A 56,439-nucleotide genomic window follows, 5' to 3' on the forward strand; every position below is an offset into this window, starting at 1 on the left:
AGGGTAGGGGACGGACGGGCGGTCGCCCGGCTGCGGCGAGCGGTCTTTGCCGTGCCGTTAACCGTCGATCCGGAGGCCGCGGCGGGGCGGGACGCTCACTTCCCGACGGTTTTCCTACTCGTGGGTATCATTCACCTTCGGAGGGACCGGCAGGTTCCCCCGCCGTCCCCGAAGACCGATCACAGGAGTGGGCCGTGCGCGAGTTCAGCGTCCCCCCGATGGTGGAGGTCCCCGACTCCGCCAATCTGACCGACGCGCCCTTCACCCGGGCCGCCGAGGAGCCCGGCGCCATCGTGCTGCGCCGCCGCGCCGGCGCCGCCTGGAGCGCCGTCACCGCGGCGGAGTTCGCGGCCGAGGCCGCTGCGGTGGCCAAGGGCCTGGTGGCCGCCGGCATCGAACCGGGCGACCGGGTCGGGCTGCTGTCGCGCACCCGCTACGAGTGGACGCTGCTGGACTACGCGATCTGGACGGCCGGCGCGGTCGCCGTCCCGATCTACGAGACGTCCTCCGCCGAGCAGATCGAGTGGATCGCCGGCGACTCCGGCGCCAAGGCGCTGTTCGCCGAGACCGACGCGCACCTGGCGCTGGTCGGCGAGGTCCGGGACCGGCTCCCGGGCCTCGCGCACGTCTGGGGCATCGACGCGGGCGCCGTCGCCGAGGTCACCGCGCTCGGCAAGGACGTGGCGGACGCGGCGATCGACGAGCGCCGCCGGTCCCGCGGCGCCGCCGACGTGGCGACGCTCGTCTACACCTCCGGCACGACCGGCCGGCCCAAAGGCTGTGAGATCACTCACGGGAACCTCGTCGCGACGGCCCGCAACGCCGTGCAGGGCGCGATCTCCGAGATCGCCGTCGAGGGCAGCTCCACGCTGCTGTTCCTGCCGCTGGCGCACGTGTTCGCCCGGCTGATCGAGGTCGCGTCCATCGAGGGCGGCATCGTCCTCGGCCACAGCGACGTCCCCAGCCTGCTGCCCGACCTCGCCTCGTTCCGGCCGACGTTCCTGCTCGCCGTCCCGCGGGTGTTCGAGAAGGTCTACAACGGCGCCGAGCAGAAGGCCGACGCCGACGGCAAGGGCAAGATCTTCCGGGCCGCCGCGGCGACCGCGATCGACTACAGCCGGGCGCTGGACACCGGCGGCCCCGGCCTCGGCCTCAAGGTCAAGCACAAGGTCTTCGACGTGCTGGTGTACGGGAAGCTGCGCGCGGCCGTCGGCGGCCGGGTGCAGTACGCGGTGTCCGGCGGCGCCGCGCTCGGCGAGCGCCTCGGGCACTTCTTCCGCGGCGTCGGCATCACGATCCTGGAGGGCTACGGCCTCACCGAGACGACCGCGCCCGCGACCGTGAACCGGCCCACCGCCATCCGGGTCGGCACCGTCGGCAAGCCCATCCCGGGCGTGGACATCCGCATCGCCGAGGACGGCGAGGTCCTGGTCCGCGGCGTCAACGTCCTGCACGGCTACTGGAACAACGAGGCCGCGACGAAGGAGGCCATCGAGGACGGCTGGTTCCACACCGGCGACCTCGGCGCCCTCGACGCGGACGGCTTCCTGAAGATCACCGGCCGGAAGAAGGAGATCCTCGTCACGGCGGCCGGCAAGAACGTCGCGCCCGCGCCCCTGGAGGACCGGCTGCGCGCCCACCCGCTGATCAGCCAGTGCCTGGTGGTCGGCGACGGCCGCAAGTTCATCAGCGCGCTGATCACGCTGGACGAGGAGGCGCTCGGCCCCTGGAAGGAGCGGCACGGCAAGCCCGCCGCGATGACCGTGGACGAGCTGCGCCGCGACCCCGACATCGTCGCCGAGATCGAGGGCGCCGTCGCCGACGCCAACAAGTCGGTCAGCCACGCCGAGGCGATCAAGAAGTACGTCATCCTCGGCGTCGACTTCACCGAGGAGGCCGGGCACATGACCCCGAGCCTGAAGGTGAAGCGCAACGTCGTGATGAAGGACTTCGCCGACGAGATCGAGTCCCTCTACACCGCCTGACCGCGAGCCCCGGCCCGGCGCCGGCGCGGCGCCGGCGCGGCGCCGGGTGTGCCGGGTCGGCGGCGGGTCAGCGCAGGGCGGCGACGGCGTCGGCGATGCGGGTGTCGCCGTTCAGCAGGTCGAGGGTGCGGTGCCGGGCGTCCGGCAGGGCGTCCAGCAGCGCGACGATCACCGCGGCGACGTCGTCGCGGGTCACCGCGCCGTGCCCGATCGGCGGCTCGGCGAGCGTCACCAGCCCGGTGCCCGGGTCGTCGGTGAGGCGGCCCGGGCGCAGGATCAGCCAGTCCAGGCCGCCGCGCGCCCTCAGGTCGTCCTCGGCCTCGCCCTTCGCCCGGATGTAGGCGGCCCAGACGTCGTCGCGGCCCGGCGCGGGCGGCTCGCCCGCGCCCATCGCGGACACCTGCACGAAGCCGCGCACCCCGGCGCGCTCCGCCGCGTCCGCCAGCAGCACCGACGCGGCCCGGTCGACGGTGTCCTTGCGGGCGGCGCCGCTGCCCGGCCCGGCGCCCGCGGCGAACACGACCGCGTCCGCGCCCGCCAGGTCGCCCGCCACCTCGCCGGCCGACGCCGCCTCCAGGTCCCGGACGACCGGCGTCGCGCCCGTCGCCCGCACGTCCGCCGCGTGGTCGGGGTTGCGGACGAGGCTCACCACGGTGTCCCCGCGGCCGGCCAGCAGGCTCGACAGCCGCAGCGCGATCTGCCCGTGCCCGCCCGCGATCACGATCTCCATGACGGCGATCCTACGCGCGGGCGGGCCCGTGGCCCGGGACCGGGGACCGGCGGACCGGCCTCGGCTCCCGGAGCGGGGGATCAGCCCCGGCGCCCGTTGATCGCGGTGACGGCCTTCTGCATGAGCTGGTCGGTCATCACGTTGATGAAGTCGCCGTGGTCGGTCACCGGGTCGTGGCCCTCCTCCGGGAAGGTGTCCAGCGCGAACGCCAGCGCCTTGGCGGGCAGGCTGTAGGCCAGCGTCATCCGCAGCTGCGGGACGGCCTTGCGGCCCTGCGGGCACTGCCCCGTCCGCGGGTCCGGGAAGACCATGTGGTCGCGGTGGTTCGCGCTGTCGGTGTTCTGCCCGTCCCAGCAGCTCGGGAAGTTCAGCACGCGCTCCACCATGCTGCCCTTCGGGCACAGCGGGTACTTGTCGGCGAACGCCCGGTTCTCGAACCCGCTGCACGTCCACTGGGCGTGCGCGTTGGCCGTGCCCTTCGACGACGCCTTGGCGTCGCCGGTGACGATCCGGGTGAACCGCGGGATCGCCGTCACCTTGCTGCGCGGGTTGCCGAGGAACTGCAGGCGCACCTTCGCCGGGGTGACGACGCTGCCGGTGTTGCCGTCCACCTGGCTCTGCGCCGCGCGGTCGGAGTCGTCCTGGCCGGCGCGCAGCCGCACGACCGGCCAGTAGTAGGTCGACTGGTCGCCGTTGGTGCAGGTCGTCCCGGCGGCGGCGAGCGTCTGGTCGGTCGAGAGCGCGCTCGTGTCGAGGTTGCCGACGTAGTCGTGGATGTGGTGCGCGCCGTTCTGGACGCCGGGCGCCACGATCACGTTGTCGGGGTTGCTGTGCTTCTGCCCCGCGTTCGTCCCGCAACTGGACGTGAACACGCCGGTGGAGGCGGCCCGCGTGCGCCGCGGCTGCCGGACGGGCTGCGCCTGGCGGATGTCGACGAACTGGTCGGCGGTCGGGCCCGGCTTCACCTGGCTCTGGCCGCCCTGGCCGCCGCCGTTCTGGCCGCCGTTCTGGCCGTCGCCGTTCTGGTTCTGGCCGTCGCCGTTCTGGCCGTCACCGTTCTGCTGGCCGTCGCCGCCCGGCTGGTTCGGGTCGGTCTGGCCGGGGTCCGGGGACCCGGAGTCCGGCGGGGTGGGGACCGCGGTCTGCGAGGGGTCGCCCATCCCCGGCATCTGGCCGTCGCCCATGCCGGGCATCTGGCCGTCGCCGTTCTGGCCGCCGTCCTGGCCGTCGCCCGGCTGGGCACCTCCGTTCTGCTGACCGCCGCCGTCCGCGGGCGGGCTCGTCTGCCCGCCCCGGTACTTCTGGACGTGCCCGGCCGGGTCGGCGGTGATGGTCGCGCGGCCCGGTAGCGCCCCGGCGCCCCCCGGCACGTCGTTGCACGCCGACGCGGCGAGCACGACGGCCGGAACGATCACGGCGAGGGCCTTCCTTTTTCTTCCCATGGAGTACTCCCTTTGAGCGGGGGGTGGGATACCCGTCAGTGCAGCGCGGACTTGGTGACCAGGCCGGTGCTCTCCAGCAGCTGCATATGGTGCAGGACGAATCGCATCCCGCGTTCCGCGTAGGCCCGGACGAGCGAGTTCTGGCTTTGCACGCGGGCCTTGGCGGCGAACGGCAGGACCTGGCCGTGGGCGGAGCGCATCCGGAACACGTAGTCGGTGTCGAACGACTTCCCGTCGAGGCCGGCGAGCTCGCGGAGATAGCTCCGCTGCGTGCCGTTCGGAATGGCCGGCAGGGACACGCCGAGCTGCTGCGCGGTGGCCCTGGTGTCGGCGTCCAGCTGCATGTGCTCCTGGTTGATGATCTTGCCGATCTCGCGCACCCGGGGGCTGGCGCCGCGCTGCACGGCCATCTGGCTGGCCGGCATCTCCCAGAGCCCGGCCTGCCGGACCTTGACCAGCAGGAGCCGGTCCTGGGCGCTCAGCGGCCCCCATTTCGACGGGATCGTGGCCCCCTTGTCGATGCCGTTCGCCGGGGCGACCCGCGGATTGAGGAGGACCGCGACCGCGGCGGCGACGACGGCCAGGACGGCCAGCAGGAGCAGGCCGCGGCCCCGCCGGAGCCCGAACCGCGGGAGCCGGCGCAGTTCCGCGACACCGTACGAATTCCTCACCGAAATCCCTTCCTCCTCTCGGGAACGCACCGAAGAACGGAGCCGGCGCTGTTTCGCCGGGTCATACGCACCACGCCCGGGCGGAGGTTCACCGGCGGGCGCGCTTTTTCATTTCTCCGACCCGTCCGTAATGGCCGGACGGGCCGCCTCCAGCAGCGCCGTCAGCAGCGCCGTCAGGAGCGCCGCACAGGGCCGCCCGGGACTCCGCCGACGACCCGCAGCGCCAATGCCGGGCACATCGCGACCGCTTTCTGAACGTCCCGCTCCATCCACGACGGAATGTCGCTTCCGAGCACCACCGGAAAGCCGTACCGGTCGAGCTGGATCAGTTCCGGGACGAGATAGGCGCACAGCCCGTGGCCGTCGCAGCGGCTCCAGTCGATCGCCACCCGCCCCTCCCGCCCGGTCGGGACCGGCAGCGGCAGCACCCCGAACGTCGGCAGCCCGCAGGTGCCGCCGTAGCGGTGCGCGTCGATGTCGGCCGTGAACGCCTCGACCGCCGACAGCACGAACCGCGCGGTCCCGTCGGGGTGGGTGCAGGCGCCGCGGCCGCGCCCGATCGCCGCGGCGCGGCGCACGTCCTCGACCGTCCCGCCGCCCTCCATGAGCGCGTTGAGGGCGCGGACGACGTCGGGCAGCCCGAGCCGGCACGGGCCGCACTGCCCGGCCGACTGCGCGGCGAGGTACGACGCGATCCGGGTGACCTCGCCGAGCGGGCAGGTGCCCTGGGCGAGCGGCAGGATGATGCCGGCGCCGACGGTCCCGCCGACGGCGCGCATCCCGGCCCGCGACAGCACGGCCCGCGCCGCCCCGGCCGGGTCGAGCCACGCCCCGTGGTAGCCGCCGACCAGGACGCCCGGGCCCGGCGGCACGTCGCAGTGCTTCAGGACGTCCCGCAGCGCCGTGCCGTACGGCGCCTCGACGACCGTGGTACCGCCGACGGTGAGCAGCGTGGTGCCCGGCTCGTCCTCGGTTCCGGCGGAGGCGTACAGGTCGGGGCCCAGCGAGACGAGCACCGCGAGCTGCGCGAACGTCTCGGTGTTGGACAGCAGCGTCGGGTACCCGTCGACGCCCGACTCGGCGGCGCGGACCTTCACGCCCGGCGGGATCGGCGTCTCCCCGTTGATGGCGCGGATCACCGCGCCGCTCTCCCCGGAGATGAACCGCTCGGTCAGCCGGACGACGCGGGCGGGCATCCGCCGCTCGCCGATCGCGGCGCGCACCGACCGGGCCGCCTCGTCGCTCTCCACGGCGAGGACGATCCGCTGGGTGCCGAGCGCGGTGGCGACGATCTGCGCGCCGTCCAGCACCAGGTGCGGGGCGCGGCCGAGCAGCACCTTGTCCTTGGCGCTGCCGGGCTCGCCCTCGGCGCCGTTGACGACCACGACGACGTCCTCGCTGGACCCGCGGTCGCTGCCCTTCTCGCCGGGCAGCAGCAGCGTCTGGTCGGCGGTCGGGTGGTTGACCCTTGACGCGACGGCGGTGAGCTTGCGGGCGAACGGGAACCCGGCGCCGCCGCGTCCGCGCATGTCGACCTGCTCGGCCATCCGGACGAGGTCCTCCAGCGACGGGACGCGCAGCCGGCCGTGCACCGCGAGGTGCCGGTCGAGGTCGAGCCGGTCGAAGCGGTCGAAGCCGAGGGTGAGCCGGGGCCCGCCGATGTTGGAGACCGTGTGGACGGCGCTCACCGGATCACCTCGGTGTCCCAGCCGCCGCCCTCGCCCGGCAGGGGCGCGCCGCGCGGGTCGGTGACGGTGGAGCGGGAGTCGCGCCCGCCGAGCGTCCCGCCGACCCGCGAGCCGTCCACGCCGCGCGGGTCGTCATAGCCGCGCGGGTCGTCGTCGTAGCCGAGCGGATCGTCATAGCCCCGCGGATCGTCATAGCCGGGCCTGTCGTCATAGCCGGGCCGGTCGTCGTAGCCGGGGCGGTCGTAGGCGGCGCGGTCGTCGTAGCCGCGCGGGCCGACGGGGCGCGGGTCGCGCTCGGGGAACCGGCCGCGGGCGCGGCGCGCCGCCGCGGACGCCGCCGCGCGCTCGCCGGTGCCGAGGGCGTCGCCCGCCCGCCCGACCTCGCCCGGCTTGATCACGACGATCAGCCGGGTCGCCAGCGCGATGATGACGCCGACGACGCTCATCACGTAGCTGAGCACCACCCAGTTCGCCGCGAGCCGCCCGGCGGTCAGGCCGTGCAGGATCGCGATCGGCCAGGAGATGTACGCGACGGCGTGCATCGACCGCCACACCCACGGGCGGGCGCGGGCCACGAACCGGGTCCGCAGGATCCCGGTGATCACGATCAGCACCATCAGCTCGAACGCGACGGTGCCGAGGCCGACCGCGTCCGGCGTCGGCACCACGATCTGCGCGGGCGTCGCGAGGCCGCCCAGCACCTTCACCGCGATGTGCGCGACGACCATCACCGACGCGACGACCGCGCACGCGCGGTGCGCGCCCTGCGCGAGCACCCGGTGCCGGATCTTCAGGATCAGCCGCTCGGTGGCCAGCAGCCCGGTCATCACCGCGCCGGTCAGCGCGAGCAGCGTGAAGACGCCCGCGTAGAAGGAGAGGAAGTACTGCGCCTGCGCCGCGGCGACGGCGCCCGGCGGGGTCGCGGCGCCGGCGAGCACCAGCACCGCGCCGACGAGCACGGCTCGCAGCGCCCACGCGGGCACCGCGGGATCGTCACTGTTGCGTGTTCGCACCGCTCGGACTCCTGTTCTGGGTAGCGGACGGCGACGGGTCGCCGGCCGATCCTGCGCCGCCGCCCGGCTCGTCGCCGGGCGCCGGAGGTGACGGCGGGGCGTCCGCCGCGGGGACCGCGCCGAGGTTGGCGATCAGGCCCCCGGGCAGCACCTGGAGCAGCCCGCGCTCGGCGTATCCGAGCAGCGGCTTCGCGCGCTCGCTGAACGTCCAGCCGCCGATGACGGCGCCGTCCAGCGGGACGGGCGCGGCACCGCGGCGCAGGTCGAAGCGGACCTCGGCACGGGCGGCCGGGGCGCCGCCGCAGGCTCCGGCGGTGCCGGTGCGGCCGAGCGGGTCGCCCCGCCCGACGACGCTGCCGTCGCGCAGCTGCGCCGCCGCCCGCACCCGGTCGTAGACGGTGGCGACGCCGCTGGCGTGCACGACCATGAGCAGCGCGGGCCCGGAGCCGTCTCCGCAGAACCGGTAGAGCCAGCCCGCGCCGGACGCGAGGACGCGCCCGTCGCCGCCCGTGAACGCCAGGGCGGACAGCGGGCGCTGCGCGGACGCGGGGTCGGCGGTCAGCATCGTCCAGGACGTGCCGGTCTTCCACGGCAGCATCAGACCGTCGCCGGTGCCGGTGCCGTTGACCGCGGCGGCGGCCTGCTCGGCGGACAGCGCGCCGTAGCGGCGCAGCGCGCGGGACTCCGCCGCGGACATCACGGTCGCGGGCATCGCGCCGAGCAGGGTGCCGAACGCGGTGCCGCCGGACAGCCCGACCCGCCACTCCCGGCCCGTCCAGCGGGCCGCGAAGAACGCGATCTCAGGGTCGGCGGCGCTGCTCGCCGGGACCGGGATGGCGGTGGTGCCGAACACCCACGTCCCGTCGGCGCTGGTCCGGGTGGCCGCGACGATCGGCGCCCGCGCCGGCGCGGCGCCGTAGGCCTGCTTGGCCGCGGCGCCCCGCTCGGCGAGGGTCAGCTTGCGGACCTGCGCGGCCAGCGCCTGCGCGTCCGGACGCGCCGGGGCGGCCGGCGCCGCCGGCGTCCCCGGCTGCTGCCGGTGGGGCTGCGGCGCGCCGGGCGAGGCGGTGCCGTGCCCCTTCGGGTGACGCGCGCCCTTGCCCGCGGCGACCGACTCGGTCGTGCCGATCGGCCGGCCTTCCAGCAGCGTCCGCTCGGCTATGCCCAGCAGGGAGAGGCCGACGACGGCGGACAGGATGACCGCGCCGACGCCGATCCGGTCGGTGGGCAGGCGCGGCCCGCGGGGCCGCGCCTTCGGCCCGGGCCTGGGCCGGGTCGGCGGGCGCCGCCCGGAGCCGCGTCCGGACCCCTGGGCGGGGTCGCGGCGCCGCGCCGCGGCGGGCGGCTCGGCCTGGTACGCCGCCTGAGCCTGGTACGCCGCCTGTGCCTGGTACGCCGCCTGTGCCTGGTACGCCGAGCGGCGCGGCGGCTGCCGCCGCGTGCGGCCCTTCTCGCGCCGCCGGACGTCGCGGCGCGTGGGTTCGCGCCGGCGCCGCCGGCCCCGCTCGTCCCAGCCGGGCTGCTCCGACCACCACGACCCCTCGGGCCATTGCGGTTCGTCCGGCCGGCGGCCGGGTGAGGGCCGGGCCCCCGTCGAGGAACGCTGGGGTGCCCGCGCCCACGGTGAAGCATGCGTGTTGATCCGGGACGCATGCCCGTCGTCACGTCGCGCCATGCCCTCTCCTGTGGAGGAGGCGGAGCGCAGGCGAGCGCCGGGGTCGGCTCGGTGCCGTCCGGGCGCGCGGCCCGTCGGCGGTCCTGCTGAGACATCGGGAACGCGGTCTGCGGGAGCCCGCTCGCTCCCACCGCGTTTCCGTACGGGATTCCTAATGGATCCCGCCGATCACCACCGGAGCATACGCCCCATTGGCCCCTCAGATGAGAGATGGTGACAAAAAACGGTTCAAGCCGCGTGCGCGGCCGTTCCGCTCATCGTTGGAGTACGGGCACGGGGCGTCCCGCGTTCAGTGGTTCGGGAACCATTTCGCGGCCGGTCAGCGCAAGAACGCGGCGGCGAGCGGCGCGGCCGTCTTCGGGCCCGAGCCGCCGTCCTGGACGAACACCGAGAACGCCAGGTCGCCGCGGTATCCGATGAACCAGGCGTGCGAGGAGCCGTCGTCGGAGAACTCGGCGGTCCCCGTCTTGCCCGCCGTGCCGGACGGCAGGCCGGCGCCCGCGGCGGTCCCGCCGGTGACGACCGCCCGCATCATCGACCGCAGCGCGGCGGCCCCGGGGATCGGGTGCGGGTCCGGCGTGTCGCCGCCGCTCTCGCGGACCAGCTTCGCCGGCACCAGCCGCGGGGGCCGCCACGCCCCGTCCGCCACGGCCGCCGCGACGCTCGCCATCAGCAGTGGGGTCGCCTGGACGCGCCCCTGCCCGATCCCCGCCTCCGCCAGTTCCGCGCCGCTTTGCGGGTCGGGGAACCCGCCCTCCATCATCCGCACGCCGGGGTAGAACCTCGTCTCGAACCCGAACCTGCGGGCGCTCGCGGCGAGCTTGCCCGCGCCCAGTCCCTCGACCGCCAGGCGCGCGAACGTGGTGTTGCAGGACGCGGCGAACGCGCCGCTCAGCGTCGTGCGCCCCAGCTCGTGGCCCTCGTCGTTGCGGATCGTCCGCTGCGCGGTGACGACGGACGCGGGGCAGTCGGCGGGCGTGCCCGGCCCGGCCCCGTCCGCGACCAGCGCGCCCGCCGTGACCACCTTGAACGTCGAGCCGGGCGGGTAGAGGCCGGTGAACGCGCCGAGCCCGCCGAGGGCGTCCGCGACGGCCAGGACCTCGCCCGTGGACGGCCGCAGCGCGACGATCGACGCGGCCCGGGGCACGGAGCGGACGGCCTTCTCCGCCGCCGTCTGCAGGCGCCGGTCCAGGGTCGTGCGGATCTTCCGGCCGGGCTTGCCGCCCAGCACCTTCACCCGCTGCGGCGGGCCGTCGCCGTCGCGCATCTCGATGACCCACCTGGCCTCGTCGTAGCCCTCCGGCGTCATGGTGTCGACGAGTTCCGCCAGGTAGGGCGCGAGGAGCCCGGTGTCGGGCAGCGCCTTGCCGTCGCGGGCGACCAGCGTGACGGCGGGCAGCCGCACCTGGCCGAGCGACCACGTCCCCCGGCCCTTCAGCCCGGGATAGAGGGTCGCGGGCGTCCACAGCACCCGCCACCGGCCGTCGACGCGGCCGAGCCGCAGCACCGCGCGGAACGACCAGTCGCCGTGCCCGACGAGCGACCGGGTGACGGTGAAGTCGGCCTGCGCCGCGTCAGGGCCGGTCCGCACCACCGGACGCGGCTCAACGATGATCGAGGAGACCGTCAGCCCCCGCGACAGCGCCCGGTACTGCTGGACGAAGTCGCCGGGCGGGTCGGCGCACAGGTCGCGCATGTCGTCCAGCGCCCCGCGCCGCCAGGCGGCGAAGAAGTCCGCCGCGACCTTCTCCGGCGTCCCCGCGCCGCGCCCGCCGCGCAGCTGCCGGGCCGCGACCAGCCCGCCGGCCAGGGCCACCGCCACCAGCACGGCGAGCACGAAGACGCCGCCCCGCGACCGCATCCGCGCTCCCCTCCCCCGCCCCCCTGAATGGAGATCATCCCAGCGGCCACCGGAAATGGACATGGCGACGAACGACCGTTTTGAGGCCGGACCTGGCCGATGAATTAGTGATGAGTAATCCGCCCCTTAAGTCCGCTTTAACGGGGGTGCCGGCGGGCGGGGCGCGGCCTAGCGTCGGGGACGTCGATGACCGAGCTCGCACAGCGGCAGGAGGTTCCGCGATGGCCCAGCGCCGCATCGGGACCGTTCCCGGCCGCGTCCGGATGGCCCACCACTCCCGGGCGGCCGGTCACCGAACCGGGGCCGTGCCCCCGGGCCCCGTCCACGCGGCACCGATCCGGCCACGCCGGACGGCCCTTCGCGGCGCGCCCGTCTCCAGGTCCTCCCCCACCGGGCGCAGGGCCGGCCGGCGCAGGATCGCACCCACCTCGGCAGGGGCGTGCGCGTGGAAACGGTCTCCGGAGCCCGGGCACGGCCCCCCTCGATCCGCCGGTCCCGGGACGGGTCCCGCCTACGGCGCGGGGGCGGGGCCCGTCCCGGGACCGCGCGGCTAGCGCGTCCAGGGAAGGCGGACGGCCTCCAGCTCGGGGTCGTCCAGCAGCGCCTGGACGAGCGAGGTCGGACCGACGACCTTCGTGCCCCACAGGTCCCAGTCGCAGTACACGACCCAGGAGCGGTCCTCCGCCCACAGGTCGGACGGGCAGCTCGCCATCGCCGGATGGTCGTACAGCCCGGCCGCGTCGCCCAGCCGGCCCGCCAGGACCGTCTCGTCGTCCCAGTCCGCGGTGACGAGCGGGCAGTAGTACGCCAGGCAGCGGGTGGCGGCGCCGTCCAGGCTGTGCCGCAGCAGCACCCCGACCAGCCGGTGCCAGCTCTCCCGGTCCAGGCAGCCCTCCGCGGGCGGCCGGATGGCCGCCGACCAGCTGCCCGCCGGATGCCCCTGCCGCAGGCAGCGGTTGCCGGGCAGCTCCCCCTCCGGCACCGCCGGCTCGCCGAACCCGCGCGCCAGCTCCCGCCAGCGCAGCCGCCGCCAGCCCGCGCCCGGGTCGCCGCTGCGGCCGAGCTCGGTGCCGGTGACGATCGCGCCCTCCAGCAGGTCGCCCACGTCGCCCGGCGCCTCCCCGGCCGGGTCCGGCGGCTCGACCAGCCCTGCTCCGAGCACCGACTGGTGGACGTCGTCGTGCGTCGTGGTGACCAGGCCCTCCTCCCACGCGTACATCGCGTGCAGGAGCCACGCGGAGTCGGGATTGCGGGGCGGCTCGAAGCCCGAGTAGCAGTGGTCGGGATCCAGATCGTGCAGCCACCGCGCGGTCTCGCCGGGAACCCTGGCCCACGCGCCCTCGATGTCCGCGTTCTCCATACTGGGCATCCTGTCACCCGGCACGGGCCCGGCGATACGCGGCGGTCGTCTGCTTGTGGCCGCGCACCGGGTCAGGGCCCGTGACCGCGGCGCCACATCCGCCGGATCAGCCGTGCAGCAGGGCGTCCAGGCGGGCCGCCTGCACCTCCCAGCGCCACTCCCGCTCCACCCACGCGCGCCCCGCCCGGCCCATCGCCCGGGCGCGGTCCGGGTCGGCGAGGAGGCCGGCGACGGCGTCGGCGACGCGCGGCACCGACCGTCCGGGCACCACCGTGCCGGTCTCGCCGTCGAGGACGGCGTCGGGGGCGCCGCCGGAGTCGCCCGCGACGACCGGCAGGCCCGTCGCCGACGCCTCCAGGTAGACGATGCCGAGCCCCTCGACGTCCAGGCCGCGGCGGCGCGTCCGGCACGGCATCGCGAAGACGTCCCCGGCGTCGTAGTGGGCGGGCAGCTCCTCCCACGGCACGCTGCCGGTGAACACGACCGACCCGGCCACGCCCTCGGACGCCGCGAGCCGCTCCAGGTTCGCGCGGTACGGACCACCGCCGACGAGCAGGAGCGCCGCGTCCGGGACCTTCGCCAGCACCCGCGGCCACGCCCGGATCAGGGCGTCCTGCCCCTTGCGCGGGACGAGCCGCGACACGCACACCGCCACCGGACGGTCCGCCAGGCCGTGCCGCGCCCTGATCGCGTCGCCGCCCGCGCCGGCGCGGAACAGCGTCTCGTCCACGCCCGGCGCGAGCCGCGCCATCCGCGCTGCACCGGCCGGGGACAGCGCGCGCGCCATCCGAGACCGGGTGTACTCGCCGAGGTAGGTGAGGGCGTCCACGTCGTCGCCGATGCGGCGCAGCAGCGACCGCGCGACCGGCAGCGCCGCCCAGCCCGCCTCATGCCCGTGCGTGATCCCGACGATCCGCCCCGCCCCGCGCCGCCGCAGCGCGGGCGCCAGCAGGCCCAGCGGCGCCGCCGCGCCGAACACCACCGAGTCGCAGCGCTCCGCGCGCAGCAGCGCGGACGCGCGGCGCAGCACGCCCGGCTCCGGCAGCATCAGCGACCCGGGATGCCGGACGACGTCGAACGGCTGCACCGCGTCGAACGCCGCCGCGCCCTTCCACGCCGGCGCGTACACCACCACCGAGCCCGGCGGGCGCCGGACCGCGAGGCCGTGCACGAACGCCTGGATCCCGCCGGGACGGGGCGGGAAGTCGTTGGTCACCACCAGGGTCTTGGTCATCGTCGGCCAGGATACGGACCGCCGCCCGCCTCCGAGCAGGCGGAACGCCGTCCCGCCGGACACGGGCGGGCAAAGCGAAGGGGCCCGGCACCGTCGTCCGGTGCCGGGCCCCTCGAACGGGCTCCGCGATCAGTGGCTGATCTCGTGCGACTGCTTGCCGCCCTCGATCTCCGCGTGCTCGCCGTGCTCGTGCTCGTGCTCCTCGACGGGGATGTCGTCGAAGGTCCATGCCCGGTTCAGCCGCGACCGCAGGTGCCCGAGCGGGCCCTTCGCGGCCGGGATGCCGTTGGCGTCGCGCTGCGGCGCCTCCGGACGGCTGTTCTCCTTCGACAGGATGACCGCCTTCTGCTCCTCGCGCGCCGGCTCGTGCCGCTCGGAGAACTGGCCCTCCGGCGACATGAGGATGACGCCCGACTCGACGCCGTGCCCGACGACGTCCGCGTCCTTGCGCTGCAGCCCCAGGCAGATCCGCTTGGTGATGATGAACGCCAGGAACGGCCCGACGAAGATCGTCACCCGGAAGAACCAGGTCGTGGCGTACAGCGAGAGGTCGAACTTGTCGGCCAGGACGTCGTTCGCGCCGGCCAGCCACAGCAGCCCGTAGAAGGTGACCGCCGCGATACCGGTGGCGGTGCGGATCGGGGCGTTGCGCGGCCGGGTGTTGACGTGGTGGTGCCGCTTGTCGCCGGTCACCCACTGCTCCACGAACGGCCAGGCCATCGCGCCGCCGAAGACGATGCCGAGCGGGATCGTCGCCGGTATCAGCACGTTGAAGCTGACCGTGTGGCCCCAGGCGCTGACCTCCCAGTTCGGCATGATCCGCAGCGCGCCCTCCAGGACGCCCATGTACCAGTCCGGCTGGGAGCCCGCGGAGATCGCGCCCGGGTCGTACGGGCCGAACAGCCAGATCGGGTTGATCTGCGCGAACGCGCCGAGCAGCGCGATGACGCCGAAGGTGAACAGGAAGTAGGCGCCCGTCTTGGCCATGAACACCGGGTAGAACGGGTAGCCGTACACCTGCTGCTCGGTCTGGTTCTTCACCGGCATCGCGGTGTGCTTCTGCACCCACATGATCATCATGTGCGCGGTCACCAGACCGAGGATCAGGCCGGGGATCAGCAGGATGTGCAGCATGTACAGCCGCGGCACGATGTCCTGGCCGGGGAACTCCCCGCCGAACAGGAACATGTAGCCGTAGGTGCCGACCAGCGGGATCGCCTCGAGCACGCCCTGGGTGATGCGCAGGCCCGTGCCGGACAGCAGGTCGTCCGGCAGCGAGTACCCGAACAGGCCCTCCAGCATGCCGAGGACGAACATGCTGATGCCGATGAGGTAGTTCAGCTCGCGCGGCTTGCGGTAGGCGCCGGTGAAGAACACCCGCAGCATGTGCGCCAGGATCGACGCCATGAACAGGATCGCCGCCCAGTGGTGGATCTGCCGCATGAGCAGGCCACCGCGCACGTCGAAGCTGATGTGCAGCGTCGAGGCGTACGCCTCCGACATCTGCACGCCCTTCAGGTGCGTGTACGAGCCGTTGTAGATGACCTCGTTCATGCTGGGCTTGAACCAGAGCGTCAGGAACGTCCCGGTCAGCAGCAGGATGATGAACGAGTACAGGGCGATCTCGCCCAGCATGAACGACCAGTGGTCCGGAAAGACCTTCTTCATGTTCCGCTTGAAGAAGGTGGTGGAACCGAGCCGGTCGTCGATGAAGTTCAGCGGCCCCTCGACCGCCTTCGGAGCGGCCGCTCCGGCTGTCGCCTCGCTCATCCGCGCTCCCAGAAGCTCGGGCCGATCGGCTCGTGGTAGTCGCTCGTCGCGACGATGTAGCCGTCCTCGACCGCCAGCGGCAGCTGCGGAAGCGGACGGGCCGCCGGGCCGAACACGACCTTCGCGGCGTCGGTCGCGTCGAACGTCGACTGGTGGCACGGGCACAGGATGTGGTGCGTGGTCTGCTCGTACAGCGCGGCCGGGCAGCCGACGTGCGTGCAGACCTTCGAGTACGCCACGATCCCGTTGATGTGCCAGTTCTCGCGGCCCTTGGCCGGCTTGAACTCGTCCTCGGGGACGTTGATCAGGATGGTGACGGCCTTCGCGGTCTGCGTCAGCACCTGGTCCTCGGGGACGTCCTCCTCGATGCCCTCGGGCAGGACGGTGATCATCCCGCCGGGCGAGGAGAAGTCGCTGACCCGCAGCGGCTTGTCGGTGCCGTCCACGACGAGGCGGACGCCCTTCTTGCCCTGCGCCTGGGCCTTCTTGACCGCGTCGCCCCAGATGGTCGTGCGCAGCTTCTTCTCCGGCAGCGGGCCGAGGTCGCGCAGCAGCACCAGCGGCGCGAGGCCGAGCGGCGCCGCGGCCAGCAGCAGCGTGCGGCGCAGCAGCGGGCGCTTGGTCAGGCCGCTGTCGGACGCCCCCTCGAGGAAGTCCTTGGTGAAGGCCGCGCGGGTCTCCTCGTCGGCCTGCAGGCTGTGCCGCTCCTGGACGATCGGCTTGCTCGTCATGAGCCGGCGCACCCAGATGGTGACGCCCGCGGCCAGCGCCAGGAACGACAGCGCCATCAGGCCGCCGAGCCAGAAGTTGGACTCCCGGGCCCGGGTCACGCCGTGCATGCCGCCGTTGCGGCCGCTCCAGCCGATGTAGTACGCGATGAACGCCACGCTGGCGGCGAACGCCACCAGGAAGAACGTCGCGACGACGCGCTCGGCGCGCCTGGCCGACGCCTCGTCGAGTTCCTCGCCGACGCCCGCGGGCGCCGAGATGTCGTCCTGCGCGAGCAGGGTCCTGTCCCTCGCCGGAGACGGCGTGCCGATCACGCGCCCGCGCGCGCCGCCGCCCTCGCCGGGCTCCGTCGAGCCGGCGGTGTCCTTGTTCTCGTCGCTCATGACTTCTTCAGCTTCTTCGGCTTCTTCGCGGTGATCCACATCGCCGCCATCACCAGCAGGCCGAGCCCGACCAGCCAGCCGACGAGGCCCTCCGACACCGGGCCGATGCGGCCGAGGCCGTTACCGCCGGGGTTCGGCTGCTCGCGGGTCTGCACCAGGTAGGAGATGATCGCCTGCTTGTCCTGCGGGGTGAGCGTGGTGTCGTTGAACACCGGCATCGCCTGCGGGCCGGTCAGCATGGCCTCGTACATCTGGGTGGGCGTGACGTCGCTGTTGGACAGCGGCGGGGCGTACTTGCCGCCGGTCAGCGCGCCGCCCTGCCCGGTGAAGTTGTGGCACTGGGCGCAGTTGGTGCGGAACAGCTTGCCGCCGAGCGCCACGTCGCCCTTGGTCGGGTCGGTCGCCGACGCCGGCGGGACGGCCGGGCCGCCGCCGAGCGAGGAGATGTAGGCGCGCAGGTCGGCGAGGTTCTTCTCGGCCTGGGCCTTCTGCTGCTCGGCCGCCTTGCGCTTGGCCGGGTCCTCGTAGTCGGTCTTGATCTCGGTGTTGAAGGCGGGGATCGGCGTCTTGCGCGGGAACTGCGCACCAGGGCTCATCGCGGGCATGCGGCCCGTGCTGACCTGGAAGTCGACGCTCGCCGCCCCGACGCCGAGCAGGCTCGGTGCGATCGCTTTGCCCTTGGCGTCCTTGGTGCCCTCGGCGTTCAGGCCGTGGCAGCTGGCGCAGTTCTTGTCGAACAGCTGCTGGCCGTTCTTCAGGTCCTGCGCCGCCTGGGCCGTGCTCTCCGCCTCGGCGCGTCCAGTCTGCGGCGAGAAACCGGCGTAGATGACGCCGATCGCCGCCAGGGCCGCCAGCACGACGGCGTAGCCCGCCCAGGGGCGCCGTCGCCATGCGGTGATCCTTCTCACGGAAATCCCCGTTCGGGTCATGTCGTCTGGGTGGTCAGCGGGTCAGTGGTCGAGCAGGTAGACGACCGAGAACAGGCCGATCCACACCACGTCGACGAAGTGCCAGTAATAGGACACGACGATCGCGCTCGTCGCCTGCTCGTGCGTCCATCGCTTCGCGGCGAACGTCCGGCCGAGGACGAACAGGAACGCGACCAGGCCGCCGATGACGTGCAGCCCGTGGAAGCCGGTGGCCAGGTAGAACACCGAGCCGTAGGCCGACGAGGAGAACGTGAGGCCGTCCTTGGTGACCAGGCTGTAGTACTCGAACGCCTGGCCCGCCACGAAGTACAGGCCCATCAGGAAGGACAGGACGTACCACTCGCGCAGGCCCCAGCGGGCGACGTTCAGCAGGCCGCCGTCGCGGCCGACCTTGCCGGCCTCGGCCTTGAACACGCCCCATTGGCAGGTCACCGACGACAGCACCAGCACGGTCGTGTTGGCCGTCGACAGCGGCAGGTTCAGCGGTGCGCCCGGCCAGGCGTCGTGCCCGGACTGGCCGATCGTCACAGAGCGGATCGTGAAGAACATCGCGAACAGCGCCGCGAAGAACATCAGCTCGGACGACAGCCAAACGATCGTCCCCACGCTGACCAGATTGGGACGGTTCGCCCGTGCGTGAGGTGTTGTCTCTATCGCGGATGCTGTCACGGGCAGCATTATTGCGCCCCTATCCCGTGAGTGACGCATGACCCCCCTCCTAGAGTTCCCGGACGTGTCCGCCGGCCTCGGGAACGGTCCCGCGGGGTCCGGCGATCTTTGCCCGCACCTGGCCTTCCGGTGGCCGCGACGCGGGGAAACATGACCTGGATCTCGTGCGCGCGGGGACGAACCGGTAGCCTTCCGTGTCATGAGCACCACCGCCCCGGAGAGCCCGATGAAGGTTCTCGTCTACAGCGACGACGCGAACACCCGCGCACAGATCCGGATGGCGATCGGGCGACGCCCCGCCGCCGACCTCCCGCAGGTGGAGTTCGTCGAGCGCGCGACCCAGCCCGCCGTGGTGGCGCGACTCGACGAGGGCGGCATCGACGTCCTGGTCGTGGACGGCGAGGCGCAGCCCGCGGGCGGTCTCGGCGTCTGCCGGCAGGCCAAGGACGAGGTGTACGACTGCCCGCCGGTGCTGGCGATCATCGGGCGGCGCGACGACGGCTGGCTGGCGACCTGGTCGCGCGCCGACGCCGTGGTGAGCCTGCCGCTGGACCCGATGGCGCTGGCGAAGGAGCTCGCCGGCCTCATGCGCTGGCGTCTCGAGAACCGCCTTCCGGCCCTGTAACGACCGTTCCGCCGGGGAGGCTCTGGGCGCCGCCCCGGTCCGTCACCCCGGCCGGGACGAGCCCGGCGCGCTCCCCGGGCACCGCACCCCTGGGGGAGAGATGGACGCCCGCACGACCTGGCCCGCACTGCTCAACGCCCTGCTCGACGGCGAGTCGCTGACCAGCGAGGAGACCGCCTGGGCGATGAACACGATCATGGCCGGGGAGGCCACCGACGCGCAGATCGCCGGGTTCGCGGTCGCGATGCGCGCCAAGGGCGAGACGGTCGCCGAGGTGTCCGGCCTCGCCGACGGCATGATGGACAACGCCACCCCGGTGGACGTGCCGGGCCCCATCGCGGACCTGGTCGGCACCGGCGGCGACCGCGCCCACACGGTGAACATCTCCACGATGGCGGCGGTGGTGGCGGCCGCGGCGGGCGTCCGGGTCGTCAAGCACGGCAACCGGGCCGCGTCGTCGTCGTGCGGCGCCGCGGACCTGCTGGAGCACCTCGGCGTCGCGATCGACCTGTCCCCGGAGGCGACGGCGGCGGTCGTCGCGGAGACCGGCATCACCTTCTGCTTCGCGCCGCGCTTCCACCCGGCGCTGCGGTACGCCTCGCGGACCCGCAGCGAACTGGGCACGCCGACGGTGTTCAACTTCCTCGGCCCGCTGACGAACCCGGCGCGGCCGGGCGCGCAGGCGGTCGGGGTGTTCCATCCGCGGATGGCGGGCGTGATCGCGGGCGTGTTCGCCGCGCGGGGCTGCTCGTCGCTGGTGTTCCGCGGCGACGACGGCCTGGACGAGCTGACCACCACGGGCACCTCGACGGTGTGGGTGGTGCGCGACGGGACGGCGACGCAGACGACGTTCGACCCGTCCGCGCTCGGCATCCCCCCGGCGCGTCCGGAGGACCTGCGCGGCGCCGACGCGTCGTTCAACGCCCGCGTGGCGCGGGAGACGTTCGCCGGGCGGGAGGGGGCCGTCCGCGACATGGTCCTGCTGAACGCCGCCGCGCTGATCACCGCCTACGAGGGCGCCCCGTCCGCCGACGAGCTCACCGCGACGCTGGCCGCCGCCCGCGACCGCGCCGCCGAGGCCGTCGACTCCGGCGCCGCCGCCACCCTCCTCGACCGCTGGATCGAGGTCTCCCAAGCCCACCGCTGAACCCCGGAGCCCCGGGGCTGATCACACCACGCTTCGGGCGCCGGTGGAGAGGCGCTGGGCGATGTAGATCGGGATGATCGACAGGACGATCAGGGCGGCGGCGAGGACGTTGACGACCGGGGCCTGGTTGGGCCGGAACAGGTTGTCGAAGATCCAGATGGGCAGGGTCTGGGAGCCGGGCCCGGCGGTGAACGTGGTCACGATGATCTCGTCGAAGGACAGCGCGAAGGACAGCAGCCCGCCGGCGAGCAGCGCCGAGCGCAGGTTCGGCAGCGTGACGTACCAGAACGTCTGGAAGGTGTCGGCGCCGAGGTCGGCGGACGCCTCCTCCAGGCTGGTGCCGGTGCGGCGCAGCCGGGCCAGCACGTTGTTGTAGATGGTGACGACGCAGAACGTCGCGTGCCCGACGATCACGGTGAACAGGCCGAGGCCGATGCCGAGCGGCTCCAGGACGACCTGGAAGGCGTTGCTGAGGGCGATGCCGGTGACGATGCCGGGCAGCGCGATCGGCAGCACCACGACCAGCGAGACGGTCTCGCGGCCGAAGAAGCGGTGCCGGGCGACGGCGAACGCGGCCATGGTGCCGAGGACCATCGCGGCGGCGGTGGCGCCGACGCCGGCCTTGACGCTCGTCCAGACGGCCTGGCGGGCGCCCGGGTTGTCGAGGGCGTGCGCCCACCAGCGTCCGGTGAGGTCGGTCGGGGGCCAGCCGAACGTCTTGTCGGCGTTCACGGAGTTGATCAGTACGACGAGCAGCGGCACGTAGACGACCGCGAGCCCGAGGATCATCACGATGCGCAGCACCGTCCGGGCGGCGGGCGAGAGGGTCATCACAGCTCCCTGAGGGCGCCGGTGCGGCGGGCCGCGGCGAGGTAGACCAGCATGACCACGACGGGGATCGTGGCGACGGCCGCGGCGAACGGCAGGTTGTTGGCGGCGCCGATGTTGTCGTAGACGACGTTGCCGAGCAGCTGGCTCCGGCCGCCGACGATCTTGACGGTGATGTAGTCGCCGAGCGACAGCGAGAACGTGAAGATCGACCCGGCGACCAGGGACGGGAACACCATCGGCAGCATGACCGAGCGGAACGTGCACCACGGCCGGGCGCCGAGGTCGCCGGAGGCGTCCAGCAGCGAGTCCGGCAGCCGCTCCAGGCCGGTGTAGACGGGCAGGATCATGTAGGGCAGCCACAGGTAGGCCAGCACGATGATCGTGGCGGTGAGGCCGTATCCGGGCCCGGACAGGCCGAAGGGCTTCAGCACCTCGTCGACCAGCCCGCCGTTCGACAGCATCACCCGCCACGCGTACGCCTTGACGAGGTAGGCCGCCCACAGCGGCGCGAGGATCGCGATGACGAGGTACGGCCGGTACCGGGGCCTCGCGACCTTCGCCATGTACAGCGCCATGGGGAACCCGATGGCGGTGTCGATGACGGTGACGGCCGCCGCGACGCCGAGGCTGCGCAGCGCGATCGTCCGGTAGACGGGCTCGTTCCACAGGTCCTGGAAGTTGGCGAGGGTGAACTGCCGGACGACCGCGCCGGTGAAGGTGTCGGTCGACCAGAACGCGGTGACGAAGATCGCGGCGAGCGCGCCGAGGTAGGCGACCACCAGCCAGGCCAGCGGCGCCGACAGCAGCAGCGACAGCCGCAGCGCCGGCCGGCGGTGCAGCAGCGCCGCCGCCCGGCGCCGGGGACCCGGCGCCGGGCGGGCGGACGCCCCGCCGGCGGTGGACGCCGCCGGGGACGCGGTCATCCCTTGATCGCCGTCCATGCCTGCGTCCACTTGGAGTAGTCGACGCACTTGACGTCCTTGCGGCCGTCCAGGCACTGGGCGATCGGCGTCGTCCAGAAGTGCACCTTGGAGAAGTAGGTCTCGTCGGTGGCGTGGAAGGTGTCGCAGAACTTCTTGTCCGAGGTCTCCTGGCACGCCTTGGCGTTCGCGGGCGCCTCACCGAACCACTCGGCGACCTGCGCGTTCGCCTTCGGGGACACGATGTAGTTCATCCACTGGTAGGCGCAGTTCGGGTGCTTGGCCTTCGCCGCGACCATCCAGGTGTCCGACCAGCCGGTCGAGCCCTCCTTCGGCACGATCGCCTTCACCGGCGCCTTCGCGGCCTCCACGTAGTTCGTGATGACCTGCCAGGTCGTGCCGAGGACCGTGTCGCCGCTCTTGAACGACTGGACCGCCTTGGTGTAGTCGGACCAGTACTCGCCGATGATGCCCCGCTGCTGCTTCAGCAGCGCGACGGACGCCTCGAACTGCTTCTGGTCGAGCGCGTACGGGTCCTTGATGCCGAGCTCGGGGCGGGCCGACATCAGGTAGAGCGCCGCGTCGGCGATGTAGATCGGCGAGTCGTAGGCGGTGACCTTCCCCTTGTACGGGGAGTTGGCGTCGAACACGGCGCCCCACGAGTCGGGCGCCTGCTTCACCTTGTCGGTGCGCCACATCAGCAGGTTGGCGCCGCGGCCGTGCGGGATGCCGTAGGGCACGCCGTTCACCGAGTTCCACGGCTTGTTCTTCAGGCCGGCGAAGATGTCGGCGTAGTTCGGGACGAGCGCGGTGTTGACGGGCGCGACGCTGCCGGAGGCGATGAGCCGCAGCGACGCGTCGCCGGACGCCGACACCGTGTCGTACTGGCCGGTCTTCATCAGCGCGACCATCTCGTCCGACGTCCCGGCGATCTTGGTGTTGACCTTGCAGCCGGTCTGCTGCTCGAACGGGTGGACCCAGTCGACCGTCTTCTCGTTGGAGCCGTCCTCGGCGTACCCGGCCCAGGCGACCAGGTTGACCTGGCCCTCGCCCTTGCCGAGCGACTTCTGCATCGGGACCTTCGGCACCGTGAAGCCGCCCTGCCCGGCTCCGGTCGCCTTGTCTCCCGAGTCGCCGCCGCAGCCGGCGGCGGCCAGTCCGATCGCCAGCGCCGCCGCGGCGGCGAGCGCCATGCGCGTGGACCACATGAGGAACTCCTCTTTAGTTGGGGGTTTTCGCGGAGGTTTGTGTGCTCGGTGCGGCGGCGACCCGGAACTCGTGCGCCGCGTCCCAGCCGACCCGGACGCGGGCGCCGCGATGGCGGGTCGCCTCGGCCGGGGACGCGGCGAGGTTCTGGCGGAGCGCGACGACCCGGTCCCCCGACTCCAGGTCCACCACGTACCTCGTGACGGCGCCCGCGTAGACGACCTCGGCGACGGTGCCCTCGGCGTGCCGGTCCCCCGACGGCCCGCCCGCCTCGCCGCCCGCATCGCCGCCCGGCCCGGTGCCGTCGCCGTCGCCGTCGGCGCCGAGGATCCGCACCTGGAGCTTCTCCGGCCGGACGCAGACCTCCCCGATCTGGTTGGTCGTGCCGACGAAGCCGGCCACGAACTCGGTCGCCGGATGCTCGTACACCTCGGCGGGCGTGCCGACCTGCTGGACGCGGCCGCCGTCCAGGACCGCGATGCGGTCGCTGAGGGTCAGCGCCTCCTCCTGGTCGTGCGTGACGAACACGAACGTGATCCCGGCGCGCCGCTGGATCGTCTTCAGCTCGACCTGCATCTCCTCGCGCAGCTTCAGGTCGAGGGCGCCGAGCGGCTCGTCCAGCAGCAGCACCTTCGGCTCGTTGACCAGCGCGCGCGCGAGCGCGACCCGCTGCCGCTGCCCGCCCGACAGCTCACCGGGACGGCGCGCCTCGAACCCGTCGAGCCGGACGCTGCGCAGCGCCTCCAGCGCCCGCTCGCGGCGCTTCGCCTTCGGCACCCGCCGCACCTTCAGCCCGTACTCGACGTTGCGGAGCACGTCCAGGTGCGGGAACAGCGCGTAGTCCTGGAAGACGGTGTTGACGTCGCGGTCGAACGGGGCGAGGCCCGTGACGTCGCGGCCGACCAGCTCGACCGTCCCGGACGTCGGGCGCTCGAAGCCCGCGATGAGCCGCAGCACCGTGGTCTTGCCGGACCCGGACGGACCGAGCATCGAGAAGAACTCGCCGTCCCCGATGTCGAGGTCGACGCCCGCCACCGCCTCGACGGCGCCGAAGGTCTTGCGCAGATCGCGGATCCTCACCGCTGAAGCCGGCATGACCGAAAACATATGGAGTCATAGGTTTTAGTTCAAGTGACGATCCGGTATCACTGAGTCAGCGCGGGGAGAGGGGGCCCATGGACGGTGCGGACGGCGCGCGCCTCGTCGTGTTCGCCCCGGTCGACAACACCGCGCGGGTCGCCGCCGTCGTGCGGCGGATCGGCGACGCCATCGCGCTCGGCCTCCTCGACGACGGGGAGCAGCTGCCCAGCGAGACCGAGCTCGCCGGACATCTCGGTATTTCGACCGTCACTCTACGCGAAGCGCTCATGGCCTTGCGTCAGCAGGGTCTCATCGAGACCCGGCGCGGCCGGGGCGGCGGCAGCTTCGTCCGCGCCCCCGCCCGCCCGTTCGACCTCGACGAGCGGCTCCGCCCGCTGTCCGCCGAGGAACTGCGCGACCTCGGCGACCACTACGCCGCCATCGCCGGCGCCGCCGCCCGGCTCGCCGCCCGCCGCTCGCTGCCCGGCGACGTCGACCGGCTGCGCCGCTCCCTCGCCGAGATGACCCGCCCGGACGCCGCGCCCCGGATGTGCCGGCTGGACGGCCGGCTGCACCTGGAGATCGCCGCCGCGTCCCAGTCCGTCCGGCTCACCCGCGAGGAGATCCGGCTGCAGGCCGACATCGGGCCGCTGATCTGGGCCGTCCACGACGAGCCGGGCGCGCGCCGGGCCGTGCACGCCCAGCACGCCCGGATCGTCGACGCGATCGAGCGGGGCGAGGAGGACCGGGCCCGCGATGTCGCTGAAAGTCACGTCGCGAATGCGGTAGAACGTCTCATTGACCGACGGCTCGCCCTCTGACCCGAGGTGGACCCCCCATGCCTCCCGAGCCACCGTCCGCCGGCACTGCGGCGGCGCGCGTGCACGCGACCCTCGACGCCGTGTTCGGCACGGTCGCCGAGGTCCGCGACGCCTCGGCGCGGTTGCTGCGGGCGGTGCGCGGCGCCGGGCGCGCGCCCGTCCGCGCCGACCTCGCCGGCCTGCGCCCGCTGCTCCTCCCCCGGCTCGGCCCGCTGGTGTGCGGGCTCGGCTTCATCGCCGCGCCCGGCCTGCTCGCCGACGCCGCCTGGTACCTGGAGTGGTGGCAGGCCGGCCCCGCCGGCCCGTCCCAGCTGCTGCGCGACCTGAACCCGGAGAGCAGCGCCCTGTACGACTACACCGCCTGGGACTGGTTCACCGGCCCGCGGGCGGGCGCCGAGAAGACCGTCTGCGGCCCCTACGTCGACTACCTGTGCAGCGACGAGTACGTCCTCACGCTGTCCGCGCCGGTGCGCGTCGGCGGGGAGTTCGCCGGCGTCGCCGCCGCGGACGTGTTCGCCCGCACCTTCGAGCACGAGGTCGTCCCGGTGCTGCGCGAAATCCCCGCGCCCGCCTTCGTGGTGAACGCCCCCGGCCGCGTGATGGCGTCCAACACCGCCACATGGCCCCCGGGCACCGTCTACCGCGCCCGCCCCGGCCACACCGCCCACCCCTGCGGCGACCTGTCGCTGAGCCTCATCACCGCCGCCTGACCGCCAAGGGCGCTGCTGATCAGTCCGCGTCGGGGAGGCCTAGGGCGAAGGCGGCGTCGAGGTCGTGCTTGGAATAGGTGCGGAACGCGATGTGCGTCTCGGTGCCGACGACGCCGGGGACCTTGTTCACCCGACCGGGGATCACGTCGTTGAGCTCGTCGTGGCGGCGGACGCGGACCATCGCCATCAGGTCGTGCTCGCCGGTGACCGAGTAGACCTCGCTGACCCCGTCCAGCGCGGCGATCGTCTCGGCCACCTCGTGGATGCGCGCGACGTCGGCCTTGACGAACACGATCGCTGTGACCACTGGGCCCCTCCCCTGGGTTCGGACGTCCCCGACTCTACTCAGGTCCGGCTGAGGGCCGCGATGCGGCGGGTGCGGCCCGCGCGGCGGGCCAGCAGCGCGAACACGACGCCGGCGGAGAAGCCGTAGATGTGCGCGGTGTAGGCGACACTGCTCTCCTCGTCGCCGAGCGACAGCCACTGGATGATGAACCAGTAGCCGAGCACCACCCAGACGGGCAGCCGCAGCACGATGATCGGCGGGACGTAGCTGACGACCCGGCCGCGCGGGTTGAGGATCACGTAGGCGCCCATCACCCCGGCGATCGCGCCGGACGCGCCGATGAGCGGGACGGTGGAGCCGGGCGATGTCCAGGCGAAGCCGTAGACGGCGATGAGCCCGAACGCGAGGTAGCTGAGCAGGAACCGCCATCGTCCGAGGCGGTCCTCGACGCCCATGCCGACGACGAACAGGAAGACCAGGTTGCCGAGCAGGTGCATCGCGCCGGAGTGCAGGAACATCGAGGTGAACGCCGACGTCCAGGGCGCCTTGCGGTAGTCGGCGGGGCCGCACTGGCTGGTGATGTCGGTCGGCAGCGGCTGCTGGTCGCCGGTGGTGAGCTCCTTGGGGACGGCGCCGTACTCGTAGGTGAACTCGGCGGCCTTGCACTCGCGGACGGAGCCCTTGCCGTACCAGGTGGCGAAGTTCGACATGGGCGTCATCAGGAACACCACGACGTTCACCGCGATCAGCAGGTACGTCATCCAGGGGACGCGCCGCGCGGGCTGGCTGTCGTAGAGAGGCAGGGCCATGCGGGGTCGTCGTCCTCTCCTGGCGCGGGGTGTCCACCGTCACCTTAGTGGGCGGCCCGCCCGTTCAGCGCCTGCCCTGGCGGGCTTCGGGGTCGTGGTTCGTGTAGGCGTTGTCGATCCAGCTCCGCAGGCCCTCGGCGCCGTGCGCGGGGCACGTCCAGGCGCCGTCGAGCTCGACGAGCCGGACGCCCGGCAGGTCGAGCCAGCGCAGCACGCACTCCATCTCCTCGGCGGTGGCGCCCGACGACGGCGGCGCGCCGAGCGCCACGCCGCCGGGGGCGCCGCCGGACGGCGGGAAGACCGTCTCGGCGGTGGCGATGAGGGCGTCGACGTAGGGGCGGGGGTGGGCGCGCGGCGGGACCGTTCCCGCCGCGGCGAGCCGGCCGTACCGGACGACGGACAGCTCCCAGCCGCCGTCGAAGCCGGGCCGCGCGGCGACCAGTTCGGGGAGCCGGGCGAGCGCGGCGAGGCGCTGGCCGCGGGCGGCGGCGCGGACGAACGCGGCGAGCCGGTCGCGCTGCGCGGCGGCCTCCTCGTAGCGCAGCTCGGACGCGAGCCGGTCGATGCGGACCTGCGCGGCGGCGACGACGGGCCGCACGTCCCCCTCCATGATCGCGCGGGCGGTCTCGGTGTGCACGGCGTAGGCGCCCTGCGACTCGCGGCCGTCGCAGGGCGCGCCGCAGCGGCCGAGGTCGGCGAGCGCGCAGGTGCGGGCGCGGCCGCGCTCGACGAGCCGGACGGTGAGCCGCTGCGTGCACTGGCGCAGCGGGACGGCCTCGTGCAGCGCGGCGCGGGCCTCCTCGGCCTGCCGCCGGGACGAGATGGGGCCGAGGTAGCGGGCGCCGTCGTCGCGGCACTCCCGGACGATCGACAGCCGCGGGAACGGCTCGGCGGTCAGCTTCAGCCAGATGGCCCGCTCGGGGAACTTGGAGCGCCGGTTGTAGCGGGGCTTGTGCTCGGCGATGAGCCGCAGCTCGCGGACCTCGGCCTCCAGCCCGGTGGCGCAGACGATGGTCCGGACGCGTTCGGCGAGGCCGACCATCTCGCGGACGCGCCAGCGGGTCTCCGAGCCGGTGAAGTAGCTGCGCACGCGGGAGCGCAGGTCGCCGCTCTTGCCGACGTAGAGGATCTCGCCGCCGGCGTCCTCGAACAGGTAGACGCCCGGGGCGCTCGGCACGTCGTCGGCGAGGTGGCGCTTGCGGCGCTGCTCGGGGGTGGGCGCCTTGGCGAAGCCGCGCAGCTCCTCCAGGGAGGTGACGCCGAACGAGCCGAGCCGCTCGATGAGGCCGTGCAGGACCTCGACGGTGGCGCGGGCGTCGGCGAGGGCGCGGTGCGTCGGCTCGGTGCGGGTGCGGAAGAACCGGGCGAGGGTGCCGAGCTTGCAGTTGGGGACCTCGTCCTTGCCGAGGACGCGGCGGGCGAGGTCGACGGTGTCGACGACGGGGAACGCGGGCCAGGCGTACCCCTGCGCGGCGCAGGCGGCCTTGAGGAAGCCGATGTCGAACGGCGCGTTGTGCGCGACGAGCACGCAGCCGCGGGCGAACTCCAGGAACGCGGGGAGCACGGAGTCCATCCGGGGGGCGGCGGTGACCATCGCGGTGGTGATGCCGGTCAGCGCGGTGATGAACGGCGGGATCGGGCCGCCGGGGTCGACCAGGGTGCCGAGCTCGCCGAGCTCCACGCCGCCGCGCACCTTGACCGCGCCGATCTCGGTGATGGCCGAGTCGGCCGCGGATCCGCCCGTGGTCTCCAGGTCGACCACCACGAAGGTGACCTCCGCCAGGGGGGTGCCGAGGTCGTCCAGGGTGCCCTGAACCGCCCGGATCTGCCCCTGGACCTCGTGCGCAGCCGTCATGCCGGCGACCGTAGAGGACGCCACCGACAGAAGTCCGGGCCGCTAGTGTTGGGGGCGCGCCGGCACGTCCCGCCGGGCGGGGGCCGCGGGGGACGGCTCGGGGGAGCTTGGCGCGTTCCGTCCGATCCCACGTTCGCGCTGGTTAGGGTGCGTGGTGCTCGGGAAGAGACAGCGCACCGGCGGCGCAGCCCGGAAGGAGCGGGATCATCGACAGCGGCCCCGAAGCGAGCCCCGGCGGCCCGGAGCCCGTGCGGCGACTGGCAGGGCCGCTGCCGGAGGCAGTCCGGCTGAGCGTGGTCGAGGCCGCCGCCGAGCTGATCGGCGCGCTGCCGCCGGACGAGGTGCCGGTGCCGCTGCGCCGGTTCGCCCGGTTCGAGCGGCGCAAGCGGGCGAAGCTGGCCGGGCAGCACATCGCGGCGGTGCTGGAGAAGGACGCGGAGTTCCGGGGCCGGGTGGCGGAGCCGCTGCGGGAGGCGCAGCCGGACCTGGTCGAGGCGGTCGAGAGCGGGAACGTGCCGCCGGCGGCGGACCCGGTGCGGGTGGCGGTGGTGGCCTACCTGCTGCGCCCGGACGGCTGGACGGAGCTGGTCGAGGCGGCGCGCGCTGAGCTGGAGCGGTCGGCGACGGCGTCGGAGGAGGAGGCCGCCGAGCGGCGCGTCGCGGCGCTGAAGGAGGAGCTGGCGGCGGCGCGGGCGGCGCGGGCGTCGGAGGTCGACAAGCTGCGCGCGGAGCTGCGCGACACCAAGGCGGAGGTCGCCGAGCTGCGCCGCAAGCTGCACGACGCGCGGACGCGGTACCGGGCGGCGCAGGAGCGCGCGGAGACGCTCGCGGCGGACACGGACCGGGAACTGGCGGCGGCGCGGGAGTCGTCGGCGGCGGCCGACAAGGAGCTGCGCAGGCTGCGGTCGCGGGCGGCGCAGGCGGAGGCGGCGGCGGAGGCGGCCAAGCGGGCGGCGCGCGAGGGCCGCAACGTCGACGACATGCGGCTGCGGCTGCTGCTGGACGCGCTGGTGGACGCGGCGCAGGGGGTGCGGCGGGAGCTGGCGCTGCCGTCGACGATCGCGCGGCCGGCGGACGCGGTGGGCGCGCTGGAGCCGGACCGGCTGGCGCACCGGGCGCTGCCGGGGCGGGCGCTGTCGGACAGCGACCCCCAGCTGCTGGACCGGCTGCTGACGCTGCCGCAGGTGCATCTGGTGGTGGACGGCTACAACGTGACGAAGACGGGGTACGGGGAGCTGCCGCTGTCGGACCAGCGGACGCGGCTGCTGTCGGGGCTCGGCGGGCTCGCGGCGCAGACGCGCGCGGAGGTGACGTGCGTGTTCGACGGCGCGGAGCTGGACGCGCCGGTGGCGATCTCCGCGCCGCGCGGGGTGCGGGTGCTGTTCAGCCGGCCGGGGCAGACGGCCGACGAGCTGATCGGCGAGCTGGTGCGGGCGGAGCCGGACGGCCGGGCGGTGGTGGTGGTGTCCTCCGACCGGGAGGTGGCGGACGCGGCGCGGCGCGCGAACGCGCGGCCCTGCCCGTCGACGCTGCTGCTGCGGCGGCTGGGCCGGTCATGACCCCGCCAGACTCCGACATTTCGTGAGATTCTCCGCATTCTACCGGCTTGATCATGCGCTCCGTGATCTTGCCATCACGGAATGTGGGCAAATGGTGTTGAAGTCAATCAGATAGTGACGAATTAGTTGTGACGGTTGTGGCCCATCGCTAATGTCGTCCGCTGACGTAGTGGACGAGAGGGGCGAATCGGACCGTGACCAACGATCTCATCGGGGAACCAGCGCGCTCGCGCGACCGGAGAGCCGGCTCGACGGGGATAGGGGTCACCCGCCGCCTGGCGGTCGCCGCATGCTTGACGGCGACCGCGACCTTCGCGCTTCCGCCCGTGGTGGCGAACGCCAAGCCGAAGCCCACGCACGCGCAGGCGCAGAAGAAGCTCGACCAGCTCAACGAGCTGATGGACAAGAAGGTCGAGCAGTACAACCAGAACACCGAGAAGCTGAAGGTCGCCCAGAAGAAGCTGGCCGCCGCCAAGAAGGCGTCGGCGGAGGAGCAGGCCTCCTTCGACAAGCAGCGCTCGGCGATCGCGCAGATGGCCGCGGACGCCTACAAGAACGGCGACTCCACGGACGTCACCGGGTTCGTCGGCAGCGGCGACCCGCAGGCCGTCCTGGACCAGGCCGCGGTCTTCACGCAGCTCTCCGAGCAGCGCAGCTCCCAGCTGACCCAGTTCCTGGCGACGGCGCAGCGGCTGCGCCGCGAGCAGGCGCAGGCGCAGAGCGCCTACAACGACGTCAAGACCAAGCACGACGAGCTCGCCAAGGCCAAGAAGGACCTCGACAAGAAGGTCACGGAGGCCAAGAAGCTCGTCCAGCAGACCGGCGGCGGCACCTCCAGCGGCGGTTCGGGCGGCATCGGCGGCACCTACAACGGCCCGGCCAGCGGCTCGGCCAAGAAGGCGCTCGACTTCGCCTACGCGCAGCTCGGCAAGCCGTACTCCTACGGCGCGACCGGCCCGGGCTCCTACGACTGCTCCGGCCTGACGATGCGCGCCTGGGAGGCCGCGGGCGTCAACATCACCCGCACCACCAACTCGCAGTGGGCGGCCGTCAAGCACGTGTCGCAGAGCGACCTGCAGCCCGGTGACCTGGTGTTCTTCAGCGGGCTCTCGCACGTCGGCATGTACGTCGGCGGCGGGAAGTTCATCCACGCCCCGCACACCGGCGACGTGGTGAAGATCAGCTCGCTCTCGGGCTACTACACCTCGAACTTCTACGGCGCGGGGCGTCCCTGACGATCATGTGAACGGCCCCCCGCGCGGGGCCGTTCGCACCCCGCGGCGACAACGGACCAGGGCTGACCTGGTCCGTTGTTGATTTTGGGGGGGCTTGCCTTCTGTTGGGGCTTTGGTACCTTGTCACCACCCAGGCGCCCTCCAGGCGCACTGGTCACGCGGCGCCCTCCAGACGCCGCGGCCCCCCGCGGCGCACTCCGGTGGCCGCGGACCGGGCGGCGCGCCCCACGCGTCGTCCCCCAGGGCGGCACGATCCACGCGTCGCCCCGCGGCACCGGGAGAGCGTGCCGCACCGGTCTCCTCCGAGACCCGGCCGGCCCGGCCCACCGTGCGCACGCCGACAGCGTGCATGGCGCTGAGAGCGCGCCACGCTGGTCCACACAGGGCTCCGGCCCCGGGCGGTCCCCCGGACAAGGGGCCGCCGCCATCACAACATCAGCGCCGCTCTTTCGCACGCGGGACACAGGGTCCCGCGCACGGGCCCCATGAAGCCCTCAGGATCGCAGCGGCAGCGCCGAATCCGCGCCGCCCGGCGCGGAACCGGGGACCCACCTTCACCGGAGTCCGGAGCAGTTCCGGACGGACATTCCGGTACCGGGGTGAATCGGCGCGTCTCTGCCGGCACGACCGGTGAGAGCCGCCGTAGGGCCACTTCCACGCCCGAACCCGACAGCTAACCCGGTAGGCGTCTGGAAGAAGGAGTGAACCCTGTCCACCTACCCTCAGCAGAACGCCCCGCCGCGGCCGGATGACGGGCCCGTACGGGCCTCCTAGCCGAACGGCATCAATCTCTCGGGCGCGGCCGTCCGCTGAGCGCACGGCCGCGCCCGCCCCCTTTCTTCACCTCTCCGCGGGCGCCGCAGCGGCGCCCCCTCCCGAGAGGACCCCCAACCGAACCGGCGTGCCCGCCCCCGGGCGCGCCACCGCCGAGTCCGTGCCGTGCCCGCGAGGCCGGTGACGGAGCCGGGGACCCACCCATGTCCCGTCGGGGTGAATCGGCCTGCCCGCAGGCCGTAGGGCGGCTTCCACGCCCGAACCCGTCAGCTAACCCGGTAGGCGGAATGGAAGCCAAGGAGATCCCCCCGTGGCAGGCAAGCACCGCAAGGCAAGCCCCACCCGCAGCACGACTCCCGTCACCCCCGTCCGCCGGACCCCCGCTCCCGGGGCGCCCCCCGCGCCCGGGACCGTCCCCGCCACCAGGGTGATCACCGCCCAGGTCGTCACCGAGGCCCCCGCCGGAGCCGTCCCCGCGGCCCCCGCGGGTGGCCGGCACCGCAAGAGCGGACGCACCGTCGCCTGGCGCACCACCGGCGGCGTGCTCGTCGGCGCCGCCGTCCTCGGCACCGCCGTGGCGACCGCGCAGGCGTCGGTCCTCCCGTTCGGCGGCCCCGAGCCCGCCAAGCCGGCCGCCTCGGCCGACCTGGCCATCGCCCGCGCGCCGCAGCAGCAGGCCGCCCGGGACCGGGCGCCGGCCGTGAGCGTCCCCCGGCAGGCCGCGAAGGGCGCGCCGAAGAGCGCGCCGAAGGCCGCCGCTCCGAAGGAACGTTCCAAGAAGTCCCGTCCCACCGCCGAGGCCGCCATCGAGCTCGCCCGCTCCCAGGTCGGCGCGAGCCCCGACGGCAACGGCGACACCAAGTTCGGCGACTGGTACGAGGGCACCGAGCGCGCCAAGGAGACCGTCGCCCGCGACGGCGGGTCCGTCCAGGAGTACAGCGACGCCGAATGGTGCGACATGTTCATCTCCTGGGTCGGCGACAAGCTCGGCTTCACCGACCAGATCGGCAGCGACGCCTGGACCGTCGCGCACGCCCAGTGGTTCCAGGACAACGGCCGCTGGGGCGACACCCCGAAGCCCGGCGCGATCGTCTTCTTCTCCTGGAGCGGCGGCAAGTCCAACGACGACATCCAGCACGTCGGCATGGTCATAAAGGACGAGGGCGACGGCACGATCCAGACCGTCGAGGGCAACACCGGGAACTCCGTCCAGGTCAAGGAGCGTTCGACCGACAGCGTGGTCGGCTACGGCTACCCCGACTACGCCTCGTGACGCAGGACGGCGACACGGCGCCGATGGCCCGGCATCCACGGAAGGCTCAATAGGATCGCGCGCATGGAGGACGGCCCACCGCAGGACGGCCCCGCCGAGGACGAGGGACGAGACGCCCCCGGATCCCGGCGGGGCGGTGCCGTCCCTCCACGCGGCCCGCTGGCGTGGCCCGCCGCCATGACGCGGCGCAGGGCGCTCGCGCTGGGCGCGGGCGGCGCCGCGCTGCTGGCCGCCGGCGGCGCCGGGGTCCTCGGCGCCCGGTCCGGCGGCTCCCGGGCCGCGGCCCGGACCGCCCGTCCCTCCGCGCCGTTCGACCCGGACACCGCCCGCACCGTCCTCGCGAACCGGACCCGCGCCGTCGCGACCGGCGACCGGACCGCGTTCCTCGCCACGGTCGCCTCGGCGCCCCCCGCGTTCCAGGACGCCCAGGCCCGGCTCTACGACAACCTCCGCAAGCTCCCCCTCGACGGCTGGACGGAGCGTTTCGCGGGCACCGAGTCGGCGAACGCGGAGGGCGGCGCCGCCGTCGTCCGCGTGGAGACCCGGTACCGGCTGCGCGGCTTCGACCGCGGCGACGTCGCCCGCGCCCGCCACCTCACCTTCGCACCCCGCTCCGGCGCCTGGACGGTCGTCGGCGACGGCTCCGCCCTCGGCTACCACGACGACGCCGAGATCTGGGACGCCGGGCCGCTCAGCGTCGTCCGGGGCCGCGCCAGCCTCGTCATCGGCGACGGCGGCGAACTGGAGGGCATCGCGAAGCGCCTCGACGCGGCCGTCCCGGTCGTCACCGGCGTCGTCGGCAAGGGCTGGGCGCAGCGGGCCGTCGCGCTGGTGCCCGCCGACGAGCGGCTCGCCGCCGCCCTCGCCGGGCCGGACGAGAGCCTCGGCCAGATCGCCGCGCTCGCGACCGTCGCGCCGTCCGCCGGCGGCGGCCGCGGCGAGGACCGCGTCATCGTCTCCCCCGGCACCTTCGGCCGGCTCAACGAGCTCGGCCGCACCGTCGTGCTCACCCACGAGCTCACCCACGTCGCGACCGGCGGCGCCACCGACCGCACCACCCCGCTGTGGCTGATCGAGGGCTTCGCGGACTACGTCGGCTACAAGCACGCGAAGGTGAGCGTGAAGTCGGCCGCCAGCGAGCTGCGCCGCGAGGTGAAGGCGGGCCGGGTCCCGTCCGCGCTGCCGTCCGCCGCCGACTTCGCCGGCTCCTCCGACCACCTCTCCCAGGCCTACCAGGAGGCCTGGCTCGCCTGCCGGATGGTCGCCGGCCGGTACGGTGAGGCGACGCTCGTCCGGCTGTACCGGGCCGCCGGGCGGGGCTCCGAGGCCGCCGCGCTGCGCTCCGTGCTCGGCCTCACCCGGGACCGCTTCGTCGCGCTGTGGCGCGACCACCTGAAGAAGGAGCTCACATGAGCGAGGGAGACGGCGGCGAGCCGTCGGTAGCCGAACCCCCCGGCCGCCCGGACGGCCCGGCCCCCGGCCCGGACGCCCCCGCGGCCGCCGGCGGGACGCGGGGTCCGCGCCGCGCCGCCGCCGTCGCGGCCGCCGTGCTGTTCGCCGGTGTCGCCGCCGTCCTCGCCCTCACCACCCCGTGGAACCCGCTGCCCGGCCACGTCCCCGGCGGGCACGTTCGCGCCGACCCGTCCCTCGACTTCACCCCGCGCGAGATCGCCCGCGCCAAGGCGTTCGACGGCGCGATCAACCCGCCCGCCTACTCGGGGCTCCTCGTCGGGCTCGCCGTGATCCTCGTCCTCGGCTTCACCCCGCTCGGCTCCCGCTTCATCGGCTGGACGACCGCGCGCGTCCGCCGCCGCCCCCTGCGCGTCATCACCGCGGCCGTCGCGCTCACCACGCTGCTGCGCGTCATCGGCCTCCCGTTCGACATCTGGAGCGAGTCGGTCCTGCGCCGCTACGGGCTGTCCACCCAGAGCTGGCCCGCGTGGGCCGTCGACCAGCTCAAGTCCCTCGGCGTCACCTGGGTCATCTACACGATCGCGCTGCTCCTGCTGTACGCGGTCGTCCGCCGCTTCCCTCGCTACTGGTGGACGGGCGCCGCCGCCGGCGGGTTCGTGCTCGTCGTCGCGGTGTCGTTCATCTACCCGGTCGTGGTCGAGCCGGTGTTCAACAAGTTCCACTCGCTGCCCGCCGGGCAGCTGCGCACCGACCTGCTCGCCATGGCGAAACGCGACGGCGTGCCGGTCAAGGACGTCCTCGTCGCCGACGCGTCCCGCCGGACGACCTCGCTGAACGCCTACGTGTCCGGGTTCGGCTCGACCCGCCGCATCGTCCTGTACGACACGCTGCTGAAGTCCCCGCGCCCGCAGATCGAGTCGATCGTCGGGCACGAGCTCGGCCACGCCAAGCACGACGACGTGCTGTGGGGCACCCTCGTCGGCGCGCTCGGCGTCGCGGGCGCCCTGTGCCTGCTCTACCTGCTGACGACGTCGCCGCGGCTGCTGCGCCGCGCCGGCGTCGACCCGGACGTGCCCGCCGCCCGCGACGCCCGGAGCACCGGCCCCGCCGACCCCCGCACCATCGCGCTGGTCCTCGCCCTGGTCGCCGCCGGGACGCAGCTCGCCGGCCCCGTGCAGAACCTCGTGAGCCGCCGCATCGAGGCCCGCGCCGACGCGCACGCCCTCGACCTCACCCGCGACCCGTCCACCTTCGTGGCGATGCAGCACGAGCTGTCCGTCCGCAACATCGACGACCCCGACCCGAACCGGGCCGAGTACCTGCTGTGGATGACCCACCCGTCCGGCCCCGACCGCATCGCCATGGCCCGCAACTGGTCCAAGATGCACCACGTGCCCATTCCGCCCCCGCTCCACTAACCCCCGGGCAGCAACCCCGACAAGCCCGGCCCTGGCAGGTTGAAGCTCAGCCACCGGTCGCGGGCAGGCACGCGGAGCGAGTGCAGCGAGCGCAGCGGGCCTGCCCGACGACGAACAAGGCGTTTCACGCGGAGCGCCGGCGGAGCGTGAAACGCCTTGTTCGTCGTGACGGGGGTTCCAGGGGGTCGCCCCCCTGGGCCAACACTGTGACGGGGGTTCCAGGGGGGCGCCCCCCGGGGATCAGTTATGGCTGGCGCGCGGCTTCTGGGCGGCGCCGTTGGCGGACTGGGCGGAGAGGGTCGCCGCGTCGACGTGCGGGGCCGTGGAGACCGACCGCTTCAGCGCGCTGCCCTTCACCCAGTTGCTCCAGCCCATCTGCCAGAAGCCCCAGCCGTTGTCCGGGGCGAGCGGACGGCTGGTGCCGGTCACCGTGACGACGTCGCCGCGCTGGGCGAGTTTGTAGAACCACGCGGCGTCGGACGGGCTGACGTTGATGCAGCCGTGGCTGACGTTGTCGTGGCCCTGGTCGCCCACCGACCACGGCGCGCTGTGCACGTACTCGCCGCTGTCGGAGATCTTCACGGCCTTGTCCACGGTGAGGCTGTAGTAGCCGGCGCAGCCGGGCCCGCAGCCCTCCCACTCGGACGTCATCGTGACCGGGTCGTCCTTCTGCATGGCGAGGTGGACGCCGTTGGTCGTGGTGTACTTCTCCTCGCCGCCGCGGCCCATGCTGGTCGGGATCGTCCGGGCCTTCCGCCCGTTGATCTTCACGACCATGTGGTGGGTGTCCTCGCCGGCCGTCGAGACGTGGGAGTCGCCGACGGTGAAGTTCACGGCGTAGTCCTTGCCGCCGTACAGGCCCTTGCCGTTGTTCACGCCGCTGAGGTGGGCGACGAACGACGCCTTGGTGTGCGCCGGCCAGTACTGCTTGGTCCGGAACACGACCTCCTGGTCGTTGAACCAGTGCCAGGCGCCCTCGACGGGCTTGTCCGAGCGCACCTCGAGCGCCCGCTCGACCGCGGCGCGGTCCTTCACGGCCTGGTCGAACCGCATGACGATCGGGATGCCGACGCCGACCGTCTCCTTGTCGAAGGGCGCGTCGACGGTGACGCCGAACTTCTTCTGCACGGTCGCGACGGTGAAGGCGCTGCGGACGGTGCGCGTCTTCCCGTCCTTGCCGATGGCCGTCGCGTCGACCGTGTAGGCCTGGCCGGGCGCGAGCGACCAGCGCGACCGCCACTGCGTCCGGTCGGCGTTGAGGTCGCCCTCGACGGGCGCGCCCTTCGCCGTCGTCACCGTGACGTTCGCGATCCTGCCGGTCCTCGCCCGCACGTCGATCGGGCTGTCGGGCGGCAGCGCCGCGCCGCCCCCGCCCGGTGACACGGCGAGCGAGACCGCGTCGCGTCCGGTCACCGCCTGCTGTCCGGAGCACCCCGCGACGCCCGCCACCATGCCCGCGCCCGCGAGCACGGCGGCGGCCCGCCTTCCCCGGTACCTCGGTCCTGAGTCACCCACCCGCACGTGGACCCCCCGGTCGTTTCCCACCTGGACGAGCGATTCGCCTGGCCAGCCCTATTTGCTGGGACGACGTCCAGTATGTGAAAGGGGCGGTACCCGCGAAATCGCGGATACCGCCCCTCTTGGGGTTCTTTTACTGATCAGTGGGCGAAATGACCCCGGTAGTACTCGAACACCAGTCCGATCGAGGTCAGGATCGCGGCGCACGCGCCGAGGATCACCAGCCACCAGCCGAACACGACGCCGAGGGCGACGGCCGCGGCGGACAGGCCGAGGAACAGCGGCCACCAGCTGTGCGGGCTGAAGAAGCCCAGCTCGCCGGCCGCGTCGGCGATGTCGCCCTGCGGGTCGTCCTCATACAGCGGGCCCGCGTTGGCCCGCTCGAGGCGCCGGACGGTGAAGTGGATGTAGAACCCGATCAGCCCGGCGAGGCCGATCGCGAGCGCGAGCGCCGTCGTGCCGGTCCAGTCACCCGACCAGAGCCAGTACACGATGTCGGTGGCGAGGAAGAAGACCGCGCAACCGTAGAACATGAACGCCTGGACGCGCATCGGCTACTCCTTCGCCCCGGCGAGCTCGCCCTGCGCGCCCACGTGCGGGTGGTGCAGGTCGAACGCCGGCCGCTCGGAACGGATCTTCGGGATCGAGTTGAAGTTGTGCCGCGGCGGCGGGCACGAGGTGGCCCACTCCAGCGACGAGCCGTAGCCCCACGGGTCGTCCACCTCGACGCGCTTGCCCTTCTTCCACGTGATGTACACGTTGTAGAAGAACGGCAGCATCGACGCGCCCAGGATGAAGGCGAAGATCGACGAGACCTGGTTCAGGCCCTCGAACTCCTTGGGGTAGTCGGCGTACCGGCGCGGCATGCCCTCCGCGCCCAGCCAGTGCTGGATGAGGAAGGTGCCGTGGAAGCCGATGAACAGCAGCCAGAAGTGCACCTTGCCGAGCCGGTCGTTCAGCATCTTGCCGGTCCACTTCGGCCACCAGAAGTAGAAGCCCGCGAACATCGCGAACACCACGGTGCCGAACACGACGTAGTGGAAGTGCGCGACGACGAAGTAGGAGTCCGACAGCTGGAAGTCCATCGGCGGGGACGCGAGGATGACGCCGGTCAGGCCGCCGAACAGGAACGTCACGAGGAAGCCCAGCGACCACAGCATCGGCGACTCGAACGTCAGCTGTCCTCGCCAGATCGTCCCGACCCAGTTGAAGAACTTCACCCCCGTGGGCACGGCGATGAGGAACGTCATGAAGGAGAAGAACGGCAGCAGCACCTGGCCGGTGACGAACATGTGGTGCGCCCACACGGTGACCGACAGGCCCGCGATGGAGATGGTCGCGAAGACCAGGCCGATGTAACCGAACACCGGCTTGCGGGCGAACACCGGCAGGATCTCCGTCACGATGCCGAAGAAGGGCAACGCGATGATGTAGACCTCCGGATGCCCGAAGAACCAGAACAGGTGCTGCCAGAGCAGCGCGCCGCCGTGCGAGGCGTCGAACACGTGCGCGCCGAGCTTGCGGTCGGCCTCCAGGGCCAGCAGCGCGGCGGCGAGGACGGGGAAGGCCAGCAGGACCAGGATGGAGGTCAGCAGGACGTTCCACGTGAAGATCGGCATCCGGAACATCGTCATGCCCGGCGCGCGCATGCACAGGATCGTGGTGATGAAGTTGACCGCGCCCATGATGGTGCCGAAGCCCGACATCGCGAGGCCCATCACCCACATGTCGCCGCCGACGCCCGGCGAGCGGACCGCGTCCGACAGCGGCGCGTAGGCGAACCAGCCGAAGCTGGCCGCGCCGCCCGGGGTCAGGAAGCCCGCGATGACGATCAGGCTGCCGAACAGGAACAGCCAGTACGCCAGCATGTTCAGCCGGGGGAACGCCACGTCCGGCGCGCCGATCTGCAGCGGCATGATCACGTTGGTGAAGCCCGCGAACAGCGGCGTCGCGAACATCAGCAGCATGATCGTGCCGTGCATCGTGAACATCTGGTTGTACTGCTCGTTGCTCACGACCTGCAGGCCCGGCTTGAACAGCTCCGCGCGGATGACCAGCGCGAGGATGCCGCCGAACAGGAACATCACGAACGAGGTGATCAGATAGAGGTAGCCGATCACCTTGTGGTCGGTGGAGGACAGCCAGTTGGCGACGATGCGCCCCTTGCTGGTCCGCACCGTGGTGACCGGCGCGCTCGGTGCGTGACTGATCGTGGTCACTTGGCACCCCCCGCGGCCAGGGCGGCCTTCGAATCGGCGATGAACTTCTGGTACTGGGCCGGCGTGACGACCTTCAGCTGGAACAGCATCCGGCTGTGGTCGACGCCGCAGAGCTCGGCGCAGCGGCCCTCATAGGTGCCCAGCTTGGTCGCCTCGAACTCGAACTCGTTGTCGTAGCCCGGCATGACGTCCTTCTTGTAGAGGAGCGCCGGGACCCAGAACGAGTGGATGACGTCGTTGGAGTGCAGCCGCACCCGCACGTGCTCACCGGCCGGGATCGTCATCACGGGCTTGGCACCGGAGGTGGCGTTCGGGTTCACCGGCTGGCCGACGACCGACGCGACGGTCTGCTCCTTGCCGGTGGCGTCCTTCTCCTTGTAGTCGAACTGCCAGCTCCACTGGAACGCGGTGACGTCGACGACCACCGGAGGGTTCTTGGTGGTCTTCTCGACGTAGTTCTCGTCGCGCGCCGTGAAGTAGAAGAGGACCGCGATGATGACGAACGGGACCGCCGTGTAGAGGATCTCGATCGGCATGTTGTAGCGGACCTGCGGCGGCAGGTCGTCGGAGCGCTTGCGGTGGAACAGCACCGCCCAGATGATCAGGCCCCAGACGACGGCCCCGACGGCGAACGCCGCGATCCAGGAACCCTGCCAGAGCTTCAGCATGCGCTCGGCCTGCGGGCCGATCGGCTCGGGCATGCCCAGCCGGGATGCCTGGCCGCTGCACGCGGTTGCGGACAGCGCCAGCAGCCCTAGCGCGCCGGCGCTTTTGATTGCGCGGCGACTGCGCACAGGCGTACGCCGCTCCCCAGAGCGGGTCGGACTCACGGAATGCCTTCCCCACGGATGAAAGCCCGGTCGACCCGGGCGGTGAGATCAGTTGTTACACGTGTGGTGGACACACTAGCGCTAGGGTCGCGCGAACCCCCGATCGGGTGCCCGGTTAGTGTTCTGGCGTGGCTGACTCCAGTGCGCCGGACGGGTACTTCGACGCCGCCTCCACCGAGCCGCCGCATCCCGCGGCACGGGCGGCGCTCCTGGAGGCGCTGGACGCGGGCTGGGCCGACCCCGCCAGGCTGTACGGGCGGGCGAGGAGCACCCGCATGCTGCTGGACCGGGCCCGCGCGCGCGTCGCGGGCGTCCTGGGCGCCCGCCCGGACGAGGTGTCGTTCACGTCGTCGGGCACCCAGGCGGTGCACCTGGCGGTCCTCGGGGGGCTCCAGGCGCGCCGGCGGGCCGGGCGCCACCTGGTGGTGAGCGCGGTCGAGCACTCCAGCGTGCTGCACGCGGCCGAGCTGCACGAGGCGGACGGCGGCGAGGTCACGGCCGTCGGCGTCGACCGGGCCGGGCGTGTCGACCCGTCCGCGTTCGCGGCGGCGCTGCGCCCGGACACCGCGCTGGCGTGCCTGCAGTCGGCGAACCACGAGGTCGGGACGGTGCAGCCGGTCGCGGAGGTCGCCGAGGCGTGCCGCGCCGCGGGCGTGCCGCTGTTCGTGGACGCCGCGCAGTCGCTCGGCCGGGTCGACGTGCCGGGCGGCTGGTCGCTGCTGGCCGGCAGCGCGCACAAGTGGGGCGGGCCCGCGGGCGTCGGGGTCCTCGCGGTCCGCAAGGGCACCCGGTGGCGCTCCCCGCTGCCCGCCGACGAGCGCGAGGCGCGCCGCGTCCCCGGGTTCGAGAACGTCCCGGCCGTCGTGGCGGCCGCCGCCGCGCTGGAGGCGTTCCGGGCGGACATGCGGGAGGAGGCACCGCGGCTCGCGGCGCTGGTCGACCGGATCCGCGAGCGGGTCCCCGCTGCCGTGCCGGACGTCGAGGTCGTCGGCGACCCGGCCCGCCGGCTGCCGCACATCGTGACGTTCTCCTGCCTGTACGTGGAGGGCGAGGCGCTGCTGACCGAACTCGACCGCGCGGGTTTCGCCGTTTCGTCCGGCAGCTCGTGCACGGCGGATACGCTGCGTCCGAGTCATGTGCTCGAGGCGATGGGAGTGATTACCCATGGGAACGTGCGGGTATCGCTGCCGCGTGGCGTCGCTTCCGCCGATGTCGACCGGTTCCTCACCGTCCTCCCCGGCACCGTGGCCCGGCTGCGCCGGTCGGCGCTGAACGCGCTCGACCCGTGACCGGCACCGGCGGCAGAACACCACACCGAACCAGCAGAAGAGGGAGGCGGTCGCGCCCATGAGGTTCCGAGGCCGCGCCAGGAGCGCAGGCTCCAACGCGCCGGCGGCACCGCCCCCCGCCGAGCCCGCCGGCCCTCCCCCGGCGCTGGTCATCGACGCGCTCGGCCGCAAGTGCCCGATCCCGATCATCATGCTGGCGGACCGGATCCGCGAGGTCCCGGTCGGCGAGGTCATCGCGGTCCTCGCCGACGACGCCGCCGCGCGCACCGACGTCCCCGCCTGGTGCCGGATGAAGTCGCAGGACTTCGTCCGCGAGGAGACGCTCCCGCAGGGCGGCTGGGGCTTCCACATCCGCCGGACGTACTGACGGCGCACCGCCGCAGGGGCCCGCGCGGGCCCCTACGGCGCGCCGGTCACGGGTTGGGGCAGGCGAGGTGCGGCTCGACGTCGGCCGCCGCGCCGGCGCCGTAGGCGGTGGCGAGCCGGTCGAGGAACGCCCGCCGCGACAGCGTGTACTCCTGCGGGCCCGCGGCCTCCAGCGCGTGCGCCGCGACGGTGCTGCCGACCTGCGCGGCGCGCTCCAGCGGCAGGCCCCACGCCGTCGCCGACAGGAAGCCGGAGCGGAACGCGTCGCCGACGCCGGTCGGGTCCACGACCTTCTCGACGGGGACGCAGGGCACGTGCAGGCCCTCCTCCCCCTGCCGGTCGATGACGACGCCCTTGGCGCCGAGGGTGGTGACGCGGATCCCGACCCGCGACAGCACCTCCTCGCCGGACCAGCCGGTCTTCTCCTCGAACAGCGCCTTCTCGTACTCGTTGCTGAACAGGTAGGCGGCGCCGTCGAGGAGGCGGCGCACGTCCGCGCCCTCCATCCGGGCGAGCTGCTGGGACGGGTCGGCGGCGAACGGGATGCCGCGCGAGCGGCACTCGTCGGTGTGCCGGAGCATCGCCTCGGGGTCGTTCGCGCTGATCAGCACGAGGTCGAGGCCGCCGACGCGCTCGGCGACCGGGCCGAGCTCGATGGAGCGGGCCTCGCTCATCGCGCCGGTGTAGAAGGACGCGATCTGGTTCTGGTCCTGGTCGGTGGTGCACAGGAACCGGGCGGTGTGGTGCAGCTCGGACACGTGCACGGAGGCGGTGTCGACGCCGTGCCGGTCCAGCCAGGAGCGGTAGTCGGCGAAGTCGTCGCCGACGGACCCGACGAGGATCGACTCCTTGCCGAGGCTGCCCATCCCGAAGCAGATGTTCGCGGCGACGCCGCCGCGGCGGATCTCCAGCTCGTCCACCAGGAAGGACAGCGAGACCCGGTCGAGCTGGTCGGGCAGGAGCTGGTCGGAGAACCTTCCGGGGAAGGTCATCAGATGGTCGGTCGCAATGGATCCGGTCACGGCGATGCGCACGCGTCGCTCTCCTCGTCGCGGTCGTCCGGCTTGTCACCGGCTGTTTCAACCCGGAAAGACTACTTCCCATCGGACCACACGACGCGGCGGGTGCGCATCCCGGCGGGGCGGGCCGGGCATGCGAAAGGGGCGGCCCGGACGTCTCGCCCGGCCGCCCCTCCGCCGGCCCGAGGGCCGGCGGTGCTCCGTCAGTTGAAGGAGTCGCCGCAGGCGCAGGAGCCCGACGCGTTCGGGTTGTCGATCGTGAAGCCCTGCTTCTCGATCGTGTCGACGAAGTCGATGGTGGCGCCGGTGAGGTAGGGCGCGCTCATCCGGTCGACGCGCACGTTCAGGCCGCCGAAGTCCTGGACCTGGTCGCCGTCCATCTCCCGCTCGTCGAAGAAGAGCTGGTAGATCAGGCCGGAGCAGCCGCCCGGCTGCACGGCGACACGCAGCGCAAGGTCGTCGCGGCCCTCCTGCTCGAGCAGGCCCCTGGCCTTCTCGGCGGCGGCGTCGGTGAGGATGACGCCCTGCTGCGTGGTCTCCTGCGTGGTCTCGCCTGAAACCGTCATGTGTTCAGCTCCCGGGTCTCGCTGCGCCGCGGTGCGGCGGACTGTCGCTTGTCCTCGAGGACGACTTACGCCTCTTCCCGTAGGACAACGTACCTCGCCACAAGGCCATTCCGCGTATCGCCCATCTTTAACGCCCGGGAGCGGTGCGTCCTACGTCACACCGCCGCCGCGACGATGATGTGCCATCATTAGTCGTCAAAGCGACGATAAGTCCCGTCGCAGGAGGGAGACTCCCGTGACCACCCCAGTGCGCGACCTTCCGCTGCTGCTCCTCGGCGAGGGCTCCGACCCGGCGAGCGAGCGCGGCGTGGACTGCCCCGGCGAGCTGCCGCCCGCGTCCGACCCCGCGCTGGTCGAGCGGGCCCGCGCCGCCAAGGCCGCCCTCGGCGACCAGGTGTTCGTCCTCGGCCACCACTACCAGCGCGACGAGGTCATCCAGTTCGCCGACGTCACCGGCGACTCGTTCAAGCTCGCGCAGCAGGCCGCCGCGCGCCCCGAGGCGCCCTACATCGTGTTCTGCGGCGTGCACTTCATGGCGGAGTCCGCCGACATCCTCACCGCGCCGCACCAGAAGGTGATCCTGCCCGACCTCGGCGCCGGCTGCTCCATGGCGGACATGGCGACCTTCGACCAGGTCGAGGAGTGCTGGGACGTCCTGGAGGACGCGGGCGTCGCCGGCGACGTCGTCCCGGTCACCTACATGAACTCCTCCGCCGACATCAAGGGCTTCGTCGGGCGGCACGGCGGCGTGGTGTGCACCTCGTCCAACGCCAAGCGCGCCCTGGACTGGGCGTACTCCAAGGGCAAGAAGGTGCTGTTCCTGCCCGACCAGCACCTCGGCCGCAACACCGCCGTCCTGGAGATGGGCTTCTCGCTGGACGACTGCGTCGTCTACAGCCCGCACCGCCGCGAGGGCGGCCTCACCCGCGACCAGCTGCGCGACGCCAGGATGATCCTCTGGCGCGGCCACTGCTCGGTGCACGGCCGGTTCAGCAAGGAGTCGGTGGACGACGTCCGCGCGCGCGTGCCCGGCGTCAACGTGCTCGTCCACCCCGAGTGCCGGCACGAGGTCGTCACGGCCGCCGACCAGATCGGCTCCACCGAGTACATCATCAAGACCATCGAGGCCGCCGAGCCCGGCACGTCGTGGGCGGTCGGCACCGAGCTGAACCTCGTGCGGCGCCTCGCGAACGCCCACCCGGACAAGAACGTCATGTTCCTCGACAAGACCGTCTGCTACTGCTCCACGATGAACCGCATCGACCTGCCGCACCTGGTGTGGTCGCTGGAGTCGCTGGTGCGCGGCGAGGTCGAGAACGTCATCACGGTCTACGACGACACCGCCCGCAACGCCCGAGCCGCCCTCGACCAGATGCTTGCGCTGCCTTAACAACCCTGGCCCAGGGGGCTCGCCTGGCGGCTCGCCCCCTGACCAGGCTTGGGCGAGCGCGACCTCGCTTCGCGAGCTTCCCGGCGGGGCTCGCCTCCGGCGTCGCCCCGCCGGTCAGATGACGCGCTCGCGCGGTGGTCGAGGCCTTGCGCCGGTCAGATCGCAGAGTTCTCGACCCAGTGGACGAGCAGGTCGTCGTTGCCGGAGAACTCCAGGGCGGAGTCGCCGAGCTTGCGGCGGCCCCACAGGAACAGGAAGACGTCGGAGGCGCTGCCGCGGACGGTCGCGTCGGCGCCGCCGGCGTTCTCGCCGCCGTCGTCGCGGGTCCACTCGAAGCGGTCCGGCAGGAGGCGGAACAGCCAGCGGGAGCCGAGGTCGGCGGCGTCGAAGGCGAGGACCTCGCCGTCGCCGCGCAGGTTCTCCACCTTCGGCGCGAACGCGGCGGCCCGCTCCAGGTTCTCCAGCAGCTCGTCGGTCCCGTCGGCGGCCGCGTCGGGCGCGACGGCGGGCGTCCGGCCACAGGCGATCTCCAGGTCGGCGCGGTGCACGGCGGTCTCGAACAGCATCCGCCGCGACCAGAACCGGGCGTGCTGGTCGACGCCCCAGGCCCACACGGGCGCGTCCGGGTCGGCGGCCCGCAGGATCTCCAGGAGCCGTCCGGCGCCCTCCTTGTACCAGGGCAGGTGATCGCCCGGCACCACCGGGAACGAGACGCCGAGCTCGCGCAGGCTCAGCCGGCGCGGTGCGCCCACCCGGACGGTGCCGCCGGCCCACCGGTGCATCGCGCCGAGGTGGCGGACCAGCTCCGCGATGGACCAGCCGGGACAGGACGGCACGTCCTCGTCGAGGTCGGCGAACGCCGCGGCGTCGGCGAACGCGGCGGCCTCCGCCTCCAGCGCGTCGCAGTGGCGGGCATGATCCCAGGGACGTCCGGTCATTGCGCCTCCCGCATGAACCGACCGTGCACGGACGTTCACCTCACTGACATACCCCGCATCGGCCCATAGATCAGGCGTCCGGGGACGGGATCCGCCGCGGGCGGCCCGTCACAGGCCGGGGGCGCCCCACACCGGGAACCAGCGGCCGAGGTCCTGCTCGAAGGGCAGGTCGGCGCCGACCGCGCCGCGCACCTGGAGTTCCAGGGCGTTGTCCCGCTTGTCCCCCGGCAGCGGCGCGAACGGGTAGAACGTGCCGCGCTTGTACAGGTAGACGAGCGCGAGCCGCTGCCCCTCCGGGCCGCGGAAGCCGGCGAGCGAGCACAGCAGGTGCGGGCCGAACCCGCCGGACTCCAGCGTGGAGTTCACCGCGTGCAGGTCGGTGACCAGGTCGGGCAGCTCCTCCGGCGGGTGCGTCGCCAGCAGCCACGTGTACCCGTAGGAGTCGTTGCTGATCTCGACCTTGGGGCCCTCGTCGGCGTCCAGCAACTCCTGGACGTCGGCCTGCAGCCGCGCGAACGCGCCGCCCTCCGCCGCCCGGAAGCAGACGGAGCCGAGGCCCGTCGGCCTGAACCCCGTGGCCGCCTCGAGCGTGATCGCGGCGGTGGACAGCCCGAAGAGCTGGTCGAGGTCCGGCTTGACCGGCTTGGACCGGCCGAGCAGCGTGTCCAGGAAACCCACGGATCAGACTCCCCTGCTGAGCTGGTCGGAGATCTTCGACAGCTGCGCGAGCCGCTTGTCCAGCGGCGGGTGGGTGGAGAACAGGTGCGAGATCGTGAAGCCCTTGCCGAACGCCGGGGTGAAGAAGAAGGCGTTGAACGCCTGCGCCTGGCGCAGGTCGTTGGTCGGGATCCGGGCGATCTCGCCGGACACCTTCGTCAGCGCGCTGGCCAGCGCGGACGGGCGGCCGGTCAGCAGCGCGGCGGCCCGGTCGGCCGACAGCTCCCGGTAGCGCGACAGCGCCCGGGTGAGCAGGAAGCTGATCGCGTAGGCGACGGCGCTGACCGCGACCACGGCGAGCAGGATCATCCCGGTGTTCTGGTCGTTGTCGCGGCGGTTGAAGCCGCCCCACAGGCCCCACTCCAGGCCGAAGCGGGTGATCAGGCCGGCGCAGATGCCGAGGAACGAGGCGATCGTCATGACCGCGACGTCCTTGTGCGCGACGTGCGCCATCTCGTGCGCGAGCACGCCCTCCAGCTCGACGGGGTCGAGCCTGCGCAGCAGCCCGGTGGTCACGCAGACCACGGCCTTCTTCTGGTTGCGGCCGGTCGCGAACGCGTTCGGCACGTCGGTGTCGGCGACGGCGACGCGCGGCTTCGGCGCGTCCGACATGGCGCAGATGCGGTCGATCACGCCGTGCAGCTCGGGCGCCTCCTCCGGCGAGACCTCCCGGCCGTGCATGGCGAACATCGTCAGCTTGTCGGAGAAGAAGTACTGCGCGAACAGGAACGCCAGCGCGATGACGAGGGCGATCACCCCGAACTTCGGAGCGATCACGAAGAACGCCGTCACGAAGACGACGTAGACCAGTCCCAGCAGGAACATGGTCACGAGCATGCGTGACGTCAGCCCCCGGTCGGAGGCGTAACGCGTCGAGGCCATCCGGCAACCCCCAGTTTTCTTTCCCCGATTCACTTGTGAGAACGCGCGAGCCCCGGGTTTTGTGCCAGGCACCGCCGGAGTCCCGCGCGAATCGTCCTGGAGGACGACCGGCCCCTGGCCGCCCGGCCGGGCGGCCAGGGATCTAGTCCGGGATCAGCCCCTCGTCGCCGAGCATGGCGCGCACCTCGTCGATCGCCGCGTCCGCCGGCGGCAGGATCAGCTCGGACGGGGCCAGGCTGTCGGCCGGCAGGGGCTTGCCGACCTTGCGCACGCTCTCCAGCAGGGCGTGCAGCGCGGCGCGGAACGCCGCCTCGTCGCCGGCCTCGATGGCCGACTCGAGCTCGCCGTCGAGGGTGTTGAGCGCGGCCAGGTCGCCGTCGGCGACGTCCAGCTGCCCCTCGCCCATGAGACGGACGATCACTGCGCACCCCCGGGCTGCTGCGGCCACGGGGCCTGCTGCGGGGTGTCGTGCTGCTGCTGCGGCTGCGCGGTGGGCGAGCCCTGGTTCAGCTCCTTGGGCGCCGGGCCCTGGCCGAGTTCGGCCTTCAGCCGCTCCAGCTCGAGGTCGACGCCGGGGCCGGAGCCCATCCGGTCGAGCTCGGCCTGGATGTCGTCGCGGGGGCCGGAGAAGTCCTCGAGCGCGCCGGAGGCGAGCAGCTCGTCGATGGCGCCGGCGCGCGCCTTCATGTTCTCGGTCTTCTCCTCGGCGCGCTGGATCGCCAGGCCGACGTCGCCCATCTCCTCGGAGATGCCGGAGAAGGCCTCGTTGATCTTGGTCTGCGCCTCGGCGGCGGTGTACGTCGCCTTGATCGTCTCCTTGCGGGTACGGAAGGAGTCGACCTTGGCCTGCAGCCGCTGGGAGGCGAGCGTGAGCTTCTCCTCCTCGCCCTGCAGCTGCTGGTACTGCGCGCGCAGGTCGTTGAGCTGGGAGTCCAGCCCGGACCGGCGGGTCAGCGCCTCGCGGGCGAGGTCCTCGCGGCCCACCTGCAGCGCCTTCTTGCCCTGGTCGGTCAGCTTGTTCTGCTGCTGCTCGAGCTGGTTGATCTGCAGCTCGAGACGCTTGCGCGAGGTGGCGACGTCGGCGACCCCCCGACGGACCTTCTGCAGCATCTCCAGCTGGCGCTGGTAGGAGTAGTCGAGCGTCTCGCGAGGATCCTCGGCCCGGTCCAGGGCCTTGTTGGCCTTGGCCTTGAAGATCATCGACATTCTTTTCATCACGCTCATCGCGCGGCGCCGGTCCCTTCGTGCTGTGCCTCAGTCGCATACTGGGCTCAATGACCACTGCTGGGGTTCTTATCACCCTACGCGTTAACGCGCGAGGCAGCCACGATGTTCGCAGCCGGTAGGCTGACCCCGTGTTCAAGCGTCGTACCCCGGAAGCCCCGCCGAATCCTCCTCAGGTAGTAACGCCGAAGCCGGGAGGCAAGGGGCGCCCCACGCCGAAGCGCAGCGAGGCCGAGAAGCGCCGCCGCCAGCCGATCACCGCACCGGCCACCCGCAAGGAGGCCTACAAGAAGGTGCGGGAGCGGCAGGCGGACGAGCGCCAGCGTGCGCGCGCCGGCATGGCCCGCGGGGACGAGAAGTACCTCCTCAAGCGGGACAAGGGCCCGGTCCGGCGGCTCGCCCGCGACTACGTGGACGCGCGCCGCACCGTCGGCTCGTACCTCATGTACGCGATGTTCGCGATCGTGCTGCTGAGCCTGCTGCCGATCCCGGCGGCCAAGCTGCTGGTGCTGTTCGCGCCGCCGCTGCTGCTGGTCGTGGTGTTCGGCGAGGGCCTGATGCTGAGCCGGGGCGTGAAGAAGCTCGCCGCCGAGCGGCATCCGGACGAGGACACCAAGGGCGTCGGGATGTACGCGGCGATGCGCGCGATGCAGATCCGCCGGCTGCGGATGCCCGGGCCGCAGGTGAAGATCGGCGAGAAGGACAAGGTCTGACGCGGCGCCCTCGGCGCCCTCGCGACACGGGAGCGTCCGGGCCGCGGTGCCCCCGCCCGGACCGGCGGTGATCTCCGCCGGGCTAGGGTCGTGGGCATGGAGTTCCGATACCTGGGCCGGAGCGGTCTGAAGATCAGCGAGATCGCGTACGGCAACTGGCTCACCCACGGCTCCCAGGTCGAGGAGGACGCGGCGCGCGCGTGCGTGCGCGCGGCCCTCGACGAGGGGATCACCACCTTCGACACCGCGGACGTCTACGCCGGGACGCGCGCCGAGGAGGTCCTCGGCCGCGCCCTGAAGGGGCAGCGCCGCGAGGGGCTGGAGATCTTCACCAAGGTCTACTGGCCCACCGGGCCCGGCGTGAACGACCGGGGGCTGTCCCGCAAGCACATCATGGAGTCGATCAACGGCTCGCTGCGCCGTCTCGGCACCGACTACGTGGACCTGTACCAGGCCCACCGGTTCGACTACGAGACGCCGCTGGAGGAGACCCTCCGCGCGTTCGACGACCTCGTCCGGCAGGGCAAGGTGCTGTACGTCGGCGTGTCGGAGTGGCGCGCGGAGCAGATCGAGCAGGCCCTGAAGATCGCCGACGAGATGGGGTTCGACCGGATCGTGTCGAGCCAGCCGCAGTACTCGATGCTGTGGCGGGTCATCGAGGAGGAGGTCGTCCCGCTGTGCGAGCGCGAGGGGATCGGCCAGATCGTCTGGTCGCCGATCGCGCAGGGCGTGCTGACCGGCAAGTACAAGCCGGGCCAGCCGCCGCCCGCGGGGTCGCGGGGCACCGACGACAAGGGCGGCGCCGACATGATCCGCCGGATGATGGACGACGACCTGCTGACCCGCGTGCAGAACCTGAGGCCGATCGCCGACGACCTCGGCCTGTCGATGGCGCAGCTCGCCGTCGCGTGGACGCTGCAGAACCCGAACGTGTCGGCGGCGATCGTCGGCGCGTCGCGTCCGGAGCAGGTCGTCGACAACGTGAAGGCGGCCGGCGTGAAGCTGGACGCCGACGTGCTGAAGCGGATCGACGACGTGCTCGGCGACGTCGTGATCCGGGACGCGTCGAAGACCGCCAGCCCGCGCACCCGCCCGTGAGCTGAGGCGGGCCGGAGCGGCGAGGGGCCGCGGGACGGGCGTCCCGCGGCCCCTTCCGCGTCCGGCGGCCGTCCGGCGTCACTCCGGGTCGTGCAGGCTCATCCCGTAGACGACGGTCTCGCCGTCCAGCAGCGTCACCTTGTCGACCTCGCCGGCGCGCAGGCTCCGCCAGTTCTCGCCCAGCCAGCTCTCCGCGTCCGACTGGGTGGAGAAGGTCTCCTCGGACGTGCCGGCCGCCTGCCCGTCGGCCTTCTCCAAACGCCAGCTCCACGCCATCGCGCTCGACCTCCCTCGTCGCGGGTGAGACTAGCCGTTCCGGTCAGGAGGCGGCCTCGATGGCGCGCCGCAGGGCGTCCGGGGTCTGGGTGTCGGACGAGGAGAGCAGCCGGCCGTTCACGCGCACCGACGGCGTCCCCTGGACCCCGGACGAGATGTAGGACTCGCTGACCCGCGCGACGTCGGCGGCGTACCGCTGCCCGGTGACGCAGGTCTTGAAGTCGTCGCCGGTGAGGCCGAGGGGCGCGGCCCAGGCGAGGAGGTCGGAGGTGGCGTAGCCCTGGGTGCTCTCGGACGGCTGGTGCGCGTAGAGGGCGTCCTGGTAGGACAGCCAGCGCGCGCCTTCGCGGACGCAGCGCAGCGCGGACGCGGCCCGGGTGGAGTTGCCGTGCTGCGGTTCGGTGCCCGCCCCGAAGATGACCATGGGGTGGAAGACGACCTTCGCTTCGCCCGCCACGGCCACCTGCTTGAGCATCGGGTCGTTGGTGCGGTCGAAGTTGCCGCAGGGCGGGCAGGAGAAGTCCTCGTAGATGTCGACGACCGGGGACGTGACGCCGGGCCGGGCCATGGTGAGGCTGCCGTCGGGGTTCGGGATCGCCTCCGCGCCGCCGGCGATCTTGCCGGCCTGCAGGTTCGTGCCGTCGGATCCGCCGCCGTCCGCGCGGTTCCCGCCGTCGTCGCCGCCGTTCCCGACGATCAGGACGACGGCGGCGACCGCGACGAGCACGAGCACGAGACCGCCGCCGATCAGCGCGATCAGCAGGCCGGGGCCGCGGCGCGGCGGGGGCGGCGGGCCGGGCTGCCAGCCCTGCGGCGGGGGCACGGTGATCGGCGGCCTCGGCGCGCCGCCCGGCTGCGGTGCGGCGCCCGGCGGTGCGGCGCCGGGAGGCGGCGCGGGAGGCGGGCCGTAGGGCGGCTGCGGCCCCTGGTCCGGCCAGGGCGGGGTCGGGGGGTTGCCCACCGGGGGTCTCCTTCTGCCGGGAGGTCGTGATCCTTCCAGGTGAGCGTATACAGGCGGGCCCGTAGAGTTTCGGACCGATATGGACATCGAACTCCGCGGTATCGCCGCGCCGGGCGGCTGGCCCGGGGACGGCTGCCGCTGCGCGTCCTGCGGGCGGCTGCGCGCCGCCGGCGTGCGGCACGAACCGGCCACCGTGCTCGTCGACGGCGTCCCGCTGGAGGATCTCCCGCGGACGGAGGTCCCCGGCGGGCTCGACGTCCGGGCTCCCGGCGGCCGGGTCCTGGTGGCGGCCGGGCCGGGCGCCAGGCCTGAGCCGGTGCCGGACGCGCTCTACGACGCCGTCCTGCTCGATCTGGCGGGTTCTCCCGAGCATCTCGGCTACCTGCGCCATGTGGGGGCGGTGACGGCCGGGACGCGCGTGATGGCCGTCCACGTGGACCACCGGATGCCGTCCCCGGCGGAGCTGGAGCGGCGCATGGCGTTCTGGCTGCGGCCGCAGGACGGCCCGTTCCGGACACTGCTGCTCGGCGGGTCGCGGTCGGGGAAGTCGGCGGAGGCCGAGCTGCGGTTGGCGGGCTCCCCCGACGTCCTCTACGTGGCGACGGGCCCGGTCCGCGACGACGACCCGGAGTGGAGCGCGCGGGTCGAGGCGCACCGGAGCCGCCGTCCCGCCTGGTGGCGGACGGCCGAGACGACCGATCTCGCGGGGGTGCTGGCGTCGGCGTCCGGGGCCGTCCTGGTGGACGGCGTCGGGACGTGGCTGGCGGCGGAGATGGACGAGTCGGGCGCGTGGGAGGACCCGCCGCGGGTTCTGCCGAGGCTGGACGCGCTGGTCGAGGCGTGGCGCGGCACCGCGGCGCGGGTCGTCGCGGTGTCCGACGAGGTCGGGCTGTCGCTGGTGCCCACGACCGCGTCGGGGCGGGCGTTCCGCGACATGCTCGGGCTGGCCAACCAGCGGCTCGCCGCCGAGTCGGAGGAGGCGGCGCTGGTGGTGGCGGGCCGCGTCCTGGAGCTGCCGTGAGGGGCGCCGGGGCCGGGCTGCGGCTGGCCGTGACGCTGCTCACGATCGTTCCGCTGCGCACGCCCGAGGTGGATCGGGACACGGGTCGGGCGGCGATGCTGGCGGCGCCGCTCGTCGGGCTGATCACCGGCGGCGCCGCCGCGCTCGTGCTGCTGCTGGGCGACGCGCTGGACCTGTCCGGGCTGCTCGCCGCCGCCCTCGCGGTGGGGGCGGCGGCGGTGCTCACCCGGGCGCTGCACCTGGACGGCCTCGCCGACCTCGCGGACGGCCTCGGCAGCGGGCGCCCCGCCGAGGACGCGCTGGCGATCATGAAGCGGTCCGACATCGGCCCGTTCGGCGTGGTGACGCTGCTGCTCGTCGTGCTGGTCCAGGTCGCGGCGCTCGCGTCGGCGCCGCACGCCGCGGTCGCCGCGCTGATCGCCGGGGTGACGGGCCGGCTGGCGCTGCCGTGGGCGTGCCGCGCGGGCGTCCCGGCGGCCCGTCCGGGCGGGCTGGGGGCGCTGGTCGCGGGGACCGTCCCGGCACGCGGCGCGGTCACCGTCACCGCGGCGGTCCTGGTCGCCGCCGGGGCCGCCGGCGCGGCGTCCGGCGGCCCCGGCGGCGCCCTGCACGGGCTCGCGGCGGTCGTGCTCGGCCTGGCCGCCGCGCTGCTGATGCTCCGGCACGCCGTCCGGCGGCTGGGCGGCGTCACCGGCGACGTCCTCGGCGCGCTGGTGGAGATCGCCACGACCGCCGCCCTGCTGGTCCTCGCGGCGCTCCCCTGACGGCTCAGGGGGTGAGGGCGCGGCGGGCGTAGGCGCGGACGTCGGCGTCCGGGTCGGACCGGGCAGCGCTCAGCGCCTCGACCGTCTCGCCCGTGCGCGGCTGGGACGCCAGCGCGATCACAGCGGCCTTGCGGACGTCGAGGTGCGGGTCGTCCAGCGCCTTGATCAGCGGGACGGACGCCACGCCCGGATCGGCCCCGGCGAGGCCCCGCGCGGCGCCCGCGCGGACCTGCCAGGCCGGGTCGTGCAGCGCCGCGGCCGCCGCCCCGTCCAGCGGCGGCGGGCATCCGACGCCCGCGAGCGCCTCGAACGCGGCGGCGCGGACGAGGTCGTCGGCGTCCTCGATGAGCCCGCCGAGGGCACCGGACGCCGCCGGGTCGCCGATCGTGCCGAGCCCGTGCGCGACGGCGATCCGCACCTCGCGGGACGCGTCGCCGGCCGCGCGCGCGACCCCGTCCGCCGCGTCGTGCGCGACCAGCCCGCGGACGGCCTGCAGCCGGACGCGGTGGTCGGGGTCGCCGAGCGCGCCCGCGAACACGTCCGGATCGCCGAGGCGGAGCGCGCGCAGGACGTCCAGGACCGCGGCACGCACCTGCGCGTCCGGAACGTCCAGGGCGCCGCTCAGCGCGTCGCGGACCGCCCCGGTGGCGGGCAGCACCTCGACGAGCTCGCGCAGCGCCGTCGCGGCGGCGTGCCGGACGGAGCCGTGCGCGTCGGCGAGCGCGGTGGCGAGGGCCCCGGCGACGCCGTCGGGGACGACCTCGGTGAGGGTGGCGACGGCGGCGCGGCGCACCTTCGGGTCGGGGTCGGCCAGGTAGGCGGCGATCGCGCCGACGTCCGGCTGGGTCTCGGCGAGCCGCTGCAGTTCCAGCAGCCGCGGGGACCGTCCGACGGACGCCGCCGGGCGGGCCTCCGCGGCCGGGCGGGCGGCCACGGAGACCCGCCCGGCGGACGCGGCGCCGGACGGCGAGGGGCCTAGGACCTGCGGCTCGGCGCCCTCCGGCACGGTGAACTCCTCCACCGGCACCAGGTACGGCGCGACCGGCCGCTTGACGAACTCCATCGCGCCGTCGTCGCAGCGCCGCAGGTTGAGGTGGAACATCCACTCCTCGTCGTCGCGTTCGGGCAGGTCGGCGCGGTCGTGGTAGAGGCCCCAGCGGCTCTCGGTGCGGGTCAGGGACGACCGCGCGGCCATCTCGGCGCAGTCGCGGATGAAGGTGACCTCGGCGCAGCGCATCAGCTCGTGCGGGGTCCGCGCGCCCATCGCGGCGATCTCGGTCTCCATCCGCGCGAACGTCTCGACGGCGATGTCCAGCCTGGTCCGCGTCTTCGGCGGCGCGACGTAGTCGTTGACGAACCGGCGCAGCTTGTACTCGACCTGCGGCTGCGGCGGGCCTCCGGGGTTGCGCAGCGGCCGGTAGATCAGCTCGTGCGCGGCGCGGATCTGGTCCTCCGGCAACGCGGCGGGCGCGCCGAGATGCGCGGACGCGTGCGCGCCCGCGAGGTCGCCGAACACGAACGCGCCGATCATGTAGTTGTGCGGCACGCAGGCCAGGTCGCCCGCCGCGTACAGGCCCGGGACGGTGGTGCGGGCGTTCTCGTCCACCCAGACGCCGGACGCCGAGTGCCCGCCGCACAGGCCGATCTCGGAGATGTGCATCTCCACGTCGTGCGTGCGGTAGTCGTGGCCGCGACCGGCGTGGAACGTCCCGCGGGTCGGCCGCTCGGTGGTGTGCAGGATGCCTTCGAGCGCGGTCAGCGTCTCGTCCGGCAGGTGCGTGAGCTTGAGGTAGATCGGCCCGCGCGCGGAGTCGATCTCCCGCTTGACCTCGGACATCATCTGCCCGGACCAGTAGTCGCAGTCGACGAACCGGGTGCCCTCGGCGTTGACCTGGTACCCGCCGAACGGGTTGGCGACGTAGGCGCAGGCGGGCCCGTTGTAGTCCTTGATGAGCGGGTTGATCTGGAAGCACTCGATGCCGCTCAGCTCGGCGCCCGCGTGGTAGGCCATCGCGTAGCCGTCGCCCGCGTTGGTGGGGTTCTCGTACGTCCCGTACAGGTAGCCGGACGCGGGCAGGCCGAGCCGCCCGCACGCGCCCGTCGCGAGGATCACCGCGCCGGCCGACACGGTGACGAACTCGCCGCTGCGGGTGTCGAACCCGACCGCCCCGACGGCTCGCCCGCCGGACGTCAGGACGCGCACCGGCATGACGCGGTTCTCGATCGTCACCTTCTCCCGGATGGACCGCTGCCGCAGCACCCGGTACAGCACCTTCTTGACGTCCTTGCCCTCGGGCATCGGCAGCACGTAGGAGCCCGACCGGTGGACGCGGCGCACCGCGTACTCGCCGTGCTCGTCCTTCTCGAACTTCACGCCGTACTTCTCGAGCCGCTTCACCATCGCGAACCCGCGCGTGGCGGTCTGGTGGACGGTCCGCTGGTTCACGATGCCGTCGTTGGCGCGGGTGATCTCGGCGACGTAGTCCTCCGGCGTCGCCTTGCCCGGGATGACCGCGTTGTTCACCCCGTCCATGCCCATGGCGAGCG

The 56,439-nt window shown here is 73.2% G+C and carries 51 protein-coding genes and 2 riboswitches (1 of these 53 running past the window's edge); of the genes, 17 read left to right on the plus strand and 34 right to left on the minus strand.

The genetic code is table 11. The features are described 5' to 3' along the window. The first annotated feature begins 194 nt into the window (after positions 1-194). Positions 195-1,985: a long-chain fatty acid--CoA ligase gene (locus tag AB0C78_RS15030; RefSeq protein ID WP_360747202.1), complete on the plus strand. Its 1,791-nt coding sequence runs from the start codon at positions 195-197 to the stop codon at positions 1,983-1,985. Positions 1,986-2,052: 67 nt separating this feature from the next. Here AB0C78_RS15030 and AB0C78_RS15035 read toward each other — a convergent pair whose 3' ends face one another. The 13 genes from AB0C78_RS15035 to AB0C78_RS15095 form a co-directional block, all read right to left on the minus strand. Further along, positions 2,053-2,715: an NAD(P)H-binding protein gene (locus AB0C78_RS15035; RefSeq protein ID WP_360747205.1), complete on the minus strand. Its 663-nt coding sequence runs from the start codon at positions 2,713-2,715 to the stop codon at positions 2,053-2,055. An 80-nt stretch (positions 2,716-2,795) separates the two neighbouring features. Beyond that, a complete protein-coding gene (locus AB0C78_RS15040) occupies positions 2,796-4,157 on the minus strand; it encodes a DUF1996 domain-containing protein (RefSeq protein WP_360747208.1) in 1,362 nt (453 codons plus the stop codon). A gap of 35 nt (positions 4,158-4,192) precedes the next feature. Next, positions 4,193-4,828 carry a DUF4142 domain-containing protein gene (locus AB0C78_RS15045; RefSeq protein ID WP_360747211.1) on the minus strand — a complete coding sequence of 212 codons (636 nt, stop codon included), beginning with the start codon at positions 4,826-4,828 and terminating at the stop codon, positions 4,193-4,195. Positions 4,829-5,001: 173 nt separating this feature from the next. Further along, entirely contained in the window at positions 5,002-6,516 is a 1,515-nt protein-coding gene (locus AB0C78_RS15050) for a ferredoxin (RefSeq protein WP_360747214.1), read from the minus strand. Next, positions 6,513-7,529, minus strand: coding sequence for a hypothetical protein (locus AB0C78_RS15055; RefSeq protein ID WP_360747216.1), 1,017 nt, complete (start codon positions 7,527-7,529; stop codon positions 6,513-6,515). The genes AB0C78_RS15050 and AB0C78_RS15055 overlap by 4 nt, the downstream gene beginning before the upstream one ends. Next, the gene (locus AB0C78_RS15060; protein WP_360747219.1) at positions 7,510-9,204 is read right to left on the minus strand and encodes a hypothetical protein; all 1,695 of its coding nucleotides are present in this window, start codon (positions 9,202-9,204) and stop codon (positions 7,510-7,512) included. Before AB0C78_RS15060 ends, AB0C78_RS15055 begins: the two co-directional genes overlap by 20 nt. Positions 9,205-9,523: 319 nt before the next feature. Continuing rightward, positions 9,524-11,065 carry a penicillin-binding transpeptidase domain-containing protein gene (locus tag AB0C78_RS15065; protein ID WP_360747222.1) on the minus strand — a complete coding sequence of 514 codons (1,542 nt, stop codon included), beginning with the start codon at positions 11,063-11,065 and terminating at the stop codon, positions 9,524-9,526. A gap of 550 nt (positions 11,066-11,615) precedes the next feature. After that, positions 11,616-12,425 (minus strand): hypothetical protein, encoded by an 810-nt coding sequence (locus AB0C78_RS15070; protein WP_360747225.1) that lies wholly within the window; start codon positions 12,423-12,425, stop codon positions 11,616-11,618. 106 nt (positions 12,426-12,531) lie between these two features. Further along, positions 12,532-13,659, minus strand: a complete 1,128-nt coding sequence (locus AB0C78_RS15075; protein WP_360747228.1) for a glycosyltransferase family 4 protein — start codon at positions 13,657-13,659, stop codon at positions 12,532-12,534. A gap of 129 nt (positions 13,660-13,788) precedes the next feature. Then, positions 13,789-15,429, minus strand: a complete 1,641-nt coding sequence (locus tag AB0C78_RS15080) for a ubiquinol-cytochrome c reductase cytochrome b subunit (RefSeq protein ID WP_360747231.1) — start codon at positions 15,427-15,429, stop codon at positions 13,789-13,791. Further along, on the minus strand, positions 15,426-16,541 hold the full coding sequence (locus tag AB0C78_RS15085; protein WP_360747234.1) for a Rieske 2Fe-2S domain-containing protein: 1,116 nt from the start codon (positions 16,539-16,541) through the stop codon (positions 15,426-15,428). Before AB0C78_RS15085 ends, AB0C78_RS15080 begins: the two co-directional genes overlap by 4 nt. Continuing rightward, complete coding sequence (locus tag AB0C78_RS15090) at positions 16,538-17,449, minus strand: c-type cytochrome (RefSeq protein ID WP_360747237.1); 912 nt, start codon at positions 17,447-17,449, stop codon at positions 16,538-16,540. The genes AB0C78_RS15085 and AB0C78_RS15090 overlap by 4 nt, the downstream gene beginning before the upstream one ends. Before the next feature lie 42 nt (positions 17,450-17,491). After that, positions 17,492-18,148, minus strand: a complete 657-nt coding sequence (locus AB0C78_RS15095) for a heme-copper oxidase subunit III (protein WP_194737671.1) — start codon at positions 18,146-18,148, stop codon at positions 17,492-17,494. Positions 18,149-18,338: 190 nt separating this feature from the next. Here AB0C78_RS15095 and AB0C78_RS15100 point away from each other — a divergent pair, with 190 nt between their 5' ends. Both AB0C78_RS15100 and trpD read left to right on the plus strand, forming a co-directional pair. Further along, positions 18,339-18,764, plus strand: a complete 426-nt coding sequence (locus AB0C78_RS15100) for a response regulator transcription factor (protein WP_151544428.1) — start codon at positions 18,339-18,341, stop codon at positions 18,762-18,764. 100 nt (positions 18,765-18,864) lie between these two features. After that, complete coding sequence (gene trpD, locus AB0C78_RS15105; RefSeq protein WP_360747241.1) at positions 18,865-19,911, plus strand: anthranilate phosphoribosyltransferase; 1,047 nt, start codon at positions 18,865-18,867, stop codon at positions 19,909-19,911. 21 nt (positions 19,912-19,932) lie between these two features. On the opposite strand, the gene AB0C78_RS15110 is transcribed toward trpD, so the two are convergent. From AB0C78_RS15110 to AB0C78_RS15125, 4 genes are read right to left on the minus strand one after another with little or no spacing between them, the layout of a single operon-like run. Further along, positions 19,933-20,742 carry an ABC transporter permease gene (locus AB0C78_RS15110; protein ID WP_360747244.1) on the minus strand — a complete coding sequence of 270 codons (810 nt, stop codon included), beginning with the start codon at positions 20,740-20,742 and terminating at the stop codon, positions 19,933-19,935. Next, positions 20,742-21,683, minus strand: coding sequence for an ABC transporter permease (locus tag AB0C78_RS15115; protein ID WP_360747247.1), 942 nt, complete (start codon positions 21,681-21,683; stop codon positions 20,742-20,744). Before AB0C78_RS15115 ends, AB0C78_RS15110 begins: the two co-directional genes overlap by 1 nt. Beyond that, entirely contained in the window at positions 21,662-22,870 is a 1,209-nt protein-coding gene (locus tag AB0C78_RS15120) for an ABC transporter substrate-binding protein (RefSeq protein WP_360747249.1), read from the minus strand. Before AB0C78_RS15120 ends, AB0C78_RS15115 begins: the two co-directional genes overlap by 22 nt. A 13-nt stretch (positions 22,871-22,883) precedes the next feature. Further along, positions 22,884-23,963, minus strand: a complete 1,080-nt coding sequence (locus tag AB0C78_RS15125; protein ID WP_360747252.1) for an ABC transporter ATP-binding protein — start codon at positions 23,961-23,963, stop codon at positions 22,884-22,886. Positions 23,964-24,043: 80 nt separating this feature from the next. Here AB0C78_RS15125 and AB0C78_RS15130 point away from each other — a divergent pair, with 80 nt between their 5' ends. Both AB0C78_RS15130 and AB0C78_RS15135 read left to right on the plus strand, forming a co-directional pair. Beyond that, positions 24,044-24,769, plus strand: coding sequence for an FCD domain-containing protein (locus tag AB0C78_RS15130; RefSeq protein WP_360747256.1), 726 nt, complete (start codon positions 24,044-24,046; stop codon positions 24,767-24,769). 17 nt (positions 24,770-24,786) lie between these two features. Continuing rightward, positions 24,787-25,479 (plus strand): cache domain-containing protein, encoded by a 693-nt coding sequence (locus AB0C78_RS15135; protein WP_360747259.1) that lies wholly within the window; start codon positions 24,787-24,789, stop codon positions 25,477-25,479. 19 nt (positions 25,480-25,498) lie between these two features. Here the strand turns inward: AB0C78_RS15135 and AB0C78_RS15140 are convergent, their stop codons facing one another. The 3 genes from AB0C78_RS15140 to AB0C78_RS15150 all read right to left on the minus strand — a co-directional run bounded on the left by AB0C78_RS15140 (position 25,499) and on the right by AB0C78_RS15150 (position 28,429). After that, positions 25,499-25,786, minus strand: coding sequence for an Lrp/AsnC ligand binding domain-containing protein (locus AB0C78_RS15140; RefSeq protein WP_151544422.1), 288 nt, complete (start codon positions 25,784-25,786; stop codon positions 25,499-25,501). 38 nt (positions 25,787-25,824) lie between these two features. Beyond that, positions 25,825-26,574 (minus strand): rhomboid family intramembrane serine protease, encoded by a 750-nt coding sequence (locus AB0C78_RS15145; protein ID WP_360747263.1) that lies wholly within the window; start codon positions 26,572-26,574, stop codon positions 25,825-25,827. 64 nt (positions 26,575-26,638) lie between these two features. Next, the gene (locus tag AB0C78_RS15150; protein WP_360747266.1) at positions 26,639-28,429 is read right to left on the minus strand and encodes a DEDD exonuclease domain-containing protein; all 1,791 of its coding nucleotides are present in this window, start codon (positions 28,427-28,429) and stop codon (positions 26,639-26,641) included. A 248-nt stretch (positions 28,430-28,677) separates the two neighbouring features. Between AB0C78_RS15150 and AB0C78_RS15155 the strand changes: the two genes are divergently transcribed. From AB0C78_RS15155 to AB0C78_RS15175, 5 genes are all read left to right on the plus strand, one after another. Next, on the plus strand, positions 28,678-29,988 hold the full coding sequence (locus AB0C78_RS15155) for an NYN domain-containing protein (protein ID WP_360747269.1): 1,311 nt from the start codon (positions 28,678-28,680) through the stop codon (positions 29,986-29,988). A gap of 293 nt (positions 29,989-30,281) precedes the next feature. Further along, positions 30,282-31,223, plus strand: coding sequence for a C40 family peptidase (locus tag AB0C78_RS15160; protein WP_360747272.1), 942 nt, complete (start codon positions 30,282-30,284; stop codon positions 31,221-31,223). A 502-nt stretch (positions 31,224-31,725) separates the two neighbouring features. Further along, positions 31,726-31,926, plus strand: a riboswitch (cyclic di-AMP (ydaO/yuaA leader). 231 nt (positions 31,927-32,157) lie between these two features. Further along, positions 32,158-32,296, plus strand: a riboswitch (cyclic di-AMP (ydaO/yuaA leader). 11 nt (positions 32,297-32,307) lie between these two features. Further along, a complete protein-coding gene (locus tag AB0C78_RS15165) occupies positions 32,308-33,270 on the plus strand; it encodes a CHAP domain-containing protein (RefSeq protein WP_360747275.1) in 963 nt (320 codons plus the stop codon). 63 nt (positions 33,271-33,333) lie between these two features. Continuing rightward, the gene (locus AB0C78_RS15170) at positions 33,334-34,683 is read left to right on the plus strand and encodes a hypothetical protein (RefSeq protein ID WP_360747278.1); all 1,350 of its coding nucleotides are present in this window, start codon (positions 33,334-33,336) and stop codon (positions 34,681-34,683) included. Next, entirely contained in the window at positions 34,680-36,101 is a 1,422-nt protein-coding gene (locus AB0C78_RS15175) for a M48 family metallopeptidase (protein ID WP_360747281.1), read from the plus strand. Before AB0C78_RS15170 ends, AB0C78_RS15175 begins: the two co-directional genes overlap by 4 nt. A gap of 240 nt (positions 36,102-36,341) precedes the next feature. Here the strand turns inward: AB0C78_RS15175 and AB0C78_RS15180 are convergent, their stop codons facing one another. The 4 genes from AB0C78_RS15180 to coxB form a co-directional block, all read right to left on the minus strand. Continuing rightward, positions 36,342-37,571 (minus strand): Ig-like domain-containing protein, encoded by a 1,230-nt coding sequence (locus AB0C78_RS15180; protein ID WP_360747284.1) that lies wholly within the window; start codon positions 37,569-37,571, stop codon positions 36,342-36,344. A 188-nt stretch (positions 37,572-37,759) separates the two neighbouring features. Next, positions 37,760-38,170 carry a cytochrome c oxidase subunit 4 gene (locus AB0C78_RS15185; RefSeq protein WP_151545194.1) on the minus strand — a complete coding sequence of 137 codons (411 nt, stop codon included), beginning with the start codon at positions 38,168-38,170 and terminating at the stop codon, positions 37,760-37,762. Positions 38,171-38,173: 3 nt separating this feature from the next. Then, a complete protein-coding gene (gene ctaD / locus AB0C78_RS15190; RefSeq protein WP_360747287.1) occupies positions 38,174-39,838 on the minus strand; it encodes a cytochrome c oxidase subunit I in 1,665 nt (554 codons plus the stop codon). Then, the gene (gene coxB, locus AB0C78_RS15195; protein ID WP_225992326.1) at positions 39,835-40,539 is read right to left on the minus strand and encodes a cytochrome c oxidase subunit II; all 705 of its coding nucleotides are present in this window, start codon (positions 40,537-40,539) and stop codon (positions 39,835-39,837) included. Before coxB ends, ctaD begins: the two co-directional genes overlap by 4 nt. Before the next feature lie 257 nt (positions 40,540-40,796). Here coxB and AB0C78_RS15200 point away from each other — a divergent pair, with 257 nt between their 5' ends. Together AB0C78_RS15200 and AB0C78_RS15205 are read left to right on the plus strand one after the other, a co-directional pair. Next, the gene (locus AB0C78_RS15200; RefSeq protein WP_360747291.1) at positions 40,797-41,957 is read left to right on the plus strand and encodes a cysteine desulfurase family protein; all 1,161 of its coding nucleotides are present in this window, start codon (positions 40,797-40,799) and stop codon (positions 41,955-41,957) included. Positions 41,958-42,015: 58 nt separating this feature from the next. Beyond that, a complete protein-coding gene (locus AB0C78_RS15205) occupies positions 42,016-42,324 on the plus strand; it encodes a sulfurtransferase TusA family protein (protein ID WP_360747294.1) in 309 nt (102 codons plus the stop codon). Between the two features lie 46 nt (positions 42,325-42,370). On the opposite strand, the gene AB0C78_RS15210 is transcribed toward AB0C78_RS15205, so the two are convergent. Both AB0C78_RS15210 and AB0C78_RS15215 read right to left on the minus strand, forming a co-directional pair. Then, a complete protein-coding gene (locus tag AB0C78_RS15210; RefSeq protein ID WP_360747297.1) occupies positions 42,371-43,357 on the minus strand; it encodes a carbohydrate kinase family protein in 987 nt (328 codons plus the stop codon). 188 nt (positions 43,358-43,545) lie between these two features. Then, a complete protein-coding gene (locus tag AB0C78_RS15215) occupies positions 43,546-43,908 on the minus strand; it encodes an iron-sulfur cluster assembly accessory protein (protein WP_151545200.1) in 363 nt (120 codons plus the stop codon). A gap of 235 nt (positions 43,909-44,143) precedes the next feature. Between AB0C78_RS15215 and nadA the strand changes: the two genes are divergently transcribed. Then, positions 44,144-45,298: a quinolinate synthase NadA gene (gene nadA, locus AB0C78_RS15220; RefSeq protein WP_360747300.1), complete on the plus strand. Its 1,155-nt coding sequence runs from the start codon at positions 44,144-44,146 to the stop codon at positions 45,296-45,298. Positions 45,299-45,453: 155 nt separating this feature from the next. On the opposite strand, the gene AB0C78_RS15225 is transcribed toward nadA, so the two are convergent. The 5 genes from AB0C78_RS15225 to AB0C78_RS15245 form a co-directional block, all read right to left on the minus strand. After that, positions 45,454-46,236, minus strand: coding sequence for a maleylpyruvate isomerase family mycothiol-dependent enzyme (locus tag AB0C78_RS15225; RefSeq protein ID WP_360747303.1), 783 nt, complete (start codon positions 46,234-46,236; stop codon positions 45,454-45,456). A gap of 108 nt (positions 46,237-46,344) precedes the next feature. Next, the gene (locus AB0C78_RS15230) at positions 46,345-46,914 is read right to left on the minus strand and encodes a hypothetical protein (RefSeq protein ID WP_360747306.1); all 570 of its coding nucleotides are present in this window, start codon (positions 46,912-46,914) and stop codon (positions 46,345-46,347) included. Positions 46,915-46,917: 3 nt separating this feature from the next. Next, positions 46,918-47,835, minus strand: a complete 918-nt coding sequence (htpX, locus tag AB0C78_RS15235) for a zinc metalloprotease HtpX (protein WP_151545204.1) — start codon at positions 47,833-47,835, stop codon at positions 46,918-46,920. Between the two features lie 142 nt (positions 47,836-47,977). Further along, entirely contained in the window at positions 47,978-48,256 is a 279-nt protein-coding gene (locus AB0C78_RS15240) for a hypothetical protein (protein ID WP_151545205.1), read from the minus strand. After that, a complete protein-coding gene (locus tag AB0C78_RS15245; protein WP_206700381.1) occupies positions 48,253-49,059 on the minus strand; it encodes a PspA/IM30 family protein in 807 nt (268 codons plus the stop codon). Before AB0C78_RS15245 ends, AB0C78_RS15240 begins: the two co-directional genes overlap by 4 nt. Before the next feature lie 131 nt (positions 49,060-49,190). Between AB0C78_RS15245 and AB0C78_RS15250 the strand changes: the two genes are divergently transcribed. Further along, complete coding sequence (locus AB0C78_RS15250) at positions 49,191-49,772, plus strand: DUF3043 domain-containing protein (RefSeq protein WP_360747311.1); 582 nt, start codon at positions 49,191-49,193, stop codon at positions 49,770-49,772. Positions 49,773-49,868: 96 nt separating this feature from the next. Continuing rightward, positions 49,869-50,870, plus strand: a complete 1,002-nt coding sequence (locus tag AB0C78_RS15255) for an aldo/keto reductase family protein (protein ID WP_151545207.1) — start codon at positions 49,869-49,871, stop codon at positions 50,868-50,870. Positions 50,871-50,948: 78 nt separating this feature from the next. On the opposite strand, the gene AB0C78_RS15260 is transcribed toward AB0C78_RS15255, so the two are convergent. Together AB0C78_RS15260 and AB0C78_RS15265 are read right to left on the minus strand one after the other, a co-directional pair. Further along, positions 50,949-51,146, minus strand: coding sequence for a hypothetical protein (locus tag AB0C78_RS15260; RefSeq protein WP_151545208.1), 198 nt, complete (start codon positions 51,144-51,146; stop codon positions 50,949-50,951). 43 nt (positions 51,147-51,189) lie between these two features. After that, positions 51,190-52,107, minus strand: coding sequence for a thioredoxin domain-containing protein (locus AB0C78_RS15265; RefSeq protein ID WP_360747314.1), 918 nt, complete (start codon positions 52,105-52,107; stop codon positions 51,190-51,192). Between the two features lie 79 nt (positions 52,108-52,186). Here AB0C78_RS15265 and AB0C78_RS15270 point away from each other — a divergent pair, with 79 nt between their 5' ends. Together AB0C78_RS15270 and AB0C78_RS15275 are read left to right on the plus strand one after the other, a co-directional pair. Continuing rightward, on the plus strand, positions 52,187-53,128 hold the full coding sequence (locus AB0C78_RS15270; protein ID WP_360747317.1) for a bifunctional adenosylcobinamide kinase/adenosylcobinamide-phosphate guanylyltransferase: 942 nt from the start codon (positions 52,187-52,189) through the stop codon (positions 53,126-53,128). After that, positions 53,125-53,892 (plus strand): adenosylcobinamide-GDP ribazoletransferase, encoded by a 768-nt coding sequence (locus AB0C78_RS15275; RefSeq protein ID WP_360747320.1) that lies wholly within the window; start codon positions 53,125-53,127, stop codon positions 53,890-53,892. Before AB0C78_RS15270 ends, AB0C78_RS15275 begins: the two co-directional genes overlap by 4 nt. A gap of 4 nt (positions 53,893-53,896) precedes the next feature. Here the strand turns inward: AB0C78_RS15275 and AB0C78_RS15280 are convergent, their stop codons facing one another. Then, on the minus strand, positions 53,897-56,439 hold the 3' portion of the coding sequence (locus AB0C78_RS15280) for a fumarate reductase/succinate dehydrogenase flavoprotein subunit (protein WP_360747323.1). It continues 154 nt past the right edge of the window; only the last 2,543 of its 2,697 coding nucleotides appear in the window; its start codon lies beyond the right edge, outside the window; it ends in the stop codon at positions 53,897-53,899.

It is taken from the genome of Actinomadura sp. NPDC048394, from assembly GCF_040651755.1.
Lineage (GTDB): Bacteria > Actinomycetota > Actinomycetes > Streptosporangiales > Streptosporangiaceae > Spirillospora > Spirillospora montaniterrae.

Excerpts from the sequence above, each read along its gene's own strand:
- AB0C78_RS15035 (WP_360747205.1), bottom strand. The coding sequence starts at position 2,715 with ATGGAGATCGTGATCGCGGGCGGGCACGGGCAGATCGCGCTGCGGCTG.
- AB0C78_RS15040 (WP_360747208.1), bottom strand. The coding sequence starts at position 4,157 with ATGGGAAGAAAAAGGAAGGCCCTCGCCGTGATCGTTCCGGCCGTCGTG.
- AB0C78_RS15060 (WP_360747219.1), bottom strand. The coding sequence starts at position 9,204 with ATGGCGCGACGTGACGACGGGCATGCGTCCCGGATCAACACGCATGCT.
- AB0C78_RS15065 (WP_360747222.1), bottom strand. The coding sequence starts at position 11,065 with ATGCGGTCGCGGGGCGGCGTCTTCGTGCTCGCCGTGCTGGTGGCGGTG.
- AB0C78_RS15070 (WP_360747225.1), bottom strand. The coding sequence starts at position 12,425 with ATGGAGAACGCGGACATCGAGGGCGCGTGGGCCAGGGTTCCCGGCGAG.
- AB0C78_RS15075 (WP_360747228.1), bottom strand. The coding sequence starts at position 13,659 with ATGACCAAGACCCTGGTGGTGACCAACGACTTCCCGCCCCGTCCCGGC.
- AB0C78_RS15080 (WP_360747231.1), bottom strand. The coding sequence starts at position 15,429 with ATGAGCGAGGCGACAGCCGGAGCGGCCGCTCCGAAGGCGGTCGAGGGG.
- AB0C78_RS15085 (WP_360747234.1), bottom strand. The coding sequence starts at position 16,541 with ATGAGCGACGAGAACAAGGACACCGCCGGCTCGACGGAGCCCGGCGAG.
- AB0C78_RS15095 (WP_194737671.1), bottom strand. The coding sequence starts at position 18,148 with ATGCTGCCCGTGACAGCATCCGCGATAGAGACAACACCTCACGCACGG.
- AB0C78_RS15100 (WP_151544428.1), top strand. The coding sequence starts at position 18,339 with ATGAGCACCACCGCCCCGGAGAGCCCGATGAAGGTTCTCGTCTACAGC.
- trpD (WP_360747241.1), top strand. The coding sequence starts at position 18,865 with ATGGACGCCCGCACGACCTGGCCCGCACTGCTCAACGCCCTGCTCGAC.
- AB0C78_RS15110 (WP_360747244.1), bottom strand. The coding sequence starts at position 20,742 with ATGACCCTCTCGCCCGCCGCCCGGACGGTGCTGCGCATCGTGATGATC.
- AB0C78_RS15115 (WP_360747247.1), bottom strand. The coding sequence starts at position 21,683 with ATGGACGGCGATCAAGGGATGACCGCGTCCCCGGCGGCGTCCACCGCC.
- AB0C78_RS15120 (WP_360747249.1), bottom strand. The coding sequence starts at position 22,870 with ATGTGGTCCACGCGCATGGCGCTCGCCGCCGCGGCGGCGCTGGCGATC.
- AB0C78_RS15125 (WP_360747252.1), bottom strand. The coding sequence starts at position 23,963 with ATGCCGGCTTCAGCGGTGAGGATCCGCGATCTGCGCAAGACCTTCGGC.
- AB0C78_RS15130 (WP_360747256.1), top strand. The coding sequence starts at position 24,044 with ATGGACGGTGCGGACGGCGCGCGCCTCGTCGTGTTCGCCCCGGTCGAC.
- AB0C78_RS15135 (WP_360747259.1), top strand. The coding sequence starts at position 24,787 with ATGCCTCCCGAGCCACCGTCCGCCGGCACTGCGGCGGCGCGCGTGCAC.
- AB0C78_RS15145 (WP_360747263.1), bottom strand. The coding sequence starts at position 26,574 with ATGGCCCTGCCTCTCTACGACAGCCAGCCCGCGCGGCGCGTCCCCTGG.
- AB0C78_RS15150 (WP_360747266.1), bottom strand. The coding sequence starts at position 28,429 with ATGACGGCTGCGCACGAGGTCCAGGGGCAGATCCGGGCGGTTCAGGGC.
- AB0C78_RS15170 (WP_360747278.1), top strand. The coding sequence starts at position 33,334 with ATGGAGGACGGCCCACCGCAGGACGGCCCCGCCGAGGACGAGGGACGA.
- AB0C78_RS15175 (WP_360747281.1), top strand. The coding sequence starts at position 34,680 with ATGAGCGAGGGAGACGGCGGCGAGCCGTCGGTAGCCGAACCCCCCGGC.
- AB0C78_RS15185 (WP_151545194.1), bottom strand. The coding sequence starts at position 38,170 with ATGCGCGTCCAGGCGTTCATGTTCTACGGTTGCGCGGTCTTCTTCCTC.
- coxB (WP_225992326.1), bottom strand. The coding sequence starts at position 40,539 with ATGCCCGAGCCGATCGGCCCGCAGGCCGAGCGCATGCTGAAGCTCTGG.
- AB0C78_RS15205 (WP_360747294.1), top strand. The coding sequence starts at position 42,016 with ATGAGGTTCCGAGGCCGCGCCAGGAGCGCAGGCTCCAACGCGCCGGCG.
- AB0C78_RS15215 (WP_151545200.1), bottom strand. The coding sequence starts at position 43,908 with ATGACGGTTTCAGGCGAGACCACGCAGGAGACCACGCAGCAGGGCGTC.
- AB0C78_RS15225 (WP_360747303.1), bottom strand. The coding sequence starts at position 46,236 with ATGACCGGACGTCCCTGGGATCATGCCCGCCACTGCGACGCGCTGGAG.
- htpX (WP_151545204.1), bottom strand. The coding sequence starts at position 47,835 with ATGGCCTCGACGCGTTACGCCTCCGACCGGGGGCTGACGTCACGCATG.
- AB0C78_RS15245 (WP_206700381.1), bottom strand. The coding sequence starts at position 49,059 with ATGAGCGTGATGAAAAGAATGTCGATGATCTTCAAGGCCAAGGCCAAC.
- AB0C78_RS15255 (WP_151545207.1), top strand. The coding sequence starts at position 49,869 with ATGGAGTTCCGATACCTGGGCCGGAGCGGTCTGAAGATCAGCGAGATC.
- AB0C78_RS15260 (WP_151545208.1), bottom strand. The coding sequence starts at position 51,146 with ATGGCGTGGAGCTGGCGTTTGGAGAAGGCCGACGGGCAGGCGGCCGGC.
- AB0C78_RS15270 (WP_360747317.1), top strand. The coding sequence starts at position 52,187 with ATGGACATCGAACTCCGCGGTATCGCCGCGCCGGGCGGCTGGCCCGGG.